We start from the raw sequence: 57,671 nt of genomic DNA, 5'->3' as shown, positions 1-57,671 counted from the left end.
TGATCGATCGCGGCCCCGGCATCGCGCCGAAGGTGGCGGCGCAGATTTTCGAGCCGTTCTACACCACCCACGAATACGGCACCGGGCTGGGGCTGTACCTGGCGCGGCAGATGGCCGAGGCGAACCAGGCAGCGCTGGAATATGTGCGCGTGGCGGGTGGTGGCAGTTGTTTCCGGCTGGTGCTGACGCCACCGGCGCGGATCGAGCCGACGGTTTAGCTGCATCCACCTGGGCGCCGCATGGCATCGAGGCGCCGGCAAGGCATCAGGTGGAACGCACCACCAGCGTCGACGCCATCATCTGCGACTGCACCGCATGGCCCTGGATCAGCCCCAGCACCTTGCGCGCCAGCAACACCCCGCCTTCCTGCCAGTTCTGCCGCACCGTACTCAGCGGCGGCAGGAAGCTCGCGCCCAGCGGCGTGTCGTCGTAGCCGATCACCGACACATCGTTCGGCACCGACAGACCCAGCTCGACCAGGGCACGGATCGCCCCCATCGCCAGCAAGTCGCTGCAGGCGAAGATCGCATCGAAGCGCACCTTGCGCGCCGCCAGCGAACGCACCGCATCCACGCCCGATTCCAGCGTGAAGTCGGCGCGGCGCAGCAGCAGCGGCTTGATGCCGTGCCCGGCCAGTTCGTCCACGAAACCGAACAGGCGCTGGGCCATCTCCGGGTGATCGGGATTGCCGATAAACACCGGATTGCGCCGGCCGATCGATAAAAAGCGTTCGGCCACGCTGATCCCGCCCTGGCGGTTGTCGCTGCCGACCACGATGTGGTTGTCGCCGCCCTGCGCGGCCGCGCCCCACACCACCATCGGCAGGCCCAGCTTGTCGTACAGCCGCACGGCATCCTGGCGCGCGCCCTGGCCCAGCAGGATCAGGCCGTCGGCCGCCTGCACCGCGGCATCGGTGGCGCCCTGGCGGGTGGTCAGCAGCACGCTGTAGCCGGCGGAGGTGAGTTCCTGCGAGATACCGCCGAGCAGCGAAAGCGGATAGGGGTCCCACATAGTGCGGCCCGAAGACGGCTTCATCTCCACGATCACCGCCACCGTATGGCTGCGGCGCAGGCGCAGGTTGCGCGCGCTTACATTGAGCTTGTAGCCATGCTTGCGGGCCAGCGCCTGGATCCGCTCGCGCGTCTCGGCGTTCACCAGCGGGCTTTCGCTCAGCGCCCGGGACACGGTGATCTTGGAGACCCCCGCCAGCTCGGCCAGGTCGGCCATGGTCAGGTTGTGCCGATGCGCCAGCGGTTGTTTCTTTTTGATTCCCGTCAAAACAACGACCCCTTCAAGGATGTCCGATCCAGGCAGCGCACACGCCAGCGTTAAGTTTCGCCATCACGCTGCCCACACAGAATTGACCCGGCCAACCTTATGGTTTGGCAACAGCGATTAGACGCGGCAAGTGTGGCCCGACCCTACCTCTACGTCCAACCGTACGCCCGTGCATTCGTATGCAGTTGCGAAAAATGCTGCTTTGCCGCAAATGATATCGATATCTTGATATCGATATCATTCACTTTTATGCTCCGCCAACCATGGCCCGGCGGCCGATCGGAAGACCAAGCAAGATGCCTAGGGGAGAACACGTGCTAAGCCACGACGCGCCAAACGCCGCCACGGACCCGGCATCCAACGGGAGCGTGGATCCCTGGCGCCTGGTGCTGGCGCACCGCCCCACGGCCGGCGAGCAGCCCACGCTGGAAAGCCTGTTTGCGCTGGCCAACGGCATGCTCGGCGTGCGCGGCGGCCTGGAGGAACACGGCAGCCCGACCCAGGGCACCTTCCTTAGCGGCGTGTGGGAACGCACCCCGATCGAGTACCACGAACGCTTCCCGGGCTTTGCCCGCACCAGCGACACCCGTATTCCCGCCCCCGACGGCACCCGCATCCGCCTGCGCCTGGGCGACATGCTGGTCGACCTCGACGACGGCGAATGGCTGGCCTTCGAGCAGGCGCTGGACCTGCGCGCCGGCTGCCTGCAACGCACACTGCACTGGCGCTCCCCCACGGGTGTCACCCTGCAGATCGACGCGGAACGGATCGTTCCCCTGCACACGCCTAACCTGCTGTGCATCCGTTACCGCGTCACCTCTATCGACTACAGCGGTCCGATCACCCTCGAATCGGCGCTGATAGCCAGCAATACCGCGGCCGCCCAGGGCGACGATCCGCGCATGGGCGCGCGCGTGGCCGGCGGCCTGAGCATCACCACCTCCGATGCCGACCACGTGCTGGCCTCGATCTGCCAGCGCACGCTCAACAGCCATATCCGCCTGGCCAGCGGCCAGCGCCATCGCATGCTGCAGCCGGGGCTGCAGTTCGCACGCGCCATCATCGAAGACGGCGAAGGCGTGCAGCAGCACTACCGCGCCGAGCTGCAGCCGGGCAGCAGCGTGGCGCTGGAAAAATACGTCGCCTATGCGTGGACGCGGCCGGAAGGCGGCGAGACCGAAGCCTCCCTGCTCAACGAAGTCGCCACCACCCTGGAGCAGGCGCTGGAGCAGGATTTCGAAAGCCAGCGCACCGCCCAGGCCAAGGCCTGCGCCGCGTTCTGGCACGAAGCCGAATTGCAGATCGATGGCGACCCGGCGGCCGAACAGGCGCTGCGCTTCAATCTGTTCCACCTGCTGCAATGTACCGGCCGCGACGGCAGCGGCAGCGCGGCGGCGAAAGGCCTCACCGGCGAAGGCTACGAAGGCCACTATTTCTGGGACGCCGAGGCGTTCATCCTGCCGGTTCTGGCGCTGACCTCGCCGGCGCAGGCGCGCAGCATGCTGGTGTACCGCGTCAACACACTGGATCGCGCGCGCAACCACGCCCGCGAAATGAATCATTCCGCCGGCGCGCTGTATGCGTGGCGCACGATCAGCGGCGACGAATGCTCGGCGTATTTCCCGTCAGGCTCGGCGCAGTACCACATCAATGCCGCCATCGCGTTCGCCATCCGCCTGTACGTGGAAGCCACCGGCGACCTGGATTTCCTGGTCGCCGGCGGCGCGGAAGTGTTGTTCGAAACGGCGCGCCTGTGGCTGCAGGTAGGCAACTACAACCCGCGCAAGGGCAATGCCTTTTGCATCTGCCAGGTCACCGGCCCGGACGAATACACCGCGCTGGTCGACAACAACTACTACACCAACCACATGGCGCAGCAGCATCTGCGCTATGCCGCGGAGATCGCCGCCAAGCTGGCCGACCAGCGGCCGCATGACTATCAGCGCATCGCCACCGCGATCGACCTGCCCAGCCGCGAAATCGAGGCCTGGAAAGCCGCGGCCGCAGCGATGTACCTGCCGGTGGATGCGCAACTGAACATCTTTCCGCAGGACGACGACTTCCTCAACAAGCCGCGCCTGCCATTCGCGCAGGACGGCGAGCACGAACATCGCCCGCTGCTGCTGCAGATGCATCCACTCACCATCTATCGCCACCAGGTGTGCAAGCAGGCGGATGTGCTGCAGGCTTTCGTGCTGGCCGGTCACGCGATCGATACGGCCGCCAAGCGACGCAACTTCGATTACTACGAAGGCGTCACCGTGCACGACTCCACGCTGTCGGCATCCACCTTCAGCATCGTCGCCTCGGAAGTGGGCTATGCCGACAAGGCGTATCGCTATTTCCTCGATACCTTGCGCGTGGACCTGGACAACCTGCACGGCAATACCTCGCATGGCCTGCACATGGCGGCGATGGCGGGCAGCTGGCTGGCGGTGGCGTGGGGCTTTGGCGGCATGCGTCCGCAGGCGGGGCGTGCCGCCTTCGCGCCGATGCTGCCGGCCGCGTGGCAGGGCTACCGCTTCGGTCTGCGTTGGCAGGGGCGCCACATCAGCGTGGCCGTCGCTGCGAACGGCGTCACCTACACGCTTGCGCAAGGGCAGCCGCTGGAGATTTTGCATTACGGCCAGCCGCTGAGCCTGCGTGCAGACACCCCCGTACACATGCCGCTTACGGCTTCTTCGCCGGTGCATAACCTTCGCGGCGTCATCTTCGATCTGGATGGCGTTATCGCGGACACCGCCGTGGTGCATCACGCCGCCTGGAAAAAGCTCGCAGGGGAAATCGGCATTCCGTTCGACGACAGTGTCGGCGAGCGCCTGAAGGGCGTGGACCGGCGCGCCTCGCTGGACATTTTGCTGGAACAGGCTGCGCGCACTTACTCGGAAACCGAGAAAGAAGCGCTGGCAAGCCGCAAGAACGACTACTACCGGCAGCAGATCGAAGGATTCGGACCGCAGCATCTGCTGCCTGGCGCGCGCACCGCGATCGAATCGGTGCGCCGCGCGGGCCTGAAAACCGCGCTGGCCTCGGCCAGCCGCAATGCACCGCTTTTGCTGGAAAAGCTCGGTATCGCCGATTTGTTCGACTACGTGGTCGACGCTAACCACATCCGTCATGCAAAACCCGATCCGGAGATTTTCCTGGCCGCCGCGCGCGGCCTCGGACTGGCACCGAGCGAATGCCTCGGCGTGGAGGACGCCGCGGCTGGAATTGCCAGCATTCACTCTGCAGGCATGAAAGCGGTAGGGATCGGCCAGCCGCAGGCTTTGGCTGGGGCAGACCTGCTGTTGCCGGACGTCGCCGCGTTCGACATCAGCCGATTAACCACATAAGCGCAAACCGACGTGGCACACGCCACGCGATCACAAACAAACCGTTGGGGAGAACGATTGATGAAGACCAAGCCACTCGCACGCTTAGCGTTGTCGACGGCGATCGCCGCAACTCTGATGTCCGGCGCCGCCTACGCACAGCAAACCGATCAAAGCACACCGCCTCCGCCGCCGTCCGCGCAGAACGCGCCCACGACCGCGCCGGTGAGGAGCAGTCCCGGCGCACAGCAGGCCGCCAACGCCAAGAACGCATCCACCCTGCAACAGGTGGTGGTGACCGGCACGGCCACCTTCGGCGGCGTAAAGAAGATTGACGCCAGCTACTCGATCACCTCGATGAGCGCCGACCAGATCAAGCAGGCCAATCCCAAGAGCGCGGCCGACCTGTTGAAGGCCTCGCCCGGCATCTATCCGGAATCCTCCGGCGGCCAGACCGGCGCGAACATCGAAGTGGCCGGCTTCCCCGGCGGCGGCGACGCACCCTACGTCACCTTCCAGCTCAACGGCTCGCCGCTGTATCCAATGTCCTCGCTATCGTTCATGGAAAACTCCTCCATGTTCCGCCTCGACGACACCATCGACCGCGCCGAACTGGTGCAGGGCGGCCCGGGCGTGTTGTACGGCAATGGCCAGCCTGGCCTGACCGGCAACTTCATTCTGCGTGAAGGCACCGATACGCCCTCCGGCGACCTGGGCTACACCTACGGCTCAGAAGGCATGAGCCGCATCGACGGCTTCATCGGCTTCCCGCTCGGCAAGGACACTGGCTGGTACGGCAGCTTCGGCGGCTTCTGGCGCAAGTCCGACGGCGTGCGCAATCCGCAGTTCCCCGCCGACAACGGCGGCCAGCTGAGCGCCACCATCAGCCGCGACTGGGATAGTGGCTCGCTGATGTTCTATGCGCGCGCGCTGAAGGATCACAACCAGTTCGTCACCGACACGCCGATCCTCAATCCGAACCAGGGCACGTTCTCCAACTATCCGGGCTTCAATCCGCTGACCGGCACCTTCGGCAGCAAGGCCGATCAGTACGAGACGATCCAGGTTACGCCCTGCAATACGGCCGGCTGCACCCCCGGCGGCATTCCGTTGAACCTGGCCAAGGGTCGCGGTGCCGACATCCACATGTTCGGCAGCAATTTCGACTGGGATTTCGGCAACGGCCTGTCGATTTCCGACAAGCTGAACTTCACCGGCGGCCAGATGAACACGGTGTCGTTCTTCAGCACCGGCGCCAACCCGAGCACGCTGGGCGAATACATCTCCAGCCAGGTCGCCTCGGATATCGCCTCGGGCGAATTGCCGGCCGGCACCTACACCTCGTCCGCCACCTACGCCAATAACGGCGCGGCGGCCAACATGAACCAGAACGTCACTACCCAGGGCTACTGGTACGTGCACAAGCGCATCGCCGCGATCAGCAACGAATTCCATATCAGCAAGGAATTGTTCGACGGCAATACGCTGACCCTCGGCAACTACACCGCGGTCTACAACGACCACGACACCTGGTACCTGGGCAACAACATGTTGCTGCAGGCAATCAGCAATCCGGATCCGATCGCGGTCGATATCAGCAACGGTACCAACACCTACCAGCTGAGCAGCCCGGCCGGCTTCACCAGCGGTCCGAGCACGGCGATCTACGAACGCTGGAACGGCTTCAATACCGCGTTCTTCCTGACCGATACCTGGAAGCTCGACAACTGGCTGTTCGATGCCGGCATCCGCGAGGAACGCCAGCAGGCCAGCGGCGGCATTCAGAACACCGCCACCGGCGACCTGGATGACAATCCGTTCACCCTGTACAACAACGGCTCGCAGTACCTGGCGTCGGGCATGAGCTACATCAATTACCGCAAGAGCGCACCGTCGTGGACCCTCGGCGCCAACTACGAGTTCACGCCGAATATGAGTGCGTACGTACGCTTGAACGACGGCGTGCACTTCCCCGGCTTCGACGATCTGCGCGGCCTGCCGAGCACGCCGGTGGAGAAGATCCACAACCAGGAAATCGGCTTCAAGTACCAGGCCGACTGGGTCTACCTGGACGTCAACGCCTATCACCGCATCTTCTTCGGCGTGCCTTACACCTACACCAATCCGTTCGGCCAGCAGGTCTCGCTGGTATACGGCACCAGCACCAAGGGTGTGAACCTCAACACCACGTTCAAGCCGTTCGAGCACGTCACCCTGACGCTGAGCGGCGACTACATGGACGGCCACTACACCAACACCGGCCTGCAGGAATACACCACGCAGAGCGGTGCGGCCGCGTTCGCCAGCATGTACGGCATGGTGCTGCAGCGCCAGCCGAAGGTGCAGTTCCGCTTCACCCCGGCCTATGACCTGCCGACCAGCTGGGGCAGCCTGCGCGCAGCGATCACCTACGAATACGTAGGCAGCCGCTACGGCGATCTGATCGAGCAGCAGCCGCTGGGCAACTTCTACGACCTGAGCTTCAACGTCAGCGCCAACGTGGGCCAGCACTGGGTGTACACGGTCATGGGCACCAACATGACCAACCAGATCGGCATCACCGAAGGCAACGCCCGTTTGTTCGGCTTTGCCAGCAGCGGCGGCGTGATCCTGGCCCGCTCGATCGAAGGCCGCGAGGTACAAGGCCAGATCAAGTACAAGTTCTGACCGGCGTTTTAGAGCCCTCCCCTCCCTGGGGCACCCATGGCCGGGTGTTTGCATCCCCAAGCACCCGGCCATGGACTTTCTCTCGAGGGTCAGTTGTAGAGTTCGTCCGGTGAGGGATCGCCACCAGGTTTCCACTCACTCCACCGTCATCCCGGCGAAGGCCGGGATGACGGTGAGGTAGCACACAAGGCTAGGCATGCCGGCAGATTTCGTCCGCATGCCCATCGATTAGCAGGCAGCCATGAACCGATTCCGCATGATTACCGCGCTGGCCCTGATCTACATGGTCTTCGCGATCCTGCTCAACAGCGTCGGCACGGTGATCCTGCAATCCATCTATACCTTCGGCATCGATAAACCGCAGGCCAGTCTGCTCGAATTATTCAAAGACCTGCCGATCGCCATCACCTCGTTCCTGGTTGCTTCGTTCCTTCCCCTGCTCGGCTATCGGCGCGCGATGATGATCGCGCTGGGCATCGTCGGTTGTGCCTGCGTGCTGATGCCGCTCTATCCCAGCTTCCGCACCACCGAACTGCTGTTCACCTGCGTCGGCATTTCGTTCGCGCTGACCAAGGTGGCGGTGTATTCCTCGATCGGGCTGCTTACCAACAGCCGCAGCGAACACGGCCGGCTCACCAACACCATCGAAGGCCTGTTCATGGTCGGCGTACTGGTGGCCGGCTGGCTGTTCAGCGCCTTCGTCGACCGCGATGCGCCGGCCAATCCGTCCTGGCTCAATGTGTACTGGGTGCTGGCGGTGATCTGCGTGCTGGTGATCGCGCTGCTGGCCACCGCACGCATGGACGAGTCGGCCGCCCGCGCGGACGAAGACCAGCCGATGCGCGGCTCGCTGCTGGAAATGCTGCATCTGTTCTTGCGTCCGCTGGTCTACGTATTTCTCGCTTCGGCCTTCCTGTACGTGCTGATCGAACAGAGCTTCAGCACCTGGCTGCCCACCTTCAATAACGAGATCCTCAAGCTGCCCAATGCGATGAGCATCCAGATGGCGACCATCCTGGCCGCCGCCAGCGCGGTCGGCCGCATCGTCGCCGGCCAGCTGCTGCGGCGCATGCGCTGGTACACGCTATTGAATATCTGCGTGGTCGGCATGGGCCTGCTGGTGACGCTGACCCTGCCGCTGGCGCAGGGCGTGGTCGCGCACGCGCACGTCGGCTGGCGCGATGCGCCGCCCGCCGCCTACCTGATTCCGCTGATCGGCCTGCTGATGGCGCCGATCTATCCGGTAATCAACTCGGTAGCGCTCAGCTCGCTGCCCAAGCCCTCGCACGCGGCGATGACCGGCCTGATCGTGATCTTCTCCGCCCTGGGCGGCACGCTCGGCTCGCGCATCACCGCGATCGTCTTTTCACGCTTCGACGGCATTCATGCGTTTTACTTTTCGCTGGTGCCGATGAGCCTGATCCTGATCACGCTGTTCCTGTTCAAGCGCGAAACCGATCGCCACCAGGTCAACGTGGAGGCAAGCATCCGCATCGTCGCCAAGTAGCGTGCTGCAGGAAGCCGCACGCGCTGTCACCGCTGGAGTTTCCATGAGCTTTCGCACCATCGGCATTACCGGACTGTTCCTGCTTGCGGGCACGGCCGCATCCAACGCCTGCGCCACCGATCCGAGCTTCATGCTCACCGCCACCGCCGACAATTTCGGCAGCTATTTTCCCGGCTACCTGGCCAACGGCTATTTCTCTACCATGACCTCGCCGCGCGGCACCGAGCCGAGCCGCGCCTACATGGTCGCCTTCATGGACTACAGCAAGGGCGATATTGCGCGCCCCGCAGCGATCCCCGGCTGGAGCGAGATCGACTACAACCCCGGCGGCGGCTGGATCAATTCCACCCGCCTGGACCGAAAGATCTTCGCCGGCTACGCGCAGACGCTGGACATGCACGACGGCACGCTTACCACCAGCTACCGCTTCGACTACGCCAACAAATCCACCGACGTCAAAGTGGTGACCTTCGTCAGCCAGGCCGACAACCATCTGGCAGCGACGCAGTTCAGCATCACCCCGCATTTCGACGGTAGCGTGGAACTCACCTTCCCGCTGCGCCTGTGGTCCGAATATCAGCCGCGCTTTCCGATCGGCAGCATGACCGGCGACCAGATGATTGCCGGCGTGATCGCCAGCGGGCAGAACCTGGACAACAAACCGGTGCCGACACCGGACCGCGCTGCCGTGTGGTATCCGGGCTACACCCAGGTGTTGTCCAGCGACGGCGACAGCAAACAGCTCACGCTGTGGCTGGATGGCCGCGCGAAGGAAGGCCTGAGCATGGCCGAAGCGGCAGCGGTGCAAATGCCGGCCGGGCTGGAAATCCAGAACGTACGCCTCGACAAGACCAGCGACCTGCTCTCGCTGCATATCACCGCCAAGGTGAAACAAGGCACCACCTATACCTTCACCAAGTACCTCGCCGCTTCGCGCCAGGACTGGGGCGGCGCGGCGAAAGACGATGTGGCGCTGGCCACGCAGGCACGCCAGACCGGCTTCGCCACGCTGCTGGCACGGCATCAAGCCGCCTGGCATGAGCTGTGGAAATCGGACATCGTGATCGATGGCGATCCGCAGGTGCAGAAAGCGGTGCACTCCGATCTGTATTACCTGCTGTCCAACACCACCGTCGGCACCGCATGGCCGATGGGCGCCTGCGCACTCACACCCAACTACGCCGGCCATGCGTTCTGGGACAGCGATTCATGGGTGTTCCCCGCGCTGTTGCTGCTGCATCCGGAACGCGCCAAGCCGATCGTGATGTTCCGCCGCCGCACCATGCAGCCGGCGCGCGACCGCGCCGCGCAGTACGGCGCCAAGGGCACCATGTATCCGTGGGAGGCCGATCCGCAGACCGGCGTCGACTACACGCCGCACTTTGCCTATGGCGTGTACCGCGAGATCCACGTCAATGCCGATATCGCCATTGCGCAATGGCAGTACTACCTGGCCAGCGGCGACCAGGCCTGGCTCAAGCAATCCGGCTGGCCGGTGATCCGCGAAGTGGCGCAGTTCTGGGCCAGCCGCGTCAGCTACGACAAGAGCAGGGACCGCTACGAAATCATGCACGTCACGTCGCCCGACGAGGCCTACGACGACGTGCCGAACGACTCCTTCACCAACGCCGCCGCGCGCAAGGCCCTGCAGATCGCGATCGAAGCGGCCAGGCAAGTGGGTGAGACACCCGATCCGCAATGGCAGGCGATCGCCGACAAGATGTATATCCCGTTCCTGGACCAGGAACAGCGCCACCTCGATTTCGACGCCTCCGTGCCGCACGACAAGATCACCTGGATGGGTTCGTCGTTGGCCTGGCTGATGTATCCCAATCTGGATCTGCCGATGTCGCCGGCGGTGCGCCGCAACGACTTCGATTTCCAGTTGCAGGAGCTGAAAGTCCACGGCGACGATCCAAACGAAATGATGATGGTGATGCTGGCCGTCGGCGCGTCGGAACTGGGCGACGCCAAGACCGCAGGCGACTGGATCCAGCGCAACCTGGTCGGCTTTTTGAAACCGCCGTTCAATGTGCGCACCGAAACGGTGGCCAATAATGCAGGCTATATCCTGGCCACGTCCGCCGGCTTTCTGCAGAGCATGGTGTATGGCCTGACCGGCCTGCGCGTCGACGACAAGGGCCTGGACCAGGCTTATGCGCCGGTGCTGCCGCCATCGTGGCAGTCGCTGACGCTCAAGCAGGTGCATTTCCGCGGCAAGACCTACGACATCAGCGTGCGACGCGGTGCCGACGGTAAGGCCGAACTGGTGCGCCAGGCGCTGTAAATCATCGAGCCGCCGCCCATGCCCAGCACGTCGCCCGCCCTGCTCCACACCATGCAGCACATCGGCAGCCTGCTGCAGGGCGGCGACTTGCGCAGCGCGCACGATCACTTGCTGGCGGTCGTGGATGCGCATCCGGATTACGTCGAGGCCTTGCGCCTGCTCGGCGGTATCCGGCAAAGCTTCGGCGATGCCGATGGCGCCGAAATGCTGTTGCGCAAAGCACTGGCACTCGATCCCGGCTGGGCACCGACCCTGCTCACACTCGGTGAACTGCTGCTGCAACGCGGACACGCCGATCAGGCCGAACCCCTGCTGCGCCGTGCCGCGCAACGCCTGCCGCAAGCGGCGCTGTTGCTGGCGCGGCATTACAACGACCAGCAGCAGCCGGCCGAGGCGCTGGCCGTTGTCGGTCCGCTATGCGCTGCCGGCCAGTTGCATCCGGAACTGGTGACGCAACACGTGGCCGCGCTGTCGGCATTGCAGCGGCAGGACGAAGCGGTGACGTGCTATCGCCAGCTGGCGGAGGCTGCGCCCGACAATCCCGCCGCCACGCATGCCCTGGCGATCGCGCTGGGCGCCGCGGCCCGGCATACCGAAGCCGAACATGCGGCCCAGCACGCCTTGACGCGCGGACATCGCAGCGCCGCCGTGTATTTCACCCAGGCCAGCAGCCTGGTGGCGCTGGGTGAATTCGATCGCGCCGAAAGTGCCTTGCGCGAATGCCTGCGCGGGGATCCGCGCCACCGCGATGCACACGATCATCTGGCGCGACTAATATGGATGCGTACCGGCGATGCTGCCCAAAGCACCGCCATGCTCGACCAGGTGCTGCACGCATCACATGGCGATGAAGCGCTGCTGGCCACCAAGGCCGCCGTGCTGCAAGGCGCCGGCGACGTGCGTGCGGCTTATGCATGCCTGGCCGATGCCGCAACGCGCGCGCAGGCCACGCCTGCGCTGCTGGTACGTGCTGGGCTGGCCGCACTGGAATTCGATCCGGCCACCGCATTGACCCTGGCCGAACGCGCACTGCAACGGACCCCGGCCGCCACTGCGCCGCGCAATCTGCTTGCCGCGGCGCTGCTCGGCGTGGGCGATGCGCAGCGCGCGCTGGAACAGTGCGCGGCGCTGCTGCTTGGCGCCCCCGACGATCAATACCTGATCGCCTTGCAGACCACCGCCTGGCGCCTGCTCGGCGATGCACGCTACGACGCGTATTGCGATTACCCGCAACTGGTACGTCCGCAGTTGCTGCAGGCGCCTCACGGCTGGCCGGATCTGGCCAGCTTCCTCGCCGACCTCAGGCAAAGCCTGGAGAACCTGCATCAGCGCTACGAACATCCGCTACTGTTCCAGTCGCTGCGCCATGGCACCGAAACCACCGGCGACCTCACGCGTGAACAGGATCCGGTGATCCAGGCGCTGTTCCAGGCCTTCGATGCACCGATTCGCGACTATCTCGCACAGATCGGTCACGGCAGCGATCCCCTGCGCCGGCGCAACCGCGGCAGCTATCGCTACAACGGCGGCTGGTCGGTGCGGCTGCGCAGCGCCGGCTATCACGCCAACCACGTGCATCCGCGCGGCTGGATTTCCTCGGCCTTCTACGTCGATCTGCCGGATGGCATGGCCGATGCCGAAAGCGACGATGGCTGCCTGGCCTTCGGCGCACCCGGCATGCTCACCACGCCGCCGCTGCCCGCACAGCATGTGGTGCGCCCGCAGCCGGGACGACTGGTGCTGTTTCCGTCGTATGTCTGGCACGGCACCGTACCGTTCCATGCCGCGCAGACGCGGCTCACGGTAGCGTTCGACGTGGTGCCGGAGCGCTAGTCCATGACACGCACACAGCATCCGGTGCCAGGCAGCGAGCACTGCACGCTGCATCGAGCTGCGATACATCACAGCGCCGCCACCCACGGCGCCTCGAAGGGAGAAACGCCATGACCTACCCACTCCGTCCCCTCGCACTGCTGCTCTGCGCCAGCCTGGCCGCTGCCGCCTCGGCGGCTCAGCCCGATCCGGCCAAGACACGTGCCTATATCGACCAGGCCTGGACCACCCTGACCCGCTCGATGGACAACTGCAAATCGCTGGCCGATCCCAAGATCAAGGCACGCCCGGTGATCTATGTGCCGGCGCAATTCGCCGTCCCGGCCGCGCTGACCCAGACCGCCAGGCGCTGCAATGTGGATGTGCGCCCGTTGCCGCAGGTGATCGATCAGCTGGGCGCGATCGATGCCACCAGGCTGCCGGTGCAAGGCCTGCTTTACCTGCCGCATCCGTACGTGGTGCCCGGCGGCTTCTTCAATGAAATGTATGGCTGGGACAGCTATTTCATCGTGCTCGGCCTGGTCGCCGACCATCGCACCGAGCTGGCGCGCGACATGACCGACAACGCGCTGTTCGAAGTGCAGTACTACGGCGGCGTGCTCAATGCCAACCGCAGCTATTACCTCAGCCGTTCGCAACCGCCCTTCCTCACCGGCATGATGCAGGCGGTGCTGGGCGATCCGGCCAGTTTCCACAGCGCCGCGGAAAAACGCGCGTGGCTGGAGCAATCCTATCCGCTGGCGGTACGCAACCACGCCATCTGGACGCGCCCGGAACACCAGGCCGGCAATACCGGACTGGCCCGCTACTACGACCTGGGCAGCGGCCCGGTGCTGGAAGCGCAGGACAGCAGTTTCTATAACGACGTGATCACCTGGCTGATCGCGCATCCCGCCGACAACCCAGGCTACCTGCTCAAGGGCGCCCAGCATCCGAACGCTGCCGAAGCCGCGCAGTTGCAGAACACCAGCTGCGATGTGCACGCATCGAACGTATGCGCCGGCAACTGGGTCGGCGGCTATCGCCTGACGGCCGACTACTATCACGGCGATCGCGCAATGCGCGAATCCGGTTTCGACACCAATTTCCACTTCGGTCCGTTCGGCGGCTCCACCCATCACTATGCGGCGGTGGATTTGAACAGCCTGCTGTATCGCTACGAACTGGATCTGAGCGATTTCGCCAAGCAACTGGGCAAGCCGGACGAGGCCGAACATTGGGCGCAAGCCGCCGCCGCACGCAAGGCGGCGATGGATAAATACCTGTGGCGGCCGGAGCTGGGCATGTATCGCGACTACGACTTCGTCGCCGGCAAGCCCTCCGGCACGCCTTATCTCACGGCGTTCTATCCGCTCTGGGCGGGCGCCGCTTCGCCGCAGCAGGCCGAGGCCGTGCGCAAGACGCTGCCGACCTTCGAACTCAAAGGCGGCCTGGCCATGGACAACCGTCCCAGCGGCGCGCAATGGAACGCACCCTTCGGCTGGGCACCGACCAACTGGTTGGCGATCTCCGGCCTGGAAGCGTATGGCTTCCACCAGGACGCGCTGCGCCTGGCCGGCAAGTTCGACGCCACCATCGATCGCGGCTTCGCCGACGACGGCACCATCCGCGAGAAATACAACATGGCGCTGGGCAATGCCGACGTCAAAGTCAGTTCCGGCTACACCACCAACGTGATCGGCTTCGGCTGGAGCAACGGCGTGTACCTGAAATTGCAGGAGCTGCTGCATGGCGCCAAGCCGACGGCAGCGGCCGACACCCAATCGGGCACCGCACATTGAACGGCATCGCCGCCATCGAGGGGAAACTCATGTCCGTCCTGCGCCACCTCGCCGTGGTTTCCGCTGCGCTGTTCGCCACCGCCGCCAGCGCCCAGACCGCTGGCATGAATGCCGATGGCAGCGTCACCGCGCCAGCCGCCACGGTGCCGTATTCCTCCTACGCCTCGCCGCAGGCAAAAGCGTTCTTTCCGAAACTGCTCGCCGCCGGCAGCAAGGCGCCGCCGATCACCGCGCCGATCGGGCAAAGCCGCAGCTTCTACGACCGCATGAACAGCGATCGCGCCGCGCGCATGGAAAAGCTGTACCCGGTCACCACCCATCACGAGACCATTGCCGGAGTCGGCACCGACGTGGTGCTGCCGGCCCAGGGCATTGCGCCGGCCAATCGCGAGCGCGTGCTGATCAATCTGCACGGCGGCGCCTTTCTATGGGGTGCGCACAGCGGCGGGCTGGTGGAATCGATTCCGATCGCCAGCCTGGGCCGCATCAAGGTGATCACCGTCGACTACCGGCAGGGTCCGGAACGTACCTTTCCCGCCGCCAGCGACGATGTGGAAGCGGTGTACCGGGCGCTGCTCAAGCAATACAAGCCGCGCAATATCGGCATCTACGGCTGCTCGGCCGGCGGTGCGCTTACCGCCGAGGCGACCGCGCGCATCATCCATGACCAGCTGCCGGTGCCCGGCGCAATCGGCACCTTCTGCGGCTCGCTGACCGACCTGGATGGCGATTCGGCCTATATCGCGCCGCTGCTCAATGGCCAGGGCGTGCCGGTGCACCCCTTGCACCTGGCCGATATCCCCTATTTCCATGGCGCCCGTGCGGACGATCCGCTAGTGCAGCCCGGCCGCTCGCCGGCGCTGCTGGCCAAATTCCCCCCCACCTTGCTGATCACCGGCACCCGCGACATGGCGATGAGCTCGGTGGTGCACAGCCAGCAATTGCTCGACCAGGCCGGCGTGCCCACCGAACTGCATGTCTGGGAAGGCATGTGGCATTCCTTCTTCTCCGACCCGGAAATCCCTGAATCGCAGGACGCCTACCGGGTGATCGTGCAGTTTTTCGAGCGCCGCCTGGGGCATTAGGCGGCGGCGATTTTCACTCCGCGATAACGGAGCTGCCTATACATCACGCACCAGCACCCGCCTAGATGAGCACACATGCTTTGCGACTTGTCTGTAGGCGAGTATCCTGAACAACAACCCACATTCGCCCCCGGACCATGAGCCAACAGACCGTCCTGGTCATTGACGACGAACGCGACATCCGCGAACTGCTGACTATCACGCTGGGCCGCATGGACCTGAAGGTTGATGCCGTCGGCACCGTGGCCGATGCGCGCCAGGCACTGACCGATCATCACTACGATCTATGCTTCACCGACATGCGCCTGCCGGATGGCAGCGGGCAGGAGGTGATCGAGCTGATCGCTGCCGAATACGACGACACGCCGGTGGCGATGATCACCGCCTACGGCAATGTCGATGCGGCGGTGACGGCGCTGAAGGCCGGCGCCTTCGACTTCGTGTCCAAGCCGGTCGACATCCAGATGCTGCGCCGGCTGGTGCGCACGGCGCTGAAGCTGGCCGAGGAAAAGCGCAGCGGCGCCACCCCCGCCAGCACCACCACCGCCTCCGGCGATCGCCTGATCGGCGACTCCACCGTGATGCAGCAGGTGCGCAGCACCATCGGCAAGCTCGCGCGCAATCAGGCGCCGGTGTATATCGCCGGTGAGTCAGGCGTGGGCAAGGAACTGGTGGCGCGGCTGATCCACGAGCAGGGTCCGCGCGCCAGCGGCCCGTTCGTGCCGGTCAACTGCGGCGCGATTCCCTCCGAATTGATGGAAAGCGAATTCTTCGGCCATCGCAAAGGCAGCTTCACCGGCGCCGTGGCCGACAAGGAAGGGCTGTTCCAGGCCGCGCATGGCGGCACGCTGTTCCTGGACGAAGTGGCCGAGCTGCCGCTGCACATGCAGGTGAAACTGCTGCGCGCGATCCAGGAAAAAGCCGTACGCCCGATCGGTGCGCGCGAGGAAATCGCGGTCGACGTACGCATTCTCTCGGCCACCCACAAGAACCTCGCCGCCCTGGTCGATCAGGCCCAATTCCGCCAGGACTTGTTCTACCGCATCAACGTGATCGAGCTGCGCGTGCCGCCGCTGCGCGAGCGCCGGGGCGATGTGCCGCTGCTGGCCGATTTCGTGTTGCGCCAGCTCGCCACCAAGAGCCGCAGCGACACCCCGGCACGGCTGCTGCCTGAAGCACGCCAGGCGCTGGAGGACTACGACTTTCCCGGCAATGTGCGCGAGCTGGAAAACATCCTCGAGCGCGCCGTAGCGATGTGCGACGGCGACCGCATCGACGCCAGCGACCTGATGCTGCCGCAGCGCCCGCCGCGCCACGGCGCGGAAGCGCCGGCACCGGCACAGGCCCATCACCCCGCGCCGGGTTTCGCGCATCCGGCGCATGCACCGATGTCCTCCGCGCCGCCGGTGCAGACGCCGTCCAGCGAACTGGGCCTGGACGACTACATCAGCAATCTCGAGCGCACCGCGATCATGAAGGCGCTGGAAGAGTCGCGCTACAACAAGACGGCGGCGGCGAGAAAGCTGGGCATCACCTTCCGCGCGCTGCGCTACAAGCTGAAGAAGCTCGGCATCGATTGATGCGGGCTTGTTGGCGTCAGTGGGTTAGCCCGGGCTGGATGCAGGGCTGGCCCAACGCGGTTTCGATCATTGCGTTGGGTTACGCTGCGCTAACCCAACCTACGTAAGTAGTCAGGCGCTCTTTTGCAGCGTGGCGCGTACCGCCTGCAGCAAGGTCCGTGTGTTCACCGGCTTGTTCAGGCGCAGCAACTTGCCGGGGACCTGGAAGATCGCCGAATCGGGCGGATCGTCCGCACGGCACAGCACCAGCACGCCCTTGCGGTAACCCGACTCGCTCAGCGCGGCCAGCGTACGCTCGCTGGTGAACAGGCTCATGTCGGCGTCCATTACCACCAGATCCGGCAGGCCACAGGCTTCGATCCATTGCAGGGCCGCGGTACCGCTCTGGCTGGCGTGCACTTCATAGCCCCAGGTATCGAGCGTGTCGGTGAGCAGGGTGAGCTGGCCGGCCTCTTCCACCACCAGCAGCACGTGCTCGGCATTGCCGTGCAGGGAGCCATCGCCGTCCACCAGTTCCGTCGTTTCGGCGACGGCGCGCGTCACCGGGATATACAGGTCGAAACAGGTGCCTTCGCCCAGCAGGCTATCCACCCGCATCACGCCGCCGTGGCTGTAGACAATGCGCCGGCACGACAACAGGCCCAGTCCGGTGCCGCCGTCCTTGGTGGTGAAGAAGGGCTCGAACAAACGCCCACGCACTTCTTCGCTCATGCCCTGGCCGGTATCGGCCACGGACAGGCGCACGTAGTCGCCCGGCTGCGCTTCTTCCTGTTCGAGCAGGAATGAGGTATCCAGCTTTGCCTTGCTCGCTACCACGCGCAAAATGCCGCCGCCAGGCATCGCCTGGATCGCGTTGAGGCAGAGGTTGAGCAGGCACTGCTGCAGTTCGGTGTGATTGCCTTCGAAGCTCAGCTCGGCATCGTTCAATTCGATATCCAGCTGCACCCCGCGCGGCACGCTGCCTTGCAGCAGCAGGGACAGCGCATCGAGCACGGCCCGCGCTTTCACCTGCTCGGCGCGCCGCGCACCACGGGCAAACGACAGCATCGATTGCACCATCTCCAGCCCGCGCCGCCCGCAGTCGCGCACCAGCGCACCGAGGCGGGCCAGGCGCGGATCCTCCTGGTAATCGAGCAGGCTGTCGCCGGCCAGCAGCAATGGCTGCAGCAGGTTGCGCAGATCGTGGCTGAGGCCGCCGGCCAGCATGGCCAGGCTTTCAAAACGCTGCACCCGGATCAGCTCGGCTTCGGCATGCGCGCGGGCGCGCTGTTCCTCGGCTTCGCGCAGGGCGCGGCGCACCGCGCTGGCCAGGCGCGCGGGATTCTGTTTCAGGATGTAGTCGGTGGCGCCTTCGCGCAGCGCGGCGATGGCCGCTTCTTCGCCGAGCGTGGCCGATACATAGATGAACGGCGTCTCCGGACTGTGCGCCAGCAGCAATTCCAGCGCACGCTGACCGGAGAAGCCCGGCATGCTCAGGTCCGACAGCACGATATGCGGCTGGAATCCCTGCAGCGTATCGATGAAGGCCGGCTCGTCGTCGACCAGCCGCACTTCGTAGTCGATACCGTCCGCCTGCAGCTCGGTAAGGATCAGCTCGGCGTCGAGCGGGCTGTCCTCCACCTGCAGCACGCGGATCCGCGGCAGCGCACGTTGATGGTTTGACTTGTCCGGCATCCCTGAGCCTGCTTGGTCAATCCGTTCATCATATTTCAACGGATCGCTAACGGCATGCGTTGCGCACTACTGCAAAAAAGCGGCATGCGGGCGGCGCGCCGGAGGCGTCATTCCGTCTCCGGCGCCTGGTTCAGCACGCCCCAGAACTGGCCCAGGGTCTGCACTGCCCGGAAAAACTGCGCCACGTCCACCGGCTTGATCACATAGGCATTCACACCCAGGTCCCAGCTGCGGGCCAGATCGCTTTCTTCACGCGACGACGACAAAATCACCACCGGCGTACGCCGGAAGCGCTCGTCCGCACGCATCTGGCGCAGCACGTCCAGGCCGGTCATGCGCGGCATTTTGATATCCAGCAGCACCACCGCCGGGTCGGCGACGGGGCGGCCGGCGAACGCGCCGCGGGCATACAGCCAGTCCATGCACTCTTCCCCGTCCTCCACGTGCGCGACGGGGTTGGCGAGGTTGGCCTGGCGCAGGGCGTCCACGGTCATTTCGGCGTCGACGGGGCTGTCTTCCACCAGCAGGATGGTGCGCAGCGGTCCATGCTTCATGGCGAGACCCATTCATTGGCCACCGGCGGTTCCACCGCCGACAGCGTGAAGTGAAATTGCGCGCCCTGCCCCGGCTCGCCTTCGGCCCAGACCCGGCCGCCATGCCGCGACACGATGCGCTGCACATTCGCCAGCCCGATGCCGTTGCCCGGAAATTCGCTGGCCTTGTGCAGGCGCTGGAATACGCCGAACAATTTGTCGACGTAGCGCATGTCGAAGCCGGCGCCATTGTCGGACACGGTGAATTCGAAATCGCCGGATTCGCCGTGCTCCACGCTGACCCGGATATACGCCGTGCGCGTCTGGCCGGTGTATTTGACGGCATTGCCGATCAGGTTCTGCCACACCGTGCGCAGCATGTTCTCGTCGCCCACCACGACCGGCATGGGGTCGACCTGCCATTCGATGTGGCGGTCCGGCACTTCGGATTCGGCCAGCATGCGTGCCTCATCCACCAGCGACTGCATGTCCACCGCCTGCAGCCGCAAGGCGCCGCGTCCGAGCCGCGAGAACACCAGCAGATCATCGATCAGCTGCGCCATGCGCTGCGAGGCGTCGCGGATCACGCCCAGGTAATGGTGGGTGGTGACATCCACGTCATCGCCCAGGTGCAGCTCCAGCTTTTGCGCGAACGCCGTGATGTGCCGCAACGGCGCGCGCAGGTCATGCGACACGGAATAACTGAAAGCCTCCAGTTCGCGGTTGACGTCGGAGATCTGCACCACCTTGCCCTCCAGCTGGTGATTGAGCTCCTTTACCTGCTGCTCGACCAGGGCCCGCGCGGTGACGTCGCTCACCGTCAGCAGCAGCACAGGATTCTCGCTGTCCTGCTGTTGCAGGCGCCGTGCATTGATCACCACGTGGCGTTCGACACCGTCGATGGTGCGCTGCGTAAGTTCGTAGTCCCACAGCTCGCGGTCGCGCAGCAAGACGTCGCGCAGGCGCTGCTGCAGCACTTCGTCGGCCCAGGCGCCCTGGCCGATGTCGTCCAGGTATTCGGCGCGGCTGTCCTCGGAAACGCCATACAGTTCGCTGAAGGCCGCATTCACCAGCAGCGTGCGCAGGCTGTTGTCGAGCAGCGCGATCGGTTCGCGCACCGCCTGCAGGATCATCTGCGAACGTTGCACGGCCTGGCGTTCGCCGATCTCGGCACGCAGGCGCTTGCCGATCTGCCGTTCGGACACCACCACCACGATGGTCAGCATCACCAGCTGCGCAATGGCGGTCAGCGCCAGCGCGGTGCTGCTGTCCCGCGACAGTTGCTGTGCCGCCTCGCGGCGATGCTGCAATTGCAGCTCGGCGCTGCCGACCAGGCGGCTGGCGATGTCGTCGATACGGAACAGATTGCCGGCATCGCGCAGCGCCTGTCCGGCACCGATCGCGTCGTTGTGCTTGTAGCGCTGCAGGGCCTGGTGCAGCAGCGCCAGGCGGCCGTTTTCCACTGCGCTCAGCTGCTCGACCAAGTGTTCCTGCTCGGCGTTGTCGGCGACCAGGCGATGCAATTGATCGAGCAGGTTGGGCACCAGCCGCTCGGCGTTCTGCACGGTTTCTTCGCCGCGCGCGTACGGGTCATCCGCCAGCAGGTGCTGGATGGCGGCTTCGCTGTCGTAGGTCTGGTCGGCGATGCGGTAGACCAGCGCCTGCACTTCGGCCGCGCGCGTGACCAGCTCGCCGGCATCCAGCGCCTGCCGCGAGCCGCCGCGCATGATCATGTACGGCAGCGCCACGATCACCAGCACGGCAAGCAGCAGACCGCCGGTGCGCCAGCGCAAGGCAGCTACTTGTCGCACCGTCCCACGGATCATCGACGCCCCTGCATGGCCATACATCCCGGCATGATGCATGCATTCTGCGCATGTTTGCGTTGGCTGACTAGTGCGACAGCGGCGCGCTGCTCCCGTTTGGCAAGCAGTTGCCCCGCAGGGACGGAGGCGGGGATGCGCCTGCGCCGAATTTAAATCGAGCTACGTATTCTCCGCCGCTCCCACGAGCTTGTCCCTCGCCTCGCTCCTCTCCCCCGCAGGGGAGAGGAAGCCATGCGGCTTAGCGGGAATAGCTGCTCATGGCCGTGGGCCGTGCCGAAATGGCGGTACCCCAGTTCTTGTTCGGCTCCGCCTGCATGGTGAAGTGCAGTTCGCCGCCGGCCATGATGTCGGCATGGCGCAGGTAAACGCGGTCCAGCGGCTTGCCGTTGAGCGTGACCGCGCCGACATACGGATGCGCCGCATCCATCGGCGAGGCGCTGACGGTGAAGGTGTGCCCATTGGCCAGGTGGATCGCCGTACGCGGCACGAACGGGCGGCCGATGGCGTATTCGTCGCTGGCCGGCGTCACCGGATAAAAGCCCATCGCGGTAAAGATGTACCAGGCCGACATCTGGCCCAGGTCATCATTGCCGATCAGGCCGGCCGGGCCCGGGCCGTATTCGTTGTCCATGATCTGCTTCAGGCGCTGCTGCGTTTTCCACGGCTCGCCGGCGTAGTCGTAGAGGTAGGCGATGTGGTGGCTGGGTTCGTTGCCGTGCGCATACCAGCCGATCAGGCCGGTGATGTCTTCCACGTTCTTGAAGATGGCCGGATCGACCTTGGCATCGAACATCTGGTCGAGCTTGGTATCGAACGCCTGGTCGCCGCCCATCGCGGTGATCAGGCCGGCCACGTCCTGCGGCACGTACCAGGAGTACTGCCAGGCGTTGGCTTCGGTGTAGTCGTCGCCGTAGCCGGCACTGGTCGGATCGAAGGGCTCGCGGAACTGGCCGTTGGTCAGGCGCGCGCGCATGAAGCCGGTTTTCGGATCCCACACATTGCGCCAGTTGGTGGAGCGCTTTTCGAAGGTGGCGTAGATGTCGTTCTTGCCCATCGCCTTGGCCATCTGCGCGATGGCCCAGTCGTCGTAGGCGTATTCCTGGGTCTTGGAGCCGCCTTCCACTTCCTTGTCGATCGGCACGTAGCCGAGCTTCATGTAGTCGGCCAGGTCACCGTAGTTGCCGTAGGTGGCGGTGGACACCATCGCCTTCATCGCCTTGTCCGCGTCGAAGCCGCGAATGCCTTTGACATAGGCGTCGGCAATGATGGCCACGGCGTGATAGCCGGTCATGCACCAGGTTTCCAGGCCCTGGTAGGCCCACACCGGCAGCATGCCGAACGGGCTGGCCTGCTGCGCGGCCACCATCGAGCGGATGAAATCCACCGTGCGGTCCGGATGCATCAGGATGATCAGCGGCTGCTGCGCGCGGTACACGTCCCACATCGACCAGCTCGAATAGAAATTGAAGCCGTCGGCATGATGCACCTGGTAATCCGGGCCGCGGAATTCGCCGTTCACGTCCATGCTGAGGCTGGGTGCGATCAGCGCGTGATAGAGCGCGGTATAGAACTGCGTGCGCTGCACTGGGGTGCCATCCACATCGATCGGCGCCAGCGCCTTGTTCCATGCGGCAAGGGCGGCGCTGCGCTGCGCATCGAAATTCCAGCCTTCGCCATCGTGATCGAGGTTGGCGATCGCATTGGCTTCGCTGACCGAAGACACCGCCACCTTCACCAGCAGCGGCTGTTTCAGGTCGCCGAAATCGAACACGCCGACCACCGCGCGGCCGTTCTGCGCATTGCTGTCCGCCGGCTGGTAGCCCGGGCCCTTGAAGCCCTTGTAGAGCACGTCGGTCTCGCGGTTGTACAGCTCGCGCGAGCTCATCGGCTGGTTGAAGCGCATGGCGAAGCACAGCTGGCGGCCCGGCGCCCAGCCGCGGGTGGTGCGGCAGCCGGTGACGGTGCCGTCCGCACGCACCTGCAGGTTCGACCACAGCACCTTGCCGGCGTAGTCGTAGATGCTCGGGCGCAGGTCCAGCAGCAGGTGCGCCGGCTTGCCGGCGGGGAAGGTGTAGCGATGCCAGCCTACGCGCTGGTTGGCGGTCAGCTCGGCGCGGATGCCGTAGTCGGCCAGGGTCACCGCGTAATAGCCGGGCTGTTCCTGCTCGGTGGCATGGTCGAAGCGCGAGCGGTAGCCGCTGCCCGGCACTTTTTCATCGCCCGGATCGAGCTTGACGTCGTCGCCGGCGATCGGCATCACCAGCACATCGCCCAGGTCCGAATGGCCGGAACCGGAAAAATGCGTGTGCGAAAAGCCCATGATGGTGGGATCGCCGTACTGATAGCCGGCCGCCCATTTATAGGCGTGCTTGAAATCCGGCATGGCGGTGTCGGGCGACAGCTGGATCATGCCGAACGGCACCGTGGCGCCCGGGAACAGGTGTCCATCCCCGCCCGTACCTATGCGAGGATCGACTTCTGACGCATGCTGCCCGCCACCCTGGGCTGCGGCGAGCGCTCCCAACGGTGTGATCATCAGGGCGGCAAGGCAGGCACAAAGCAGGCGGGAGCGGTTCATAGGGGCTAAGATCCGGGAGGAAGGGGTTTGGATCGTTCTAAACCCGCCAACGCTAGCATCGGCGGGCATACTTGGCATGCTGCACTGCGTGATCCCATTTTCGGCGATTCGGGTAAATTTGGATCGTTCCAAAAGCATGGATCGGGCTCAAAGAGGACAAGCTTCTAATGGGGAACACACCGCCGGTCGGCCGCAAGGTCACCCTTAGCGATATTGCCGCGGGCTGCGACGTCTCCCGCGCCACCGTGTCACTTGTGCTGCGGGGCAGCCCGCTGGTCAACAAGCACACCCGTGCGCGCGTCGAAGAAGAGCTGCGCCGCCAAGGCTATGTGTACAACCGTGCCGCTGCCAATCTGCGCCGCCGCACGTCGTCCAGCATTGCGCTGGTGCTCAACGATCTAGCCAACCCGTTCTTCGCCGAATTCGCCGCGGGCGTGGACGAAGTATTGGGCAGCACCGGCTACGTCACCCTGCTGGGCAGCACCAGCGAATCCACCGAGCGCGAACTGGCGGTGCTCGGTTCGCTGATGGAACACGGCCCGGCCGGCATCATTCTTTCGCCCGCCGAGGGCAGCGACGCGCAGCAGTTGTTGTCGGCCGTCGGCACCACCACGCCGCTGCTGTTGTTCAACCGCGAAGTCAGCGGCGACATCTCCGCCTGCGACCACTGGGACCGGCTGTTCCTGGACAACCAGCACGGCTCGCGCATGGCGACCGAGCACTTGATCGCGCAAGGTCACAAGCACATCGCCTTCTACGGCGGCCACAGCAATTCCAGCTCATGCAAGCAGCGCCGCAACGGCTACGCCGAAGCGATGAAATCGGCCGGCCTGCGCGTGGAGCCACAGTGGTTGGTGGAATGCATTCCCAATCGCCTGGATGCAGTGGCGCAGTGCGAGCAGCTGTTCAACGGCGGCACCGCGCCGACCGCTGCGGTCTGCTACAACGATGCGGTGGCGCTGGGCCTGATGCTCGGCCTGCATCAGCGCGGCCTGCAGCCGGGCCGCGATTTCGCGCTGACCGGTTTCGACGACATCGCCGAAGCCGCGGTAAGCGCGCCGCCGCTCACCACGCTGGCGGTCACGCCGCGCGCGCGCGGACGCCAGGCGGCGGAGCTGATCATGCAGCGCCTGCAGGAGCCGGCGGCAGCACCGCGCCAGACCATCGTTCCGGTGCAATTGCTGATCCGCGACAGCAGTTCCCCGCCACACGCTTGAACCCTCGGGACTAACCATGGCTTTTACCGCACCTACCGCGCCGCCCGCAGCATCCAGCACGGGCTCCGACGGCCGCTACACCTATTACCCGATGGCGCTCGGCGTGATGACGGCGGTGTTCTTCATGTGGGGGTTTCTCACCTGCCTGAATGACATCCTGATTCCGCACCTGAAAGCCGTGTTCGAACTGAACTACGCGCAGGCGATGCTGGTGCAGTTCACCTTTTTCGGCGCGTATTTCCTGATGTCGTTGCCGGCCGGACGAGTGGTGGCGCACCTGGGCTACAAGAAAAGCATCGTGGCCGGCCTGATCGTCGCCGGCATCGGTGCCGTCGGCTTCTGGCCTGCCGCCGGGTTGCGCTGGTATCCGGCCTTTCTCGGCGCGCTGTTCGTGCTGGCCACCGGCATCACCCTGCTGCAGGTGGCAGCCAATCCTTATGTAGCGCTGCTCGGGCCCGAACGCACCAGCTCCAGCCGCCTCACCCTGGCGCAGGCGCTCAACTCGTTCGGTACCACCATCGCGCCGCGCTTCGGCGCGCTGCTGATTCTTTCCACCCAGGTGAAAAGCGCCGGCGAGATCGCGCAGCTGTCGGCCAGCCAGCAAATGCTTTACCGCGCCCAGGAGGCGCAGGCCGTGCAGACGCCCTACATCGGCCTGGCCGTGGTGCTGGTGCTGCTGGCGATCTTCGTGTGGTTGTTCCGCCTGCCCAAGCTGGAAGAAAGCACCGAGCAGGCCGATAGCGGCCGTCACACGCTGCTCGATGCACTGCGCTATCCGCACGTGCTGTTCGGCGTGCTGGGCATCTTTTTCTACGTGGGCGCCGAGGTATCCATCGGCAGCTTCATGGTGAACTACATCTCGCAGCCGGGCATCGGCCATATCAGCGAGCAGCAGGCGGCCAACTACGTGTCGTATTACTGGGGCGGCGCGATGGTCGGCCGCTTCCTGGGTTCGTGGCTGCTGGCCAAACTCTCGCCGCGTGCGCTGCTGGCCGGCTTTGCGGCGGTGAACATGCTGCTGCTGCTCACCACCATGTCCACCAGCGGCGACACGGCGATGTACAGCATCATCGCCATCGGCCTGTTCAACTCGATCATGTTCCCCACCATCTTCGCGCTCGGCATCGAACGCATGGGCCCGCTGACCGGCAAGGCCTCCAGCCTGCTGATCATGGCCATCGTCGGCGGCGCGCTGGTGCCTTATCTGCAAGGTGTGCTGGCGGACAACATCGGCATCCAGCACGCCTTCGTGCTGCCGCTGCTGTGCTACGCCTACATCGTGTTCTATGGCTGGCGCGGCTCGCGCATCCGCAGCGCGCCGGTCGGCGCCGAATAATGCAAGCCCCTGCTCCCCGCCCGCGGTTCGGCGGGGATAACGGCTGGACCTTTTTCTCATTCCCATTTTTTCCAGGGGTTTCTTGATGACTCGTTCCATCCTCTGCTTCGGCGAGGCCCTGATCGACATGCACGGCGAAGGCAGCGACGGCCACGGCTTTGCGCGGCACTTCGTTCCCTTCGCCGGCGGCGCGCCGGCCAACGTGGCGGTGGCGCTGGCCAAGCTGGGATGTCACGCGCGCTTCGCCGGCATGCTCGGCATGGACCGCTTCGGCGACTTCCTGCTCAACAGCCTGCAGCAGACCGGCGTGGATACCGTCGATGTGGTGCGCAGCGGCGAAGCCAATACCGCGCTGGCCTTTGTCACGCTGGATGGGCGCGGCGAACGCAGCTTTGCGTTCTACCGGCCGCCGTCGGCCGACCTGCTGTTCCGCGCCGAGCATTTCCGCAGCGAAGCCTTCGACGACCTCGCCATCTTCCATATCTGCTCCAACAGCCTTACCGATGCCGGCCTCGCTGCCGCCACGGTGGAAGGCATGCGCCGCGCACGCGCCGCCGGTGCGCTCACCAGCTTCGATCTGAACCTGCGCCCCGCGCTGTGGCCACGCGGCAGCGAGCCGCGCGAACAAGTGTGGCCGGCGTTGCTGCTGGCTGATGTGGTGAAAGTGAGCGCCGAAGAATTCGACTGGCTCGCCGTGGACGGCGAACAGGCGCTGCTCGATCGCCTGTGGGCCGGCCACACGCGCCTGGTGGTGATCACCGACGGCCCGCATCCGCTGCGCTGGCACCACCCCGACGCCGACGGCGAACTGCCCTGCTACAACGTGCCGATGGTCGACAGCACCGGCGCCGGCGACGCCTTCGTCGGCGGCCTGCTGTACCAGCTCGCGCAGCAACACGTGACGCGCGAAAGCATCGACGGCTTTATCGCCACCCTGCCGCGCCTGCATGCCGCGCTGCGTTACGCCAGCGCCTGCGGCGCCGTGGCGGTAACGCGGCACGGTTCGTTCACCGCGATGCCGAATCCGGCCGAGGTGGAACAGTTTATGGAGACGCACGCATGAGCAAGCCCACATCCCCCGACTTCCGCTCCGAAACCTTTCTGCGCGAACACATCGCCAAGACGATGGCGTTCTACCACCCGCGCGCGATCGATCCGGCCGGCGGTTTCTTCCACTATTTCCACGACGACGGCACCATCTACGACACCAGCCATCGCCATCTGGTGAGCAGCACGCGCTTCGTCTTCAACTACGCCATGGCGTCGATCGAATTCGGCCACGAGGATTACCTCAAGGCCGCGCATCACGGCCTGCGCTATCTGCGCGAGGTGCATCGCAACGCACAGACCGGCGGCTATGCCTGGACCATCCGCGACGGCCAGCCGGAAGACCGCATGAACCACTGCTACGGCGTGGCCTTCGTGCTGCTCGCTTATTCCACTGCGGTGAAGGCCGGCATCCACGAAGCCAAGGCCTGGATGGACGAAACCTGGGATCTGCTGGAATTGCGCTTCTGGGATGCCCAGGCCAGCCTGTATCGCGATGAAGCCGACGCCGACTGGAACTTCACCAGCTATCGCGGCCAGAACGCCAATATGCACATGTGCGAGGCGATGCTGGCCGCCTACCAGGCCAGCGACGAACCGCGCTATCTGGAACGCGCGCTCACCCTCGCGCAGACCATGACCCAGCGCCAGGCCAAGCTGGCCGACGGCCTGGTGTGGGAACACTACAAGCTCGACTGGAGCATCGACTGGGATTACAACCGCGACAATCCCAAGCATCTGTTCCGCCCGTGGGGTTTCCAGCCCGGCCACCAGACCGAATGGGCCAAGCTGCTGCTGATCCTCGAACCGCTGCTGCTGGAACGTAACCGCGAAGAAAAGTGGCTGGTGCCGACCGCCCAGCATCTGTTCGACACCGCGCTCGCACACGCCTGGGACCCGGTCAACGGCGGTATCTGCTACGGCTTCGCGCCGGACGGCAGCATCTGCGACGGCGACAAGTATTTCTGGGTGCAGGCCGAATCGCTGGCCGCTGCCGCACTGCTGCACGCACGCACCGGCGACGCCAAATACGACGCGTGGTACGAGAAGCTGTGGGACTACTCCTGGCAGCATTTCGTCGACCACCAGTACGGCGCCTGGTACCGCATCCTGACCCAGGACAACAAGAAATACGACGACGAAAAAAGCCCGGCCGGCAAGGTGGATTACCACACCATGGGCGCGTGCTACGAAGTGATGGCGCTGATTCGCGCAGGCGGCAAACCCTGAGCCAACGCAGCACCAGGTAGGTTGGGTTAGCGCAGCGTAACCCAACAAACCCTCACCGAAGCACCGCTGGGTTACCCCGGACCAAACCCGAAGTAACCCAGCCTGCCCACTGCATTCGTAATTCCACAGCCCGCTCCCCACACAGAGAGCGGATGCCAACAGCCCCGGCCTTCTCGCACTGGTACCACCTCGCACCCTTGCAGTATGTTCGGCCGCTAGCGCCAGGACGGCGCACTCCCCATCGCTACAGGGCCACTCATGAAAACCTTCCCGATGCTATGCGGCGCGGTGCTTGCCGCTCTTTCGTTTGCAGCCATCGCCGCTGACGCCCCGTCCAGCTACAACCCGCTGGAAACCTTCGCGCCCTGGTCCTACCCGCAGCCGTCCAATGCCTACCGCAACGCCAGCGGCAAGCCCGGCCCGCTGTTCTGGCAGAACCGCGCCGATTACCAGATCAAGGCCACGCTCGATCCCACGGAGCGCAAACTCAGCGCCGACGAAGTGATCACCTACACCAACCACAGCCCGGACGAACTGGACGTGCTGTGGCTGCAGGTGGAGCAGAACCGCTACCTGAAGGACGCACGCGGCGCCTTCGGCGGCGGTCGCTTCCCCGATGAATTCACCGATGGCGAGCACATCACCTCGGTGTCGGTGGAAGGCGCCGACGGCAAGCTGCAAAAGGCCGAATGGGTGATCGCCGACACGCGCATGCAGATCCGTCTGCCGCAGCCGCTGAAGGCACACGACGGCAAGCTGCGCGTGCATATCGGCTACAACTACACCGTACCCGGCGAATTCGGCGGCCGCACCGACTGGAACGCCACCAAGAACGGCGACATCTACGAAATCGCGCAGTGGTATCCGCGCATGTGCGTGTACGACGACCTGCGCGGCTGGACCACCGACCCCTTCCTCAATAACGAGTTCTATCTCGAATACGGCGACTACGACTATTCGGTCACCGTGCCGTGGGACATGATCGTGGTCGGCTCAGGCGAACTGCTCAACCCGCAGGAAGTGCTGACCAAGACCGAACTGCAGCGCCTGGAGCAGGCGCGCCACAGCGATACCACGGTGATGATCCGCTCCGCGGATGAAATCAACGATCCGCAATCGCGTCCCAAGCAGAGCGGCACGCTGACCTGGCACTTCCGCATCCAGAACAGCCGCGATGCGGTGTTCGGCGCCTCGAAGGCCTATATCTGGGACGCCGCGCGCATCAACCTGCCCGACGGCAAGACTGCGCTGGCCGAATCCGCCTATCCGGTGGAAAGCGCCGGCAAGGATGCCTGGGGCCGCGCCACCGAATACCTGAAGGCGTCCACCGAATACTTCTCCAAGCAATGGTTCCCCTACCCGTATCCGGCGGCGATCAATGAAGCCGGTACCGCCGGCGGCATGGAATACCCGGGCATCACCTTCGACTGGAAGGGCGCCAAGGGCAGCGACCTGCATGCGCTGATCGCGCACGAAATCGGCCACACCTGGTTCCCGATGATCGTCGGCACCGACGAGCGCCGCAATGCGTGGATGGATGAAGGCTTCAATACCTTTATCGATATCTACGAAGCGGACAACTTCAACCATGGCGAATACGCGCCCAAGCGCGATTCCGAATACGCGCCCGGCCACGGCAATCCGGCCGACGAGATCGTGAAGGTGCTGACCGATCCGGAAGCGCCGTCGCTGCTCACCCGCGCCGACGCGATCCAGGAGAAATACCGCCACCCGGTGACCTACTTCAAATCCGCCTTCGGCCTGGTGCTGCTGCGCGAACAGATCCTCGGTCCCGAACGCTTCGACGACGCCTTCCGCAAGTACATCCACACCTGGGCCTACAAGCATCCCAGCCCCTCGGATTTCTTCCGCTTCATGGAAAGCGAATCCGGCGAAGATCTCGGCTGGTTCTGGCGCGGCTGGTACGAATACAACTGGAAGCTCGACCTGGCGGTACAGAACGTAGCGCCGGTGGACGGCGACTGGCACAAGGGTGCGCAAGTCACCGTCGCCAACCTCGACAAACTGGTGATGCCGGCCACGCTGGAAGTGGTCTACACCGACGGCAGCAAGCAGGATGTACGCGTACCGGTGGAAACCTGGATGCAGCACCGCAGCTTTGTCGTCGTAGTGGATGGCAACAAGGCGGTGAAGTCCGCCACCATCGACCCGCAGCACGCGCTGCCGGACGTGGACCGCAGCAACAACACTTTTACCGTAAAGTGATCCGCAGACGCGTAGGTTGGGTTAGCGCAGCGTAACCCAACGAATCCACACGTTACCCAGGAGATGATCCCGGGGTAACGACATGATTCCTGCGTAATATGGCTGGATTACCCCGGACCAAGCCCGGGGTAATCCAGCCCATCATGCAGCTACGGCTCCGCCGGCGTACGTATCGCCCTGGAAAAATCCCCACCCGCCGGCACCGCCCGTGCCCGCGCCGTGATATCGCCCTGCCCGATCAGCACACTCAGCGGATAGTGCGTATCCAGCGCCCCGAGCTTGTACAGATAACTCGGCAAATACGCCGTCAACAGCAAGCGGTAGTCATAGGGCAGCCCCGGATCGATCCGCTTGGCCATGGCATACACAATCGTCACGCAGTTGGACGTCACCGTGTTGTAGTACGCCGGCTGCACGGTCAACTCGTTGGCCCCGCGCACATAGGACAGAAACAGCGAGCGCATCACCGGCTTGCTCATCTGCAGGCGAAACAGATGATCCGTCTCGCCGCGCACATTGGTGCGCAGGCGGATCACGTCGCTCTCGTCCGCCGCCACGATGGTGCGTTCGAAATCCTTGAAGAATCCGCCGATGGAGGAAAACGACTGCCCGCGCTGGCGCCGGATCTCCACCGAGAACACCACATGCGAACCATCGTCGAAGCCGAACGAGATCAACGCATGCACAATACCCGGCATGCCCCATGAAGAAAGAATCAGGTCCGCCGACGCCAGCCGGTCCAGGTCGTAGCTGCGCGTTTCCCAGCGCGCGTCGTAATCCTGCTCGCTGCGCCAGTTGAAGTTGCGTACGTTGTGCAGGGTGACGCGGTCGCCATCCACCTGCCCGGTCAGCAGCTGGGCGACATCGTCGGCCCAGTCCTTGTGATTGGATGGCTTGATGCTGCTCCACCACACCAGCAGCAGGGCAAACGCCAGCGCATAGGCGCCGATCGGCAGCACACTGCGCCGCTGCCAGGCCCAGGCCAGCGCCAGCAGCACCAGCAAGGACCAGATCAGGCTGGCGATCCAGCGCGCGGCCGTGCCGCCGGGAAACTGGTACCACAGGGCCATGCCGCCCCAGCCGCCGGAACCCAGCACCACGACCGCCAGCAGTCCGCACAGCAACCATCGCAACATCACCGGACCTCTCCCCATCACCATCGCCGCATGGATAATAGACCGGCAACGACCGCCTCATCCTGCTTTCTTGCCATGGAAGAATTGATGAAGGGCCGCACGCCAACCCGGATCCTCCGCGCCGTTGTACTGGCGACCATGCTGCTGGCCGCCGGCTGCGACATGGTGGGCGTCAAGCACGTCACTTCCAGGCAATACGCCAGCCAGCGCCGCAGCGATGTGCTCAGCACGCGCACGCTCAGCGATACCACGGTGCAGACGCTCAACGTGGTGGCGCTCAGCCAGGACGAATGCGCGGCCAATTTCCCCCGCTGCACCAATACCCTGCTCTATACCGATGGGCTGGACGACGAGCGCCGCCTGTCCGCGCTGTCCGAACTGTGGCTGGCCTATGCGCTGCAACAGAGCGATCGCGCCAAGACTGTCGATGACCAGGCGCTCAACGATTACCTGCAGGCGGCGCGCTATGCCTACGCCTACTTGTTCTACACCGCGCGCAACCCCGGCGAGCGGGCCTTCGAAACGCGCCAGTCGCAGGTGCTGGATTTCTACAACTATGCCGTGCAGCAGTCGGTGGGCAGCTTCTTCCGGCGTCTGCCGGAGCTGGGCACCGACTGGAGCAGCAAGCCGGTGGCCGGCTGGAACCTGCTGCGGCCCAATACGGATGTCTATCTCGGTTCCGGCGACTACATTCCCAGCGAGCTGATCCCTTCCGCCGGCCTGCGCTTTATCGGCCTGCGCAATACCTACCGCCGCGATGGCTTCGGCTCGGAGTTCGTTGCGGTCGGCGCAGCGCCGGCCGACACCAGCCAGGTCTGGCGCGAGCCCAACTACGTGCCGCTCACCGCCGTGCTTGAATTTCCCGGCGACACCCTCGCCAGCGTGCTGAATACCGACAGCGTGCGGGTGTACGCCAAAAATCCGTATCTGGACAACAGCATCGAGCTCGACCACCAGACCATTCCGCTCGCCGCCAACTTCACCGCCCCCTATGGCGTGTGGCTGGCGCGCTCGGGCTTTGCCCGGCAATCGATCCGATCGCTGCTCGGGCGCGGCGGCATCAGCAAGCCGCAGGTGCTGTTGATGCAGCCCTACGATCCCGACCGGCTTACCGTCGTGATGCTGCACGGCCTGGCCAGCAGCCCCGAAGCCTGGATCAACGTGGTCAACGAGGTGATGGGCGACGAGCAGCTGCGCCGCACCTACCAGGTGTGGGAGGTGTACTACCCCACCAACGTGCCGGTGGCGGTCAACCTGCGTCAGATCCGCCAGGCGCTGGATGAAACGCTGCGCCATTTTGATCCGTCCGGCAAAGCGGTGGCGTCCAACCATATGGTGCTGATCGGCCACAGCATGGGCGGCGTGATCGCACGGCTGCTGGTGTCTTCCAGCGATGACAAGCTATGGAATGTCGTGCCCGAACGCGCGGATCTTGCGGCCGCCGACAAGCAACGCCTGCGCGAGCGACTCGCGCCCTATCTGCAATTCTCGCCGATGCCGCAAGTCACGCGCGCCGTCTTCCTCGCCGCGCCGCATCGCGGCACCCCGGTTGCGCGCTGGAAACTGGCCCGCTGGTTCGGCGGCCTGATCCGCCTGCCGCTCACCTTGCTGGAAGAAGCCAAGAACATCGCCGATGCCGCACAGGGCAAAAGCGGCGTACCCACCACCCCGACCCAGCTGCCCAACAGCATCGACAACCTCAGCGATACCGATCCTTTTATCAAGGCATCCAGCACGCTGCCGATTTCGTCGAACGTGCACTACCACACCATAGTCGGCGTGTATAAACCCAAAGGTGCCCTGCCCGATTCGGATGACGGTGTAGTGCCGTACGCCAGTTCGCATCTAGAAGGGGCCGATTCCGAACTCGCCGTACCCTCCTGGCACGATGTGCAGGAAACGCCGCAGGCCATCATCGAGCTACGACGCATCCTGCGCTTGCATGCGAGCACGCTGCATTGCCTTCAGCCGGAGACCGGCACCCAACAGCCCTGCTCCTCCGGTACGCACTAAACGCCCTTGCTCCGCACGGCATCCAGGTGCGTCAAACCGAATCGCGGCGTAGTCCAATACCGTTCGTTTTCAGGCAAGCCGTGACTGAAACCTGAAATGCCGCTACTGGGTGGCAGCATGTACACAGCCGAATTGCGTGCTTTCCCCGTCTTCGAACGCGCGGCAGCATCAGCTTTCGGCCCTGAGCCAGATGTGGCGTCCACATCCTTGCTGCCTGGATCGCAGACACTTTGCAAATGCGCGTAATCGGCAGCACCGCGTGCTTTTGCGTTCTTCGCCGGCAATTGATAGCCGAAACTGCAACGACTGCCGCCGGCCAGCGCCACCGTCAGGCGGCCGCGATCGGCAACACCGCGCACCATCGCGCGGCCGCCCTGGCTCACCACCCCCACCACATTGCCGCCTTCATCCAGCACGTCGGCACCAAACGGGATGGTCACGTGCGCGGCCGGCTTCAAATCGATCACGGCGACGCGGCCTTTCTTGGTTTCAAAGCTGGCGAGCACAATCGCGCCGCTGCGCGGCACGACCTCGCGGCTGGATTGAACCAGCTCCACCTCGCTGGACAGCCCCTTGGGATCCAGCTCCACCTGGTTGCGCTGATACGGCACCAGATACGGCACGATGGCATAGCCGCGGCGATCGAGCTGCACGCCGGGATAGGAAGCCACATGCGCACCGGCGGCATCGGGGGCCTTGATGAGGGCGATGGTATCGCCCATGTTCTGCCCCAGCGTAACGCCGCCGGCATGCGCCAGGATCGACCCGGCCGCGCCGAACCCGATTTGCCGATAGCCGTTGCCGGTGGCCGCGCTGCCGTTGAGGATGGCCGCATCGGCGCGATAGCTGCCGTTGGCGTTGAACGACGTGGCTGCCGCTTCATCACGTGCCAGCGAGATGCCGTAGCTGCCGCGATCGCCGGCCAGATTGCTGTAGTTGACCTGGCTGCCGATACCACGGCGTCCGACATTGACGCTGCTATTGAGACTGCCGCTGCCGCCCAGCGGAATCGACAACGTTGCATAGATGCGGTTTTCCCACCGATCTTCGCTGTTGCGCGAACGCGCGGCGGAAATCGAGTAATTGAACCAGCGCGTGGCGTTGTTGTATCCCAACTGGTACTGCGTATCGCCACCGGGGCGCCCCCAATAGTTCTGGGTGGAACCGGTCAGGTAGATGGAGCCCGACCCCAGCTTCTGGCTCAGCACCAGCTGGAGCGTGTTGCGTTGGTGCATGCTGCCCGAACCCGGCTCCTGGTTGGCGCGCAATGCATCGCGCAGGCTGTAGAAATCGCCAGTGGAATGGCGATAAGCCGCCAGCGACAGATTGGTTCCGCCATCGTTGAGCGCCTTGCTGTAGCTGATGCGGATGCTCTGGCCGCTGGCCTTCCTCGCCCGCTGTGCAAGCCGCGCCGGATCGGGAGACGGCACGGCCCGAAGACTGGTCCGCGCATGCGTCGCGTCGAGCCCGAAAGCACCGATCCGCGTATTCCAGGCGCCGCCAAGCTGCAATGCGCCGTAATGTTCGGCCGCCTGCAGACCGGCATAGCCCGTAAAGCGATTGCTGATACCGCGCTGCACCGTAGCCTGCAGTACCGGCGAGCGCGCGGTGCCGCCCACCGCTTCGCGGTATTCGCCGATGGCTGCGCTGTAACGCGTGGAACCCGGGCGAAGCATGCGCGGCACCGCGGCGTACGGCACGTTGAACTTCTGCGTGCGCCCATCCGCTTCCAGTACCGACACTTCCAGGTCCCCGCCATAACCAGACGGATACAGGTCGTTGATCAGGAACGGCCCCGCACCCACGGTGGTTTCATAGATGGTGTAACCGTTCTGGCGAATCGTCACCTTGGCATTGGTGGCGGCGATACCGCGCACCACCGGCGCATAGCCGCGCTGCGAATCGGGCAGCATGCGTTCGTCGCTGAACAGCTCTACGCCGCGGACCGGCATGGAGTCGAACAGATCGCCATCGGTGGTGAAATCGCCCACCAGCAGCTGCGACTTCAGGCGGACGAGATCGTGCTGCGCATAGTTGCGCAGGTTCTGCCATTGCGGACCTTGCCGTCGACTGTTCCAGGTCAGCGACGACTGATGGCGCAGGTTCCAGCCGCCGAGGTTCAAGCCACCGGCCACACCCAGATAGCCCTGCGTGTCGCTCCGCGTACCGCTGTCGCTGCGATACATATTCAGATCGTAATTGAGCAGACCGGCGGTGATGCCACGATCCCACTTTGAGGGATCCACATAGCCGCGCGCGCTGCGCTTGAGCTTCGCCTGCGGCACGCCGATATCCAGGCGCTGCTCGCCAAAGTCGAAGCGGGCGATGGCGGCCGGCGCCCATGCCGCAAGATCCAGGCACGGCGACTCCGGCGCAACGCCGGTCAAATCAAGACCAAGCCGCCTGGCCAGTTCCGGGGTGATACACGGCACCGCATCGTCCGAACCGGGCACGGCGGCAAAATGCACGCGCTCGCTGCCCCACAGAGCTTCATTCAAATAGACGTCTACCTGATAGTCGCCCGGCGGCACGCGATTGCCCTGGGCGAAGCGCTCCAGATCGGCCGAACTCGCACCGCCCGACAGAAACGTGGCGTCGAAATCCAATCCATGGGCCGAACCACCTGCCGCCAACGCAGCCGATGCCGCTGCGGCACCGCCAGCCAACGCTGCACCGGGCAACATCGCCAGGCCGGCCAAGGCATAGGCGATACGCAAGTGCAAACGCTTTTGACGAAGCTCTTCCCCGCCCCCGGCGGGGCGGATCAACGTCGAAGTGGACATGCTCACATACCGTCGGTCGCTGGGGGAGCGCAAAGGCGCGTCCGCAAGTGCGGCGAGCTTTAATGCAGCTCGGCGGCGCCGTTGTCGCGGATGGCGCCCCAGTCATCGATAAAGGAATATTTGACGCGTCCCGCAGCGGGCGCCTGCTGCACGCCTTTCAACGCATAGCGCTGCGTCTCGCCTGGACTGACCATGCCGTCGCCGGCTTCGATGATCCGGCTGTCCAGTTGCAATGCCACGCGATTGAGGCTGACGTGATAAGCGGTGGGATTGCTCGCTTCCAGCGCATAGCCATCGCCCTGCGCCACAATTTTCCAGGTCAGCTTCGATGGCGCGTCTGCCGCATCGCCGGACAGACCCTTGGGGCGATAGAACAGCTTGATCCGGCTGCGAATGGCAAACTGCAGCACGTTGCGCGACTCGGCTGGCTGTTCCTTCGGCGGAATTTCCAGAACATTGAGCCAGAACACCGACTCCTTGTCGTGCGGCAGCGGCTCGCCCGTGTAGACCACGCGCAGCACCTGGCCATGCGCCGCCTCGACGCGGGCAATCGGCGGCATCAGTACAAACGGCACCGGAATATCGGCCGGTGCCTGAGTGGCATCGCCGTTATCCAGCCACGACTGCACGACAACCGGTTTAGGTCCGTCGTTTCGCAGTCGCACATCGGCTTCCCGATCGTCCTGCTGGTAAATCAGGCGGGTGCGATCGATCGTCACGCTGGCATGCAGCAGGGACGAGAAAATAAGGCCGACGCACAGTGCGCCGGCAAACAGTTTGGTCTTCATGGATAAGATCCTGAAAAGGGGGCGGCCATGCCGGCACGGCCGCCCCTGCGCGGATTACTGGTACACCACGCTGTAAGTCACCGAACTGGACACCGTACCGGCGCCTACGGCATCTGCGCCCGATTTGAAATAACGCACGGCATAGGCAAATTGCGCCGAGCTCTTCTTGTCGTTGGGAGCGGCGCCCGCCGTAAGCGTGCCGCCCTTGATCGAGCTGACATCGCCGACCTTGATGACCGAGTCATCGCTATTGACCAGCTCGAGTTGCACATTCTTGGCCGCACCGGTGCCGCTGGCCGTATTGTTGAGACGGCCGCTGGCCACATCCACGTTGGCGCCGGCTTCAAAAAACGCCTTCACTGCACCGGTTGCCGCGGCATCGCCGCTTACGCAATCGGCAAGATCGAACGTGATCTTGGTCGAGCCGGCCGTTTTGCCGGCCGCATCCAGCTGACTGGACGACACCGCCGGCAACGCCACCGTCGCGGTAGCCGAGCCGCCGTTGATCTTGATGGTGCAGCTATTCGCCGTGACCGAGCCGGTGAAAGTGATGGTGCCGTCCGAAGCATGAGCGCTTGCGGCAAACAGCAGACCGCCGATAACGGCAGCGCTGACAAATTTTTTCATTGGAGTAAGTCCTTATGGGGGCAAGGCCGGAGAACAGACTTGGCGCTTCCACTGCCCGGCCAGACAGAGGGCCAGAGCGACGATAAGAACTTCTCGAAGTGCGACATACCGGAAATTTCTAGCGAGCCGACTATCTGGATAGTTCTTGAATATTCCAGCCGGCTAGATATTTCCGGCGCATATAACGCCATTAAATGAAACGATTCCACGCACTTATGCCGCGTGTGCAAACCTCGACAAGACACTCAGTCGGCATAACCCGAAATGACAGCCGGCAAGCGATGACATGCATGACGTCGCCAGGACTACATGACGCCATTCCCCGGCGTGGCCGACACATCGCATACGTGAAGTGCGCATCTGCATAAAGCCCGGGCGTGCCGCGACGCACGCCCGGGTTGGCGCAGTCCAATCTGTTCAAGCCATTCGATGGCTGGGTTGGGTTAGGCTGCGCGGACCCAGGCTGCGCCATCACGCCGTCTTATCTAGGGTTGTCCCTAGATGGTCCGGTCAAAGGCGGCCGTTATCGTAGGCAGCGGCCGTTCACCCACGTCATTGAGATGTGAACGTGCGGCCCTTGCGTCCCGTGTGGAATGGACCCGATGCGACTTATACAAAAGTGCAGCTATGGCCTATGTATGCTGCTGGCAGGTTTGATGGTGGCGACAAGCACCGCCGGGAGAGAAGCCATGAGCAATGCCGACGCAAGCAATGTGTTCTCCGAGGCCAAGACCATTGCGCTGGCCAACGCCGCGCTGGGCGGCGACGGTGCGCGGGTACGCGCCATGGTGGCGGAAGGCGCCAATCCCGATGCGCAGGGCAAGGACGATGTCACCTTGCTGGAATGGGCGCTGCTGCGGCAAAGCAAGCCGGCCATGAGCGCCCTGCTCGATGCCGGCGCCCAGGCCTCGCAGCCGGGTCTGGGCGGCGATACCGTGCTGCATCTTGCGGCCAAGGCCAACGACGTCAGTTATCTGAAACTGCTGCTCGACCATGGCGCCGATCCCAATGCGCCACACGGCGTCACCCAGGCGCCGCCGATCGATGCGGCGCTGATGAATCCGCAGAACGACGCATTTGACTTGTTGCTGGCGCATCACGCCGATCCGAATCGCCCCGATCGCCTGGGCGACACGCCGCTGCATGTCGCCGCGCAGGTGCACAAGCCGCAATGCGTGCTGGCGCTGCTCAAGGCCGGTGCCGATCCCAGCCGGCGCAACAAGCACGGCGATACCTTCCAGACCTATTTCAATATTCTTCCTGCCGGCGGACTCAATCCTGCGGCGCAGGCACAGCATGAAGCGGTGCATCAGTGGTTGCGGCAGCATCAGGTGGCGGTGGAGGAAGGCGTGCATTAAGCCGCATCGCTGTCCCACCGCCGCCAGACCGTCAACCACAAACTGACAGAGCCCCCCACCGTCATCCCGGCGCAGGCCGGGACCCAGTGTCTTTCACTCAGCGAAGTCGCTGAATCCCGGCCTGTACCGGGACGACGGTTTATCGAATACATGAACATCCTCGCAGCCATGCAGCCTGCCTCCCCCTGCGTATCCCTAGGGCTGTCCCTAGCCCAGGGAAAGCCCTAGCTGTTCCCCTCGATCCCGCCCGCTAAGGTTCCCAGGTATCGCATGGGAGGCTTGTCATGTTTCTGGACGCCAGCATCAGTCGACGCCAGTTCACCGATACGGCCATCGCGCCGGCCGAAGACGAAGCCAGTTCCAGCGCAGCCGTCGCCAGCGCCGACCAGCACAGCTCCACGCCGCAGCTCGCCTACAACGCGCAAGCCGTACAACTGGCCAGTTTCCAGACCAAACAGGCACCCGGCTTTGCGCAGCAGGTGGAAGGCCAGGATGCCAAGCCGATCGATCTGGACCTGGCCAAGCTGGCGCAGGATTCCTACAACCTCGACAACAAGAATATCGATGGCTGGACGCGCCTGAGCGATGCACAGCTGGAAGCGGCCGATATCGATCCGGCGTCTTTGAACGACACCTCCACCGGCTTCCGCGCCGCGCTCTACCAGGACGGCAAGGGCGATTACGTGCTCGCTTTCAAAGGCACCTCCGGCGCCCAGGACTGGAAGGCCGATGCCACCCAGGCACTGGGCCTGAATACTGCGCAATACGACGAAGCGACGGCGCTGGCCACCAAGGCCAAGGCGGCCTTCGGCGACAACCTGGTGCTCACCGGCCACTCGCTGGGCGGCGGTCTGGCGTCCACCGCTTCGGTAATCACCGACACGCCCGCAGTCACCTTCAACGCCGCTGGCGTGAACGATGCGACGCTGCAGCGCCTGGCTCCGGAAGGCAATGTCGCCGCGATGAAGCAGGCCGCCAGCGACGGCCTGGTCCGCCGCTACGCCGTGCAGGGCGACATCCTTACCGGCGAACAGCAGACCGGCGCGGCACGCGGATTGATTCCGCAGGCGCTGGGCCATGAAATCCAGTTGCGCGATCCGAACAAACCAGCCTGGTATCTGGAAGCGCCCGGCCTGAACCTGATCACCGACACCGTCAGCGGCGTGCGCGATCACCTGATGAATTCGGTGATCGATGCCCTGCAGAACGACCAGCCGTGGAATCACAACGGCAACTACCTGCGCGACACCAGCATCACCTCGCGCATTGCCGGCTTCTACGGCAACGCCAGCAACACCGCCGCCAATGCGGTGGGCACGGTGGCCGACAAGGCCGGCGGCGCGGCGTCCAGCACCTTCGATGCGGCCGGCAGCGCGCTCGATCATCTCGGCAAACCGGGCCACTGGGCCGGCAATGCAATGCGCACGCTCGGCACGGTCAGCGACAAGACCATCACCGTGGCCGGCGGCCTCGCGCAAGGTGGCATTGAAGTAGCCGGCCATCTGCAGCAGGGCGCAGTGGAATTTTTCGGCGGCGCGATCACCACCGGCGTCAACGCGACCAGAAAGGCGGCGGACTGGGTCGGCAGCCACGCCAAAGACGCGCTGCCGTGGAACTGGTAGCACGCCGCCGCTGACGACTGCACGCAGCGCACGCAAGGCTCTCTTACCCCCGCAGAGGTTTCCATGTTTCCTGTTTCTCCCGGCTCTTCCGCCGCCTACGTTCCGCCGCCGCAACCCACGCCAAGCACCTATCAAGTGCAGCCGCACGACACCGTGCAGAGCATTGCGCAAAGCTACAGCGTGACACCGGAAGAACTGGCGCGCGCCAACGGCATCGCCGTCGGCACCACGCTGAGCGAAGGGCAGACGCTTACGCTGCCGCCCAATGCGGTACCGCCGCCGCCCAAACAGCAGCTGCCGTCGAACCAGTCGCTGCAACAGCAAACCGATGCGGCGGTCGGCGCCTACAAGACCGCTGTCGCCCAAGCCAAGCAGGCACTGCAGAATGCGCCGCACAATATGGGCATTCGCACCGAGATTTCTGAAGACAATGCCGCGTCGGTCAATAGTGCACAGCAGACAATGGATACCGCGATCCAGCATGAGATCGCCGGCGAGATCGCCAATCGCAACAATGGCGTGCCGCCGCAATTCCGCACGCCCACCGACCAGCTGATCGCCAGCTTCGGCCAGTCGATTGCCCAGCGCTATGCCAGCGATCCGGACACGCAAGCCGCGGTCACTACCTGCGTCAGCAATTATCAACTGCAGAACAAGGCCAGCACACTGATCGCCGCTGTGCCCGGCAGTGGTAGCGCGCAGGACAAACTGCAAAGCCTGAGCAAGCAGCTGCAAGGCCAGCCGCAAAACGTGGTCGACCAGGTATTGGCCGACGCACAGGTAAAAAGCTGGATCCAGGCCGAGGCCAACCAAGTGGCGCAGCCGTATGCGCAGGTCAAGCCGGACGCTGTGTATTACGCCCAGGACCAGGCCACCGCCGCCGCCAATCAGCTGGAAACCGCCACCACCGGCCTGTCGCCAGAACTCGCCACCGCGGTCACCCAGGCCAGCATGCCGACCCTGCAGAAGATCGCGCAGCTGCAGCTCGGCTACGCCGGCAGCATGGTGCCGTTCGACAGCGTGCAAAGCGTGCTGGCCAACCTGGGCAGCAGCGATAACGCCAACGCCGTGGTGCAGCAGGTCGCCGATGCCTATGCAGGCAATCTCGGCAGCGTCGGCTTTCTTACCCGCGGCGGCACCACCAGCGAACTGGAAAACAGCATTCTCGACAGCCCCGGTTTCGGCGCGGCCGGCAATCCGAACTTCGCCATCGCATTCGGCAATGCGCTGCAGGCACGCGGTCAGAGCAGTGCCGCCAAGGATGCCTTCGATGCAGGCGCGCAAGGTGTGCAGGATTACCTCGCCAACAACGGCAACAGTCCGCTCAAGGCCTACGACGCCGCGCACAGCGCCGCCGAAGACAAAGACAAGACCCTGGCGCAATTGCTGGCCCAGTCCGGCCCGCTCACCTATGCGCAGCAGCAGGCCTTTATCAAGGCGTATCGCAGCGATCCGGACAACGCCAAGGTCTACCAGGCCGACGCCACGGCGGCAAAGACGCTGGCCACCTATATGCAGAACAACCAGTCGGCCCTGCTGTACGCGGCCGGCCACAACCAGGCCGCCGCGCAGCAGCTCTACAGCTGCATGCAGGATCTGGTGCAGTCGGGCCAGGGCAAGGTCGCGCTGCAATTTGCTGGCTATGTGCAGAACGATGCCGCCGCATCCAAGGCCTTCGGCAAATTCTCCGACTACCAGAGCAGCTTCCTGCCCGACGCGGTGAAAGCGGCAGAAGGCGAATTGCTGGTCGAGCACAACGGCGATACCAAGTCCGCCGCCAGCGAACTATTGGAACTGGCCGATCCGGTGTTCAAGGGCCGCAACGGCTGGAACCAGGTGAAGGAAGGTTTCGAAGCGCTGGCCAATGGCGATACCAAGGCGTTTACGCCGGCCAATTTCGCCGAGGGCTACAAGGCCATGGGCGCCTCCGGCAAAGCCTGGGCGGTGGCCGCGATCACCGTCGACAGCATCAACGGCGCCAACGCCGAGCAGATCAACGAAACCATCAACGCGTTCTCGATGGCCGGCGGCGATGTGTCCGAAGTCGGCACCGGCGTGCTGCAGGTAATGGCCGATGCCGGCAAGTTCGGCGCCTTCAACGCCTCTGCCGAAGCGATGGCACGGCTTGGCTCACGCTTCGTGCCCGGCCTGGCGATGGTCGCTAGCACCAGTGCCTTCGCCTCCGATCTGCAGGAAGCAAAGAACAATACCGGCAGTGCCGGCGGCGCCATGTATGCGCTGGCCATCGCCGGCGACGTGCTGTCGGTGATGGGCAGTTTCATGGAGAACTTTCCGCCTGCCGCCGTGGCAGGCGAAGTGGTCAGTGGCATCGGCACGCTGATCTCCGCGCCATTCGAGCTGGTCGGCCATATCCTGGTCGGCAACAAGGAACAGCAGGAATTCCAGGAAGAGCAGGTGAAATACCTGCAGGCAGCGGGGATCAGCGACAAGGAAGAAGCCGAAGCCATGGCCAAGGACGGCGGCGCGATCAACGCCTTCGCCTCGCAGCTGGGCCTCAATGCGCAACAGGCGCAGGACATTCTGGTCGCGCACCCGGAAGCCTTCGGCCAGGGCAGCGCGTATACGCAAGGCCTGATCAATGTACTGAAGGCTTGCCAGATCAAGCCGGCCGATGCGAACGGCTTTCTCTCCGCGCTGCAGCAGGACAATCCGAATTACCTCAACCTGTTCTTCGCCCAGAACAGCTCGCCCGCCAACAACCCCGCCATGCCGCTGAGCCATACCGCCAACCTCGTCAACCTGATCGGCGGCGGCGGCTTCGCCCACGCCAAGGCTTATGTGCAAAGCCACTCGCCCGAGGTATTCAGTCCCGACGGCGATGCGCGGCGCCAGGCCGACTACGACTACGAACTGGCGCAATCCAGCGGCAGCATGCAGCCGGCGCAAATCGGCAACCTGCTCAAGAGCAACCACAACGCGGCGTATCAGGCCGAGATCATCAGCATCATGAAGAACAACGGCTCGCTCGATGCGTGGGTGGAGCAGATGGGCAACGCGTATGCGTACAACGGCTGGCCGCAAGCGGCGACGTCGGCGCTGCAAAACGCGCAGAGCGCAGGCGTGCTGTCCGCCGACCAGACGCAGCAATACATCGGCGAACTCGGATAAAACCGCACACCACGTAGGTTGGGTTAGCGCAGCGTAACCCAACGATCTGTCTTCGTAGCGATATCGTTGGGTTACCCCCGGATCAAGTCCGGGATAACCCAACCTACGGCTTGCCGGCAGTCCACATATAACGCGGCACCTGCCGACTGCGAAACTCCGCCAGATCCACCTGCTTCGGATAACCCCGCGCACCCGCACGCAGCTCACTCCGCGCACCACGCCAATACCGACACCGCCGCGTACGCGCCCGCCGCCGCCGACGCATCGCCGCAATGGCCGCACGACGTCGACGCCCCTGCTCGCGCTGCTCGTCGGTCTGCTCGGCCTGCTCCTTCTCCGCCGGGCTGACGCGCACTTCATCCAGCCCATCGCCGGTACGCCGCGCACTCGGCCGATCTTCTTCACCGATCGGATCGACACGACGCAAGCGATCATTCACCAGCGAAAATTCCATGCTGCGCCCGGCACCGAGATCGACCACCCGTGTGCCGCCAAGATTGACAGCAATGGCGGCCAGCGCCTGCGGATCGATAAACGGCGTTACCTGCGCAGGCGCTGCTCCGGCGGGTGCGATCGACCCAGCTGATTGCGCCGCCAGCATCAACGCCATCATCTGCAGCGTCAGCGGACGGCCATCGGCCGGCAGCACGGAGTTGATCGCCACCGGCGGCATCACACCGATGGTGTTACTCGATACCGCCGTATTCGCGACTGGCCCGGCAAAGCGGCTGGGATCGATCGGCGGTGGCGGGATATCCGAAGAAGGATTGCGCTGGCGGTACGGCGCGTTACCGGCGACAGCATTCGTGCCCTGCCCGGCATTGTTGACACCTACATACGAAAACTGACCGGGCGATGCCGCCGCAACGCGATCGGGATCGAGATTTACAGCTGGCGTTACCGGCACAGCAGCCGGTTCCGGCTGTGCCACCGGTGCCGGCGCAGCAGCAACCGGCTGGGACGATACCGGCACCGGAGCAGGCGCCGGCACACTGATCGGCGCACTCACTACCGGTGCAGCGGGAATGATGCTTACCGTCCAACCATCCTGCTGCTCCGCGCCGACGCTGAGCGATACCTGCGCCTGCGGCATGCTCAGCACATCGAAGGCGAGCGTGGCGGAGCGTGTCGCCGGCAACACCAGCTCGATACCCTGGTTCGACAGCTGCACCACCGGTGCCGGGTTGCTCTGCGGCGGCTGATCCGAAGGTGATGGCGACGGCGCGCTGGGCAGGTAGGCACGATTGCCGACCAGACTCACGCTCTGCATGATCTGCTCGACATGCCCGTCCGGCAATCCGACCACCTGGCTGAGGCTCAGCGGACTGTTCGCCTGCAGCCCCGGATTCACTGCCAGAATCGCATCGACCGGCACATTCAGCACATTCGCCAGGTCGTTCACCGTATTGCCTTGCGACAGCGGAAACAGCAGGGTCATGCCATGGTTTTGCTGGCCCAGGCCGAGCAGGTCCAGGGGATTGCCGACCACTGCTTGCAACAACGAATCCGACATGGGCGAACCATCAAGCCAACAAAGTAGGGGTCACTTCCAGCGTGCCGAGCCGGCTCTGCGCGAAGCGCTCGATCAGCTGCGGCGCCCCTTCGAGCAGACTGCGATAAGCAGAGCTTGAGCGCGTATCGGCGCGCAGCTTCCAGCCGTCGCTGGTGCGGCTCAGCCACAATTCGGTGCCGGGCAGCAGGCCGTCTTTCAGCGTGATCATGATTTCGCGTGCATGCGCCGCGCTGCGGCTGGTGGCATCGGGTACCAGCAACTGCTTCACATGCCGCTCGATCAATTCGGCCAGGGCCGGCGCCACTGCCGCTGCCTGGGTCGCCGCCGCCGGCTGCTGGCTGTTCTGCACCATCGTCTGCTGGGCCAGATGCAGCGCCTGCATGCCGATGTTCGCCGCCTGACTGTCGTCACGGTGGTCGTCCTGCTCATCGCTATCCTCGCCGCTGTCCTGGTCGCGAGCCGCCGGACCGGACAAGGGGCCGCTGGCCTGATTCAACTGCTGCTGCAGCAAGTCGCGCAGCGCCTGCTCCTGGTCCGGCGCGGACTGGCTGTCGCTGACACTGCTATCGCTATCGCTACTGGCGTCGACGCTGACCTCGACCGTGCTTTGCTCGTCGTCCGTATCGCTTTCGCCGTTGCCGCTGTTCGAGCGTTGCGGCTTGCCGTTCATCAGCGTGCGGAACCGCTGCACGTTCTCGTGCTCGCCGTTTACATCGCTCTTGGCATGGCTGTCGCGCACGCCATGCCGGCCGGCCAAGGGATGCGCACTCGACGATGGGGTAGTTGAAGATGGCATATGCATATCGACCTCAGCGTGATCGGGTCTGGCGCAGCATCAGTTCTTCCAGGCCATGCTCCTCGTGCAGGGCCTGCCGGCTGCGCGTCTGGCGCAGCCATTCCTGTTTCAGTTCGCCGAGCGCGTCGAGCTTGTGGTGCGCGCGCTGCCAGGCGGTGGCGGCAAGATCCAGCGCCGCGGCTGCGTCGTCGCGTTCGCGCGTGCGCTGGGCCAGTTCGGCCTGGCATTGCGCGATAAGCTGATCAAGCAAGGCCAGATGATGTTCGTGCCGGCGCATCGCCTCGGCCGTCGGCGCACCCTGCTCGAACAGCTCGCGCCACGAACGCGCGGCAAAGTCCTGGCGTTGCTGCACGGTCTGCGCGCAGCGTTCGGCGGCTTCGGCGCGCTGCTGTTCGGCAGCGCTCCAGTGCGCACGGCAGGCCTTCAGTTCCGCCTCCAGTTTGCGCAGGCGCATGCCACGCACCGTGCACAACGGCTCAAGCGGAAATTTGCCGGTGCCATCGCTCATGTGCAGACTCCACTCAAGCGCTGCAGCGTGGCACTGAAATCGGCATGCTCATGCGTGTCCTGCCGCAGCAGTTGGTTGATGGCGTCGATGCGCGCGATGGCCGTATCGGCATCCGCGTCACCGCCCGGTTTGTATTCGCCCAGTTGCAACAGCATCTCGATCTCGCGGTATTTGGCCAGATAGCGCCGCAGCAGGCCGGCCGCGCGCTGATGGGTCGAGGTGGTTACGCGCGGCATCAGGCGGCTGGCGCTGGCCAGCACGTCGATCGCCGGATAATGGCTGCCCTGCGCCAGGCGGCGCGACAGATAGATATGCCCATCGAGGATCGAACGCACTTCCTCGGCAATCGGATCGCCGCCGTCCTCGTCTTCCATCAGCACGGTGTAGAAGGCGGTGATCGAACCCTTGTCGTTATTGCCCGCGCGCTCGAACAAGCGCGGTAGCGCGGAAAAGACCGACGGCGTAAAGCCGCGCCGTGCCGGCGGCTCGCCCATCGCCAGGCCCACGTCGCGCAAGGCGCGCGCGAAGCGCGTGACCGAATCCATCATCAGCAGCACGTTCATGCCGGCATCGCGGAAATATTCGGCAATCGCCGTACCCAGCCACGCCACGCGACTGCGTTCCAGCGCCGGCCGATCCGAGGTGGCAACCACCAGCACGCTGCGCCGCAGCCCTTCCTCGCCGAGACTGTCGTGCAGAAACTCGCCCACTTCGCGGCCGCGCTCGCCGACCAGCACAATCACATTCACGTCCGACTGTGCGTGGCGCGCCAGCATGCCGAGCAAGGTGCTCTTGCCGCCGCCGGCCATCGCGAAAATGCCGGTGCGCTGGCCGCGGCCGATGGTCAGCGCCGCGTCGATCGCACGCACGCCGGTGGGCAGCGGCTGTTCGATGGTCTGCCGCGCGAACGGATTCGGCGAGGCCGCGTACAAGGGCACACGCTCGACCTCCAGCAGCGGGCCGAGCCCATCCAGCGGCTCGCCATGCGCATCGATCACCCGGCCCAGCAAACTGCGGCCGGCCGGCGCAGTGGCCTGCTTGCCGGTCGCCGTCACCGTGGTTGCGGTGGAAATGCCTTCCAATGGCCCCAGCGGCGTCAGCAGCGTCTGCTGCTGCGATACGCCGACCACTTCGGCCGGCATGCTGAAACCCGTATCGCCCTGCTCCAGCAAACACAGCTCACCGATCGCCGCACGCACGCCGGTGGCGCGCACCAGGGTGCCGTAGGCTTCGGCCACGCGGCCCACGTGCTGCAAGGTGTCGCGCCGGCTCAGTGCGCGCAGCAGCGGATCCTCGCCCGGCGGCAGCAGGCTTTCCTCGCTGGGCGATTCAGGCGTCCGGACGTTCACGCCGTCCTCCGCTGCTCTTTTCGGCGGCGGCCAGAATCACCCGCGCCTGTTCGAGCTGCTCGTTGAAACCCGCGCGCACGATGCCGCCGGCCGATTCGATGATGCAGTCGAAGCGGTCCAGATTCGGATCGCCGATGATTTCAATATCCGGCGCAGCGGCCGCGCCCAAGGCAGAAACTTCGCTGCGTGCCTGCGCCACTACATCGGGATGGATGCGTACCAGCAGATGCGGTTCGAATACCAGTTTCTGCATCGCCTCGGCCACCAGCGAAGCAACGATGCGCTCCGCGCCGATTGCCGGTGCAATGTGCTTGACCACGCCAATGGCGATATCGCCGGCGCGCTTGCGCAGTTCCGCGGTGGCCGCGGCGCGTGCCTCGACCAATGCCTGCAGGGCGTCGGCGCACTCGCGCAGGCCGGCTTCGCGCCCTTCGATGCGCCCGTCGCGCCGCGCCTCGGCGAAGATCTGCTCGCGCTCGATTTCCGCCTGGCGCAGCAAGGCATTGGCCTGTTCCACGATGCGCTGCGCTTCGTCCAGCGAGGTCCACGCCGCTGCCGGAATGACGCCGGCATCGACGTACAGCTGGAAGCGTTCGCGCTCGGTGACCAGCGCGTTCATACGCTGCCCTCCTCCTCGGCCATGGCCAGCGCAGCGGCCGCCGCATCCAACGCCTGCTGCGCCGCCAGCAACGCAGACAATGCCGACGCCGGCAACCAGGTATCCACTTTGCACGGCCGCGCCGGCACTTGGGCATAGGCCAATACCAGGCGCGCCGCGAGGTCCGGGTGCTGGCGCTCGGCATGGCCGATAAATTCGATCTGGCCGCGCTCGTACAGCTCGGCGTTCAAAGCCTGCGCATCGCAGCCGCAGCGCTGCAGCACCGCTTCGCCCATATGCCGCACCGCTTCCGGCGCGCCATCCGGCCAGGGGTTGGCACGCTGCGCGCGCTGCCAATGGTCGGTGCCCAGCGCACCGCGCACGAACAGCACGGCGCTGCGTTCCACGATCATGCGCAAGGCCGGCCCCAGGGCGATCGCACCCAGCTCCTGGGTAAACGCCTGCAGCCGCGCCTGCGGCCAGTGCAGCCAGGGCTCGGCGTCTTCAAAGCACTGCCAGCGTTCCTGCTCCGGCGCAAACACCTCCGGCGCATGGCGCAACGCCGCGCGCACCAGATGCCGGCGGCCGGCCGGCGACTGCCGTGCCCGTTGCAGCAAGGCCTCGGGCAGGTCGCCGCAATAGGCCGCATGCGTGGCATCGAGCAACGCCCGCGCATGCCGCTGCCGTACCGTGCTTTCAACGTTCATGCGACATGCTCGTGCGGGTCAGCGTACGCGAACGCCCACCCAGCAAGGCGCCGCGATTGCGCCACAACAGCACGATCGCCAGCAGCAATACCAGCCCGGCAGTGCCCAGCATCGCCAGCGAAGTGACATCGCTGCGTGCGAAGCCGCCGCTGGCTGCCGCCTGCGGCAATTCGGTCGGCGCGCGCTGGAAGAACTGCACGGTGACGCGACTGGGATCGGTCAGCCCGTCGGTGCCGTTCATCACTGCCGCCTTGATATCCGGCGCACGTCCTTCGATGCCGGCATTCGGGCGGGTGATGATCACCACCGAGGCCGAGCCGCTGGGCGGTTTGTCGTCGATCGGACTCTTGTCGGGAATCGACAGGTACACGTACGCATCGACCACGCCGTCGAACTGCCGCAGCGTGTGGCCCAGCTGTTGCTCGCGGGCGTAGATAAAGCGCTGCTTGTCCTCTTGCGGCGAGGACACGAAGCCGTCCTTCTTGTAGATCTGGCTGATGTTGTCGGTGCTCTGGTGCGGCAGTCCCTCATCGCGCAGCACCGCCACCGCGGCCGGCATGTCGCGGCGATCCAGCACCACCTGCCAGCCCTCGCCGCGTTCGGCCTGGCGCTTGTCCGCATCGATGTTGTTGTTGAGCAGGGCCGCAACCACCTCGTTGGCCTGCTGCTCGTCGAGCTTGTTGTACAAGACTTCGCGCGAACAGCCGGCCAGCAGCCCCAATGCAAGCATCAGGGCTGCCATGCGCCAGATCGTCCGTTTACCCATTGCGGCCACCTCAGGATTGCTGGCGGAACAACTGCTGCACGCCATCCGAACTGCGATTGGCGACGTTCGAGGTGAGCTCCGCCTGGAACACCATTTCCTGGCAGCGCATGGTCATGTCCATGATCTGCCCGGGCTTGAGGTCGCTGGCGCTGCTGCTCATCTCATTGGCCAGCTTGCCCAGCTGGGTGGCGTGGCCGTTGAGCGAATCGAACTGGTTCAACACCACCTTGATGCCGGCCGACAACTCCTGCGGCACCGGCGTAACCTGCTCGGCCTGGCTGACACTCGCTGGCGCGGCATCGGCGAAGCTCTGGCGGAACTTGGCCACGTCGTCGACGTGCGCCGGCGGCTGCGCCGCCGGGGTTTGCGTCGCGTTGAAATCGGCGACGTTGACCATCTGGGTCGGAAGCACGTTCATGGGAAGACCTCCTGATGACTGCGCTTACGACTGCTTCTGGCCAAGCGTGCTCAGCGCCTGCCCGACGGCATTGGTCGAGGTCGATGCACTGGTCGACAGGAACTGCATCTTCAAGCTCTCCGCAGTGAGCTGGGTCAGCACCGAAGGATTGTCCGAACCGCTGCTGGCGGTGCTGCTACCGGTGCTGCCGGTCTGTCCGGTGGCGCTGGCGTCGCTGCCGTCGCTGACCTGGTTGGACAAGGCGGTGACCTTGTTCGCTTGCTGGTCGAGCGCATTGCCCCAGGCCTTGGCCAGGGCTTCGAACCAGCTGTTGGACTGGTCGGTGCTGACGGTGGTCTGGCCGGCCGATGCCGCACCATTGGAGATCATGGTGTTGAGGAACTGGCTGTTGCTGTCGGTGGAATTGATCGCACTGCTCATGGTCGTCTCCTGCCTGGTGAAGGGGGCCTCACGGATGGGCGGGCTCCGGGGGAATCGAAGCGGCCTGGCATGGTCGCGTCGACAATTGCTCGGTCTTCAACGATGCGCGGTGGCCGGCGCCTCCGCTGCGGGTTGTTGGTGGGTGGCTTGCGTCGGCACGGCGGCAGCGGATGTCGCTGCGCTGGCGGCAGGTGCCGGCGCGCTGCTGCTGGGCGCGGCCTGGATCAGCCGCGCCATGTCGACCGAATCCATATCGCCCAGCGGATGCGGCGCGGTGTATTTGTCTTCCTTGTCCAGCTGCATGTAGCTGTTGTCGGGCATGCGCAGCAGGACGTTGTCGTCGGCCGTCACACCGACGAATACGCCGCCTTCCGGCAAGGCGCTGCCCGGGTAATAGCGCGACTGGTCGCGCGTCACCACATAGCTGTCATCGCCGCTGTTGACATGCAGAATGCGCTTGCCCTCATCCAGCTTGGGTGCGGCAGGCTTGTGTTCGTCGTAGTTGCGCAGCGCCAGGCTGAGGCCGACATCGCTATTGAGGTTCTGCATGTCGGTCGAACCCAGCACGTCTTTCTTCACCTTGTCGGCGTTGTCGTTGTCGCCGAAATGGCCATCGACTTCGATCAGGCCCTGGTCCAGCAACTGCGTTTCCACCGGATAGCCGTGCATGGCGAAGATATCCTTCACCTGCTTGGCCACGCTGGGCCAGTCGCGCACGGTCAATTCGGTGGTGAGGCCAGCCTGCGAAAGCTTTTCACGCAGCTCCGGCAATTGCGCGGCATTGCCCACTACCCCATGCACCACCAGCCGGTCGCCGTCGCTCACGTCGGCCACCACATGGCGCAGCGACATCTGATGCAGAATCGTGCGCACTGCCGCCAGCTGCTCGGTCGCGCTGCGCGGCTGCACCACTGACGGATGGCTGACCTTCCAGCTGCCCAGCAATACCAGGATCGCGAACGCCAGCAGCAGGCCGGTAATCGCCAGCACGCCGCGGCGGCGGCTGGCCAGTTGTTGCTGCATCGCCGCGGCGGCAACGCCATGCTCGGCCGCTTCGTCCAGGCTCAGCCAGCGCTCGCTCCAGTGCGGTCCCACCGCGAACTGCACCTGGCCCAGCTGCACCATCGCGAAATGGTCCAGCGTGATGTTCTCGCCTTCGGCCACCGTCCTGTCCTGCGCGGACACCGCGCCGCTCAATGCACGCAGCAGCACCTGGTCGCCGACCACGGTCAGCACGCAATGGTGATCGCGAATCTCCGCATCGCCCAGGATCAGGTCGCAATCGTCCGCCGCGCCGATCATCAGGATGCCGCGTTCGGGCAAACGGAATTCCGCGCCCGCATGCACGCCGCTGAACACGCGCAGGCGCAACTGCACGCGTGGCGACGGCGGCGCCACGCTATGCGTTCGATGGACGGGCTGGCTGCTCATGGCACTGCGGCGAAAACGCTGCCTCGTTTAGCGTGCACTGGGCACGGTAGTGGTCGTGGTGGTGGTGATCACCGGCTGCGCTACCGGCGCCGGCGATGCCTGCGGCTGCACGCTCGGCGGCGGCCCATCGAAGCGGCCGAAGCCGATGCGCTTGGTGTCCTGGTCGTCGATCTGCTGCTGCGATTCGATCGTCACCTTGTTCGAACTGGGCGTTTCCTGCCCGCTGATGCGATTGAGCGCAATCAGCCGCGGGGTAATCAGGAACAATCGCTCGATATGCTCGCGCTGCTTCTGCACCGTCTTGAACAGATAGCCGATCAGCGGGATATCGCCGAGCACCGGAATCTTCTGCGTGGTGTTGCTGCCGTTGTCCTGGATCAGGCCACCAAGCAGCAGGCCCTGCCCATCCTCGATCACTGCCTGCGTATTGACCGAGTTATTGGCGACGATCGGATATTGCACATCCTGCGAATCGGCTTGCGAGTAGGTGATGCTGCCGTCGTCAATCTGCACGTTCATGCGGATGTGCACGCCGGTGCTGTCCGTCACCAGATGCGGCGTTACGCGCAGCGTCGTACCGGCCACCACGTTGTACAGGTCGGAGTTGTAGGCACCGGATACCGGCACATAGACGGTCTGGTTGCTCTGGATCACCGCCTCGGTGTCGTTCATGGTAATCACCTGCGGATGCGTGACGATATGCGTCACATCGTCGGCTTCCAGTGCATCCACGTTGGCGATGAAGTGGCCGGGATCGCCCAGGATCGTGCCGAGCTGTCCGCCGCCGCCGAACAGGCTGGCCAGCTGGCCCAGCAGTTCGCCGTTCTTGCCGCCGGCCAGCGCCGCGGCCAGCGCCAGCTTGGTTGCGTCGCTGGCTGGGGAATTATTCGGGCCGTTGCTGGTAAAGCCGGCAGTGATGCCTGCATTGCGATAGAACCAGTTGACGCCCAGCGAGCGCGCCCTCTGTTTGTCCACATCGATGATGGTCGCTTCGATCTCCACCATCTGCGGCGCGACATCCAGTTGCCGGATCAGCTCGTCGTACATCGGCAGGCGGTCGGCGGTGTCGCGCACGATGATCGCGTTGCGGAAGCTGTCGGCGACGATGCGGCTGCCGCCTTGGCCATTGATGGCCTGCACATTGTTCTGCGCCACCGGCGCGGAGGCCGGATCGTTCGCGGCGCCCTGGTCATCATTGTTCTGCACCGGCACGGTGTAGTCGCCCAGCGGCGGTGGCGGCTGCTGGCCCATGCCGGCCAACCCTTGTCCGCGCAGCCCTTGCTGGCGCGCCGACAGCAGGCGCTCGCGCGCACCGCTGAACGAATCGGAGCCGGCTTCGCCGACCAGCTCGCGCAGCACCGTGGCCACGCCCGGCACCGTCACCTGGCGATTGCCGACGGTCATGGTGGTATCGGAGGCCCACGCGTATTTCAGCGGATAGAACTTGAAGCGCATGCTGGGATTCACGCCCAGGCCGGCGATGGTCTGCGCCATCTGCTTCACTTGTTCGACGAAACGCTTGCTGCCGGTAATCGTCACCAGGCCGGTGCTCGGCTCCAGCCGCCAGATATCGCCGCTGGCCGCATCGGCCCAATTCACACTGGCCATGGCGGCGAGAAACTGTTGTTCCACCGGCAACGGCACGCTGGCGTAGTCGGTCTGGCGCTCGGTGTTGAGGTACACGTACACCGCCGAACCGTCCCAGTACGCAAACAAGCCGTTGCTATCGGCGAGCTTGCGCCATACCTGCGCATAAGTGCCCTTGAAGTCGCCATTGAGCGTGCCCGAGCGCGCCGCCACCTGCGGGCTCATCACCACTTCCAGGCCCTGGTCGTGGAAGAAGTCTGGCAGAAAATCGTGCAAGGTCTTGTCGGCCTGGATTTCCACCATGCCTTTCTTGAACGGAATCGGCGACGCGAACGCTGCCGTCGCGCACAACAGCAGGCCTAGCAGCATGAGTGGAATCACCACCCGCCGGCCCTGTCCCGCACTCCGTCCACCCCTGATTTGTCGCATCATGAAAGTGTTCCGCTCCAAGCCAAGGCAGCCTCACGCCGCCAGTTGTCCGACCGGCACCAGACGCAGGTCCGGCACCAGTTCCTGATAAGAGAGCACGGGTATGTCGGCGTATTCGGCTTCCGTCAGCTTGCGCAGGTGACGGCGCACGTCGGTGGAACTGAGCATCACGAAGGCCGCGCCATGCTCGCCGCCGGCGTGATCGCCGATCTGCGCCAGCAGGCGCGCAGCCAGTTCCGGCTCCACCGCCAACTGCGCACCGGCCGGGCCGTTGTGCACCGAGCGGCGCAGGCGTTCTTCCAGTTCGGGGCGCGCGACCAGCACGCGCAGCACATGCTCGTCGTCGGCGTAGCGGTAGCTGATATGCCGGCGCAGCGACATGCGCACATGCTCGGCCACCAGCACGATGTCTTTCTCGCGGCTGGCGGCGTCGGTAATCGCCTCGAACACATCGCGCAGCTGGCGGATCGGCACGCGTTCTTCCACCAGCCGCTTCAGCACGTCGGCCACGCGCTGCGGCGACACCACGCGCAGCATCTCGCGCACCAGGTCCGGGTAATCGCGGCTCAGGCCGTTGGAGAGATTGGACGTTTCCTGGATGCCGACGAACAGCGACAGATGCCGTTCCAGCGCCAGCCGGATATGTTCGCGCAGCATCTCCGGCGGCTCCAGTGCACGCGCCGCGTGATTGCCGTCGCGCGCCACCCAACGTCCCGGGAAATTGCTGCTGCCTTCCTTCACCAGCGCGCCCTCGCCCTGGGTCTGTGCGGGCAAGGCCGCACGCCCCGGCAAGAACACCGCCTCGGACTGCAGCACGCCGAAACCGATGCGCACACCGTAGGCGTACAGCGCATAGCCTTGCTCGGGCAGGTTCAGTCCGGCACGCAAGGCCGGCTTGGGCAGCGGTACGCCATATTCCTCGCGCAAGCCACCTACCACCTGGCGAAACAGATTGCGCACCTGGGCACTACCCAGCGCCTGCAGCGCGGACATGTTCACTTCCAGCAGCAACGCCGGCGGCGGCAGCAGCGCATCGGTATCGGCCACATCCGGCGGCAGCAGCTCGGCCTGGCTCTCAGGCACCTTGAACACCTTGCGCAACAAGCCCACCCGCTCGCGCATGCGCCACGAGGCCACGCCCACCATCAATGCACCGATCGGCAGAAACACCAGCGCCGGAAAGCCCGGCACCAGCATCATGCCCAGCGCAATGCAGCCCACGATCATCATCACCCGCGGCTCGTTGGAAATCTGCCTGGCGATAATCGCGCCGAGATTGCGATCCTCCTCGTCACCGGCGGTACGCGTCACGATCAGGCCGGCGGAAATTGAAGCCAGCAAGGCCGGGATCTGCGCCACCAGCCCGTCGCCGATGGTCAGCACGCTATACGTATGCATCGCATCGTCCAGGCTCATGTCGTGCATCAGCACACCCACGCCCAGGCCGCCCAGCAAATTGATGATGATGATCACCATGCCGGCGATAGCATCGCCCTTGACGAACTTCATTGCGCCATCGAGCGAGCCGTGCAGCTGGCTTTCCACTTCCAGCAGGCGGCGCCGACGGCGTGCCTCGTCTTTTTCCAGCAGGCCCGAGCGCAGGTCCGAATCGATCGACAACTGCTTGCCCGGCATCGCATCCAGCGAGAAACGCGCCGCTACTTCGGCGACGCGCTCGGCGCCCTTGGCCACCACGATGAACTGCACCACGGTGATGATCAGGAATACAACCAGGCCGACAATCAAATTGCCGCCGACCACCAGGTTGCCGAAGGTATCGATGATGCGGCCGCCATCGGCATTGAGCAGAATCGAGCGGGTAATCGCGATCGACAGCGCCAGGCGGAACAGCGTGGTCAGCAGCAGCACGCTGGGGAAACTGGAGAATGCCACCGGCGCGGGAATATAGATGGCGACCAGCAGCAGCCCCACGCCGATCAGCATGTTCAAGGCGACCAGCGCATCGATGCCTACCATCGGCAGCGGCAGGATCATCAGGCCGATGATCGCCACCACCCCGGCGACCAACACCAGGTCGCTATAGCTGCGCGACCTGCCCGTGGAGCCAAGCCGCGAAAGAATCGACTCGAGCGCCATTACGTGCTGGTCCTGTCGGCATAACGCATACGACGCGCTCGCCACTGCCGCGACGCGCTGATGTCAATGCGAAGTGAAACGCAGGTGGCCAACACGCACGACTCCGGCAGTACAAACGCGAAGCAGAGCGGCGTGCGCCACTCCATGTCTTCTTGCCGTCGCCAACGTTCCATATTGCGATACGCATGGCCGATGCCCCCTGTCGGCAATCGGTAAAAGCGAACCTACCAGCGTTTATAAAAACCGAAACCTAGGGGAGACCCTAGGTTCGACATTCAGCAAAATGAATATAAAAAAGTATCGACAGTAACTTTTAAAATTGCGCGCCTCCTCGCACGCTCAACGTGATTTTCGTCGCGTCCATCACGAAAAATTCATCCGCCTGGTGGCGATGTATCGATTGCATGCAATTCAGCCAGCAGCTCGATTTTGTTGGACGTTACGCCGATCAATAGCCGCCGGCCCTGCGCATCGAGCACCACAACGCGCTCGCGCGCACCGACTGCAACGGCCTGCACCAGCTTCACCGGACCGCTTCCGCCAAGGGTTTTTCCGCGCTTTAACCACCACAACATCGCCAGCAGACATGCCGATACC

Annotated in this window: 40 protein-coding genes (2 of these 40 cut by a window edge); 18 read left to right on the top strand and 22 right to left on the bottom strand. The window is 64.6% G+C overall.

What is annotated here, in order from left to right:
- A protein-coding gene (locus tag IGX34_RS13825) for an ATP-binding protein (protein ID WP_192556310.1) crosses the window boundary here: on the top strand, nucleotides 1-218 show its end. The gene continues 1,402 nt to the left of window position 1, outside the view; only the last 218 of its 1,620 coding nucleotides appear in the window; the start codon falls outside the window, past its left edge; it ends in the stop codon at nucleotides 216-218.
- Nucleotides 219-264: 46 nt separating this feature from the next.
- On the opposite strand, the gene IGX34_RS13820 is transcribed toward IGX34_RS13825, so the two are convergent.
- The gene (locus tag IGX34_RS13820) at nucleotides 265-1,227 is read right to left on the bottom strand and encodes a LacI family DNA-binding transcriptional regulator (protein ID WP_192556422.1); all 963 of its coding nucleotides are present in this window, start codon (nucleotides 1,225-1,227) and stop codon (nucleotides 265-267) included.
- 365 nt (nucleotides 1,228-1,592) lie between these two features.
- Between IGX34_RS13820 and pgmB the strand changes: the two genes are divergently transcribed.
- The 8 genes from pgmB (at nucleotide 1,593) to IGX34_RS13780 (ending at nucleotide 17,332) form a co-directional block, all read left to right on the top strand.
- Nucleotides 1,593-4,613 (top strand): beta-phosphoglucomutase, encoded by a 3,021-nt coding sequence (gene pgmB, locus IGX34_RS13815; protein WP_338015473.1) that lies wholly within the window; start codon nucleotides 1,593-1,595, stop codon nucleotides 4,611-4,613.
- A 60-nt stretch (nucleotides 4,614-4,673) separates the two neighbouring features.
- Entirely contained in the window at nucleotides 4,674-7,259 is a 2,586-nt protein-coding gene (locus IGX34_RS13810) for a TonB-dependent receptor (RefSeq protein ID WP_192556308.1), read from the top strand.
- A 241-nt stretch (nucleotides 7,260-7,500) separates the two neighbouring features.
- Entirely contained in the window at nucleotides 7,501-8,766 is a 1,266-nt protein-coding gene (locus tag IGX34_RS13805; RefSeq protein WP_225737459.1) for an MFS transporter, read from the top strand.
- 43 nt (nucleotides 8,767-8,809) lie between these two features.
- Nucleotides 8,810-11,053, top strand: a complete 2,244-nt coding sequence (locus tag IGX34_RS13800; RefSeq protein WP_192556307.1) for a glycoside hydrolase family 65 protein — start codon at nucleotides 8,810-8,812, stop codon at nucleotides 11,051-11,053.
- Between the two features lie 18 nt (nucleotides 11,054-11,071).
- A complete protein-coding gene (locus tag IGX34_RS13795) occupies nucleotides 11,072-12,886 on the top strand; it encodes a putative 2OG-Fe(II) oxygenase (RefSeq protein WP_192556306.1) in 1,815 nt (604 codons plus the stop codon).
- 110 nt (nucleotides 12,887-12,996) lie between these two features.
- Entirely contained in the window at nucleotides 12,997-14,667 is a 1,671-nt protein-coding gene (locus IGX34_RS13790) for a trehalase family glycosidase (RefSeq protein ID WP_192556305.1), read from the top strand.
- Between the two features lie 29 nt (nucleotides 14,668-14,696).
- The gene (locus tag IGX34_RS13785; RefSeq protein WP_192556304.1) at nucleotides 14,697-15,752 is read left to right on the top strand and encodes an alpha/beta hydrolase; all 1,056 of its coding nucleotides are present in this window, start codon (nucleotides 14,697-14,699) and stop codon (nucleotides 15,750-15,752) included.
- A 137-nt stretch (nucleotides 15,753-15,889) separates the two neighbouring features.
- Nucleotides 15,890-17,332, top strand: coding sequence for a sigma-54-dependent transcriptional regulator (locus IGX34_RS13780; protein WP_192556303.1), 1,443 nt, complete (start codon nucleotides 15,890-15,892; stop codon nucleotides 17,330-17,332).
- A 111-nt stretch (nucleotides 17,333-17,443) separates the two neighbouring features.
- On the opposite strand, the gene IGX34_RS13775 is transcribed toward IGX34_RS13780, so the two are convergent.
- The 4 genes from IGX34_RS13775 to IGX34_RS13760 form a co-directional block, all read right to left on the bottom strand.
- Nucleotides 17,444-19,006: a response regulator gene (locus tag IGX34_RS13775; RefSeq protein WP_192556302.1), complete on the bottom strand. Its 1,563-nt coding sequence runs from the start codon at nucleotides 19,004-19,006 to the stop codon at nucleotides 17,444-17,446.
- A gap of 107 nt (nucleotides 19,007-19,113) precedes the next feature.
- The gene (locus IGX34_RS13770; protein ID WP_192556301.1) at nucleotides 19,114-19,560 is read right to left on the bottom strand and encodes a response regulator; all 447 of its coding nucleotides are present in this window, start codon (nucleotides 19,558-19,560) and stop codon (nucleotides 19,114-19,116) included.
- Entirely contained in the window at nucleotides 19,557-21,365 is a 1,809-nt protein-coding gene (locus IGX34_RS13765; RefSeq protein WP_192556300.1) for a sensor histidine kinase, read from the bottom strand. The genes IGX34_RS13770 and IGX34_RS13765 overlap by 4 nt, the downstream gene beginning before the upstream one ends.
- Nucleotides 21,366-21,603: 238 nt before the next feature.
- The gene (locus IGX34_RS13760) at nucleotides 21,604-23,943 is read right to left on the bottom strand and encodes a GH92 family glycosyl hydrolase (RefSeq protein WP_192556299.1); all 2,340 of its coding nucleotides are present in this window, start codon (nucleotides 23,941-23,943) and stop codon (nucleotides 21,604-21,606) included.
- Between the two features lie 167 nt (nucleotides 23,944-24,110).
- Between IGX34_RS13760 and IGX34_RS13755 the strand changes: the two genes are divergently transcribed.
- The 5 genes from IGX34_RS13755 to IGX34_RS13735 all read left to right on the top strand — a co-directional run bounded on the left by IGX34_RS13755 (nucleotide 24,111) and on the right by IGX34_RS13735 (nucleotide 30,999).
- Nucleotides 24,111-25,160: a LacI family DNA-binding transcriptional regulator gene (locus tag IGX34_RS13755; protein WP_192556298.1), complete on the top strand. Its 1,050-nt coding sequence runs from the start codon at nucleotides 24,111-24,113 to the stop codon at nucleotides 25,158-25,160.
- A 91-nt stretch (nucleotides 25,161-25,251) separates the two neighbouring features.
- Nucleotides 25,252-26,496 carry an L-fucose:H+ symporter permease gene (fucP, locus tag IGX34_RS13750; protein WP_225737473.1) on the top strand — a complete coding sequence of 415 codons (1,245 nt, stop codon included), beginning with the start codon at nucleotides 25,252-25,254 and terminating at the stop codon, nucleotides 26,494-26,496.
- 85 nt (nucleotides 26,497-26,581) lie between these two features.
- On the top strand, nucleotides 26,582-27,559 hold the full coding sequence (locus IGX34_RS13745) for a carbohydrate kinase family protein (protein ID WP_192556296.1): 978 nt from the start codon (nucleotides 26,582-26,584) through the stop codon (nucleotides 27,557-27,559).
- Nucleotides 27,556-28,773, top strand: coding sequence for an AGE family epimerase/isomerase (locus tag IGX34_RS13740; RefSeq protein ID WP_192556295.1), 1,218 nt, complete (start codon nucleotides 27,556-27,558; stop codon nucleotides 28,771-28,773). The genes IGX34_RS13745 and IGX34_RS13740 overlap by 4 nt, the downstream gene beginning before the upstream one ends.
- A 258-nt stretch (nucleotides 28,774-29,031) precedes the next feature.
- Nucleotides 29,032-30,999, top strand: a complete 1,968-nt coding sequence (locus tag IGX34_RS13735; RefSeq protein ID WP_192556294.1) for a M1 family metallopeptidase — start codon at nucleotides 29,032-29,034, stop codon at nucleotides 30,997-30,999.
- 149 nt (nucleotides 31,000-31,148) lie between these two features.
- On the opposite strand, the gene IGX34_RS13730 is transcribed toward IGX34_RS13735, so the two are convergent.
- Nucleotides 31,149-32,135: an Lnb N-terminal periplasmic domain-containing protein gene (locus tag IGX34_RS13730; protein WP_225737458.1), complete on the bottom strand. Its 987-nt coding sequence runs from the start codon at nucleotides 32,133-32,135 to the stop codon at nucleotides 31,149-31,151.
- Between the two features lie 87 nt (nucleotides 32,136-32,222).
- Between IGX34_RS13730 and IGX34_RS13725 the strand changes: the two genes are divergently transcribed.
- Entirely contained in the window at nucleotides 32,223-34,148 is a 1,926-nt protein-coding gene (locus tag IGX34_RS13725; protein ID WP_192556292.1) for an esterase/lipase family protein, read from the top strand.
- Here the strand turns inward: IGX34_RS13725 and IGX34_RS13720 are convergent.
- From IGX34_RS13720 to IGX34_RS13710, 3 genes are all read right to left on the bottom strand, one after another.
- The gene (locus IGX34_RS13720; RefSeq protein ID WP_192556291.1) at nucleotides 34,145-36,865 is read right to left on the bottom strand and encodes a fimbria/pilus outer membrane usher protein; all 2,721 of its coding nucleotides are present in this window, start codon (nucleotides 36,863-36,865) and stop codon (nucleotides 34,145-34,147) included. The genes IGX34_RS13725 and IGX34_RS13720 overlap by 4 nt on opposite strands.
- Nucleotides 36,866-36,990: 125 nt before the next feature.
- On the bottom strand, nucleotides 36,991-37,719 hold the full coding sequence (locus IGX34_RS13715; protein ID WP_192556290.1) for a fimbrial biogenesis chaperone: 729 nt from the start codon (nucleotides 37,717-37,719) through the stop codon (nucleotides 36,991-36,993).
- A gap of 54 nt (nucleotides 37,720-37,773) precedes the next feature.
- Complete coding sequence (locus IGX34_RS13710) at nucleotides 37,774-38,346, bottom strand: fimbrial protein (protein ID WP_192556289.1); 573 nt, start codon at nucleotides 38,344-38,346, stop codon at nucleotides 37,774-37,776.
- Nucleotides 38,347-39,035: 689 nt separating this feature from the next.
- Here IGX34_RS13710 and IGX34_RS13705 point away from each other — a divergent pair.
- From IGX34_RS13705 to IGX34_RS13695, 3 genes are all read left to right on the top strand, one after another.
- Nucleotides 39,036-39,704 (top strand): ankyrin repeat domain-containing protein, encoded by a 669-nt coding sequence (locus tag IGX34_RS13705; protein WP_192556288.1) that lies wholly within the window; start codon nucleotides 39,036-39,038, stop codon nucleotides 39,702-39,704.
- Between the two features lie 284 nt (nucleotides 39,705-39,988).
- On the top strand, nucleotides 39,989-41,326 hold the full coding sequence (locus IGX34_RS13700) for a Tle-like phospholipase domain-containing protein (protein ID WP_192556287.1): 1,338 nt from the start codon (nucleotides 39,989-39,991) through the stop codon (nucleotides 41,324-41,326).
- 63 nt (nucleotides 41,327-41,389) lie between these two features.
- Nucleotides 41,390-44,455, top strand: a complete 3,066-nt coding sequence (locus IGX34_RS13695) for a LysM peptidoglycan-binding domain-containing protein (RefSeq protein ID WP_192556286.1) — start codon at nucleotides 41,390-41,392, stop codon at nucleotides 44,453-44,455.
- Nucleotides 44,456-44,558: 103 nt separating this feature from the next.
- Here IGX34_RS13695 and IGX34_RS13690 read toward each other — a convergent pair whose 3' ends face one another.
- From IGX34_RS13690 to IGX34_RS13630, 13 genes are all read right to left on the bottom strand, one after another.
- Nucleotides 44,559-45,968 (bottom strand): hypothetical protein, encoded by a 1,410-nt coding sequence (locus tag IGX34_RS13690; RefSeq protein WP_192556285.1) that lies wholly within the window; start codon nucleotides 45,966-45,968, stop codon nucleotides 44,559-44,561.
- Nucleotides 45,969-45,978: 10 nt separating this feature from the next.
- Nucleotides 45,979-46,764: a type III secretion HpaP family protein gene (locus tag IGX34_RS13685; protein WP_192556284.1), complete on the bottom strand. Its 786-nt coding sequence runs from the start codon at nucleotides 46,762-46,764 to the stop codon at nucleotides 45,979-45,981.
- 13 nt (nucleotides 46,765-46,777) lie between these two features.
- Nucleotides 46,778-47,272, bottom strand: coding sequence for a hypothetical protein (locus tag IGX34_RS13680; protein ID WP_192556283.1), 495 nt, complete (start codon nucleotides 47,270-47,272; stop codon nucleotides 46,778-46,780).
- A complete protein-coding gene (locus IGX34_RS13675) occupies nucleotides 47,269-48,579 on the bottom strand; it encodes a FliI/YscN family ATPase (protein ID WP_425598798.1) in 1,311 nt (436 codons plus the stop codon). The genes IGX34_RS13680 and IGX34_RS13675 overlap by 4 nt, the downstream gene beginning before the upstream one ends.
- Before the next feature lie 22 nt (nucleotides 48,580-48,601).
- Nucleotides 48,602-49,240, bottom strand: a complete 639-nt coding sequence (locus IGX34_RS13670) for a FliH/SctL family protein (RefSeq protein WP_192556282.1) — start codon at nucleotides 49,238-49,240, stop codon at nucleotides 48,602-48,604.
- On the bottom strand, nucleotides 49,237-49,926 hold the full coding sequence (locus IGX34_RS13665; RefSeq protein ID WP_192556281.1) for a hypothetical protein: 690 nt from the start codon (nucleotides 49,924-49,926) through the stop codon (nucleotides 49,237-49,239). Before IGX34_RS13665 ends, IGX34_RS13670 begins: the two co-directional genes overlap by 4 nt.
- On the bottom strand, nucleotides 49,916-50,668 hold the full coding sequence (sctJ, locus tag IGX34_RS13660; protein WP_192556280.1) for a type III secretion system inner membrane ring lipoprotein SctJ: 753 nt from the start codon (nucleotides 50,666-50,668) through the stop codon (nucleotides 49,916-49,918). Before sctJ ends, IGX34_RS13665 begins: the two co-directional genes overlap by 11 nt.
- 34 nt (nucleotides 50,669-50,702) lie before the next feature.
- Nucleotides 50,703-51,110, bottom strand: a complete 408-nt coding sequence (locus IGX34_RS13655; RefSeq protein WP_192556279.1) for a hypothetical protein — start codon at nucleotides 51,108-51,110, stop codon at nucleotides 50,703-50,705.
- Between the two features lie 24 nt (nucleotides 51,111-51,134).
- A complete protein-coding gene (locus IGX34_RS13650) occupies nucleotides 51,135-51,530 on the bottom strand; it encodes a hypothetical protein (protein ID WP_225737457.1) in 396 nt (131 codons plus the stop codon).
- 96 nt (nucleotides 51,531-51,626) lie between these two features.
- Nucleotides 51,627-52,961, bottom strand: a complete 1,335-nt coding sequence (locus tag IGX34_RS13645) for an FHA domain-containing protein (RefSeq protein WP_192556278.1) — start codon at nucleotides 52,959-52,961, stop codon at nucleotides 51,627-51,629.
- A gap of 27 nt (nucleotides 52,962-52,988) precedes the next feature.
- Nucleotides 52,989-54,917 (bottom strand): type III secretion system outer membrane ring subunit SctC, encoded by a 1,929-nt coding sequence (sctC, locus tag IGX34_RS13640; protein WP_192556277.1) that lies wholly within the window; start codon nucleotides 54,915-54,917, stop codon nucleotides 52,989-52,991.
- 93 nt (nucleotides 54,918-55,010) lie between these two features.
- Entirely contained in the window at nucleotides 55,011-57,074 is a 2,064-nt protein-coding gene (gene sctV / locus IGX34_RS13635; protein ID WP_192556276.1) for a type III secretion system export apparatus subunit SctV, read from the bottom strand.
- A gap of 374 nt (nucleotides 57,075-57,448) precedes the next feature.
- Nucleotides 57,449-57,671 carry the 3' portion of a FliO/MopB family protein gene (locus tag IGX34_RS13630; RefSeq protein WP_192556275.1) on the bottom strand. 116 nt of this gene lie beyond the right edge of the window, so 223 of the gene's 339 nt are visible here — the last part of the coding sequence; its start codon lies beyond the right edge, outside the window; its stop codon occupies nucleotides 57,449-57,451.

Source organism: Dyella acidiphila, from assembly GCF_014863405.1.
GTDB lineage: Bacteria > Pseudomonadota > Gammaproteobacteria > Xanthomonadales > Rhodanobacteraceae > Dyella_B > Dyella_B acidiphila.
Note: the sequence above shows the minus strand (reverse complement) of the source record. Positions and strands in the feature narration are given on the sequence as shown.

What these genes read in the sequence shown, in the direction of transcription:
- IGX34_RS13820 (WP_192556422.1), bottom strand. Translation starts at nt 1,227, where the DNA reads ATGGCCGACCTGGCCGAGCTGGCGGGGGTCTCCAAGATCACCGTGTCC.
- IGX34_RS13810 (WP_192556308.1), top strand. Translation starts at nt 4,674, where the DNA reads ATGAAGACCAAGCCACTCGCACGCTTAGCGTTGTCGACGGCGATCGCC.
- IGX34_RS13805 (WP_225737459.1), top strand. Translation starts at nt 7,501, where the DNA reads ATGAACCGATTCCGCATGATTACCGCGCTGGCCCTGATCTACATGGTC.
- IGX34_RS13800 (WP_192556307.1), top strand. Translation starts at nt 8,810, where the DNA reads ATGAGCTTTCGCACCATCGGCATTACCGGACTGTTCCTGCTTGCGGGC.
- IGX34_RS13795 (WP_192556306.1), top strand. Translation starts at nt 11,072, where the DNA reads ATGCCCAGCACGTCGCCCGCCCTGCTCCACACCATGCAGCACATCGGC.
- IGX34_RS13790 (WP_192556305.1), top strand. Translation starts at nt 12,997, where the DNA reads ATGACCTACCCACTCCGTCCCCTCGCACTGCTGCTCTGCGCCAGCCTG.
- IGX34_RS13785 (WP_192556304.1), top strand. Translation starts at nt 14,697, where the DNA reads ATGTCCGTCCTGCGCCACCTCGCCGTGGTTTCCGCTGCGCTGTTCGCC.
- IGX34_RS13780 (WP_192556303.1), top strand. Translation starts at nt 15,890, where the DNA reads ATGAGCCAACAGACCGTCCTGGTCATTGACGACGAACGCGACATCCGC.
- IGX34_RS13775 (WP_192556302.1), bottom strand. Translation starts at nt 19,006, where the DNA reads ATGCCGGACAAGTCAAACCATCAACGTGCGCTGCCGCGGATCCGCGTG.
- IGX34_RS13770 (WP_192556301.1), bottom strand. Translation starts at nt 19,560, where the DNA reads ATGAAGCATGGACCGCTGCGCACCATCCTGCTGGTGGAAGACAGCCCC.
- IGX34_RS13765 (WP_192556300.1), bottom strand. Translation starts at nt 21,365, where the DNA reads ATGATCCGTGGGACGGTGCGACAAGTAGCTGCCTTGCGCTGGCGCACC.
- IGX34_RS13760 (WP_192556299.1), bottom strand. Translation starts at nt 23,943, where the DNA reads ATGAACCGCTCCCGCCTGCTTTGTGCCTGCCTTGCCGCCCTGATGATC.
- IGX34_RS13755 (WP_192556298.1), top strand. Translation starts at nt 24,111, where the DNA reads ATGGGGAACACACCGCCGGTCGGCCGCAAGGTCACCCTTAGCGATATT.
- fucP (WP_225737473.1), top strand. Translation starts at nt 25,252, where the DNA reads ATGGCGCTCGGCGTGATGACGGCGGTGTTCTTCATGTGGGGGTTTCTC.
- IGX34_RS13745 (WP_192556296.1), top strand. Translation starts at nt 26,582, where the DNA reads ATGACTCGTTCCATCCTCTGCTTCGGCGAGGCCCTGATCGACATGCAC.
- IGX34_RS13740 (WP_192556295.1), top strand. Translation starts at nt 27,556, where the DNA reads ATGAGCAAGCCCACATCCCCCGACTTCCGCTCCGAAACCTTTCTGCGC.
- IGX34_RS13735 (WP_192556294.1), top strand. Translation starts at nt 29,032, where the DNA reads ATGAAAACCTTCCCGATGCTATGCGGCGCGGTGCTTGCCGCTCTTTCG.
- IGX34_RS13730 (WP_225737458.1), bottom strand. Translation starts at nt 32,135, where the DNA reads ATGTTGCGATGGTTGCTGTGCGGACTGCTGGCGGTCGTGGTGCTGGGT.
- IGX34_RS13725 (WP_192556292.1), top strand. Translation starts at nt 32,223, where the DNA reads ATGAAGGGCCGCACGCCAACCCGGATCCTCCGCGCCGTTGTACTGGCG.
- IGX34_RS13715 (WP_192556290.1), bottom strand. Translation starts at nt 37,719, where the DNA reads ATGAAGACCAAACTGTTTGCCGGCGCACTGTGCGTCGGCCTTATTTTC.
- IGX34_RS13710 (WP_192556289.1), bottom strand. Translation starts at nt 38,346, where the DNA reads ATGAAAAAATTTGTCAGCGCTGCCGTTATCGGCGGTCTGCTGTTTGCC.
- IGX34_RS13705 (WP_192556288.1), top strand. Translation starts at nt 39,036, where the DNA reads ATGAGCAATGCCGACGCAAGCAATGTGTTCTCCGAGGCCAAGACCATT.
- IGX34_RS13700 (WP_192556287.1), top strand. Translation starts at nt 39,989, where the DNA reads ATGTTTCTGGACGCCAGCATCAGTCGACGCCAGTTCACCGATACGGCC.
- IGX34_RS13695 (WP_192556286.1), top strand. Translation starts at nt 41,390, where the DNA reads ATGTTTCCTGTTTCTCCCGGCTCTTCCGCCGCCTACGTTCCGCCGCCG.
- IGX34_RS13690 (WP_192556285.1), bottom strand. Translation starts at nt 45,968, where the DNA reads ATGTCGGATTCGTTGTTGCAAGCAGTGGTCGGCAATCCCCTGGACCTG.
- IGX34_RS13685 (WP_192556284.1), bottom strand. Translation starts at nt 46,764, where the DNA reads ATGCCATCTTCAACTACCCCATCGTCGAGTGCGCATCCCTTGGCCGGC.
- IGX34_RS13680 (WP_192556283.1), bottom strand. Translation starts at nt 47,272, where the DNA reads ATGAGCGATGGCACCGGCAAATTTCCGCTTGAGCCGTTGTGCACGGTG.
- IGX34_RS13670 (WP_192556282.1), bottom strand. Translation starts at nt 49,240, where the DNA reads ATGAACGCGCTGGTCACCGAGCGCGAACGCTTCCAGCTGTACGTCGAT.
- IGX34_RS13665 (WP_192556281.1), bottom strand. Translation starts at nt 49,926, where the DNA reads ATGAACGTTGAAAGCACGGTACGGCAGCGGCATGCGCGGGCGTTGCTC.
- sctJ (WP_192556280.1), bottom strand. Translation starts at nt 50,668, where the DNA reads ATGGCAGCCCTGATGCTTGCATTGGGGCTGCTGGCCGGCTGTTCGCGC.
- IGX34_RS13655 (WP_192556279.1), bottom strand. Translation starts at nt 51,110, where the DNA reads ATGAACGTGCTTCCGACCCAGATGGTCAACGTCGCCGATTTCAACGCG.
- IGX34_RS13650 (WP_225737457.1), bottom strand. Translation starts at nt 51,530, where the DNA reads ATGAGCAGTGCGATCAATTCCACCGACAGCAACAGCCAGTTCCTCAAC.
- IGX34_RS13645 (WP_192556278.1), bottom strand. Translation starts at nt 52,961, where the DNA reads ATGAGCAGCCAGCCCGTCCATCGAACGCATAGCGTGGCGCCGCCGTCG.
- sctC (WP_192556277.1), bottom strand. Translation starts at nt 54,917, where the DNA reads ATGCTGCTAGGCCTGCTGTTGTGCGCGACGGCAGCGTTCGCGTCGCCG.
- sctV (WP_192556276.1), bottom strand. Translation starts at nt 57,074, where the DNA reads ATGGCGCTCGAGTCGATTCTTTCGCGGCTTGGCTCCACGGGCAGGTCG.